The 57,671-nt window shown below is 40.5% G+C and carries 54 protein-coding genes, 2 tRNA genes, 1 other RNA gene and 1 CRISPR repeat array (1 of these 58 running past the window's edge); of the genes, 10 read left to right on the top strand and 47 right to left on the bottom strand.

What is annotated here, in order from left to right; translation table 11 throughout:
- From ruvX to thrC, 4 genes are all read right to left on the bottom strand, one after another.
- Positions 1-251, bottom strand: partial view of a Holliday junction resolvase RuvX gene (ruvX, locus tag M0Q46_03010; GenBank protein MCK9582578.1) — the 5' portion only. The gene continues 175 nt to the left of window position 1, outside the view; the window shows 251 of its 426 coding nt (coding positions 1-251); its start codon is at positions 249-251; its stop codon lies off the left edge, out of view.
- A 69-nt stretch (positions 252-320) separates the two neighbouring features.
- On the bottom strand, positions 321-1,601 hold the full coding sequence (locus M0Q46_03005) for a competence/damage-inducible protein A (GenBank protein ID MCK9582577.1): 1,281 nt from the start codon (positions 1,599-1,601) through the stop codon (positions 321-323).
- A 20-nt stretch (positions 1,602-1,621) separates the two neighbouring features.
- The gene (locus M0Q46_03000; GenBank protein MCK9582576.1) at positions 1,622-1,924 is read right to left on the bottom strand and encodes a DUF3467 domain-containing protein; all 303 of its coding nucleotides are present in this window, start codon (positions 1,922-1,924) and stop codon (positions 1,622-1,624) included.
- Between the two features lie 292 nt (positions 1,925-2,216).
- Positions 2,217-3,290, bottom strand: coding sequence for a threonine synthase (gene thrC, locus M0Q46_02995; GenBank protein MCK9582575.1), 1,074 nt, complete (start codon positions 3,288-3,290; stop codon positions 2,217-2,219).
- Between the two features lie 171 nt (positions 3,291-3,461).
- On the opposite strand from thrC, the gene M0Q46_02990 reads away from it, so the two are divergent.
- The gene (locus M0Q46_02990; GenBank protein ID MCK9582574.1) at positions 3,462-4,859 is read left to right on the top strand and encodes a putative glycoside hydrolase; all 1,398 of its coding nucleotides are present in this window, start codon (positions 3,462-3,464) and stop codon (positions 4,857-4,859) included.
- Positions 4,860-4,973: 114 nt separating this feature from the next.
- Here M0Q46_02990 and M0Q46_02985 read toward each other — a convergent pair whose 3' ends face one another.
- From M0Q46_02985 to M0Q46_02940, 10 genes are all read right to left on the bottom strand, one after another.
- Positions 4,974-5,672, bottom strand: a complete 699-nt coding sequence (locus M0Q46_02985; protein ID MCK9582573.1) for a 7-carboxy-7-deazaguanine synthase QueE — start codon at positions 5,670-5,672, stop codon at positions 4,974-4,976.
- Positions 5,672-6,352 carry a 7-cyano-7-deazaguanine synthase QueC gene (gene queC, locus M0Q46_02980; protein ID MCK9582572.1) on the bottom strand — a complete coding sequence of 227 codons (681 nt, stop codon included), beginning with the start codon at positions 6,350-6,352 and terminating at the stop codon, positions 5,672-5,674. The genes M0Q46_02985 and queC overlap by 1 nt, the downstream gene beginning before the upstream one ends.
- 1 nt (position 6,353) lies before the next feature.
- Entirely contained in the window at positions 6,354-6,725 is a 372-nt protein-coding gene (gene queD / locus M0Q46_02975) for a 6-carboxytetrahydropterin synthase QueD (GenBank protein MCK9582571.1), read from the bottom strand.
- A gap of 22 nt (positions 6,726-6,747) precedes the next feature.
- Positions 6,748-7,542 carry a glutamate racemase gene (murI, locus tag M0Q46_02970; GenBank protein MCK9582570.1) on the bottom strand — a complete coding sequence of 265 codons (795 nt, stop codon included), beginning with the start codon at positions 7,540-7,542 and terminating at the stop codon, positions 6,748-6,750.
- Positions 7,539-9,275 (bottom strand): N-acetylmuramoyl-L-alanine amidase, encoded by a 1,737-nt coding sequence (locus M0Q46_02965; protein MCK9582569.1) that lies wholly within the window; start codon positions 9,273-9,275, stop codon positions 7,539-7,541. Before M0Q46_02965 ends, murI begins: the two co-directional genes overlap by 4 nt.
- A gap of 185 nt (positions 9,276-9,460) precedes the next feature.
- The gene (locus tag M0Q46_02960; GenBank protein ID MCK9582568.1) at positions 9,461-10,309 is read right to left on the bottom strand and encodes an MvaI/BcnI family restriction endonuclease; all 849 of its coding nucleotides are present in this window, start codon (positions 10,307-10,309) and stop codon (positions 9,461-9,463) included.
- Positions 10,266-11,105 (bottom strand): site-specific DNA-methyltransferase, encoded by an 840-nt coding sequence (locus M0Q46_02955; protein MCK9582567.1) that lies wholly within the window; start codon positions 11,103-11,105, stop codon positions 10,266-10,268. Before M0Q46_02955 ends, M0Q46_02960 begins: the two co-directional genes overlap by 44 nt.
- 107 nt (positions 11,106-11,212) lie before the next feature.
- Positions 11,213-11,559, bottom strand: a transfer-messenger RNA (tmRNA) gene (gene ssrA / locus M0Q46_02950).
- Between the two features lie 53 nt (positions 11,560-11,612).
- Positions 11,613-12,089, bottom strand: a complete 477-nt coding sequence (tadA, locus tag M0Q46_02945; protein MCK9582566.1) for a tRNA adenosine(34) deaminase TadA — start codon at positions 12,087-12,089, stop codon at positions 11,613-11,615.
- A 20-nt stretch (positions 12,090-12,109) separates the two neighbouring features.
- Positions 12,110-12,183, bottom strand: a tRNA-Arg gene (locus tag M0Q46_02940).
- A gap of 213 nt (positions 12,184-12,396) precedes the next feature.
- Between M0Q46_02940 and ptsP the strand changes: the two genes are divergently transcribed.
- Positions 12,397-14,088 carry a phosphoenolpyruvate--protein phosphotransferase gene (gene ptsP / locus M0Q46_02935; GenBank protein ID MCK9582565.1) on the top strand — a complete coding sequence of 564 codons (1,692 nt, stop codon included), beginning with the start codon at positions 12,397-12,399 and terminating at the stop codon, positions 14,086-14,088.
- Positions 14,089-14,144: 56 nt separating this feature from the next.
- Here ptsP and M0Q46_02930 read toward each other — a convergent pair whose 3' ends face one another.
- Genes M0Q46_02930 through M0Q46_02920 form a run of 3 tightly spaced genes read right to left on the bottom strand, consistent with a single transcriptional unit; the run spans position 14,145 to position 17,194 of the window.
- A complete protein-coding gene (locus tag M0Q46_02930; GenBank protein ID MCK9582564.1) occupies positions 14,145-15,479 on the bottom strand; it encodes a hypothetical protein in 1,335 nt (444 codons plus the stop codon).
- Complete coding sequence (locus tag M0Q46_02925; protein MCK9582563.1) at positions 15,472-16,161, bottom strand: hypothetical protein; 690 nt, start codon at positions 16,159-16,161, stop codon at positions 15,472-15,474. Before M0Q46_02925 ends, M0Q46_02930 begins: the two co-directional genes overlap by 8 nt.
- Position 16,162: 1 nt before the next feature.
- Positions 16,163-17,194 (bottom strand): hypothetical protein, encoded by a 1,032-nt coding sequence (locus M0Q46_02920; protein ID MCK9582562.1) that lies wholly within the window; start codon positions 17,192-17,194, stop codon positions 16,163-16,165.
- Positions 17,195-17,317: 123 nt separating this feature from the next.
- Between M0Q46_02920 and M0Q46_02915 the strand changes: the two genes are divergently transcribed.
- The 4 genes from M0Q46_02915 to M0Q46_02900 all read left to right on the top strand — a co-directional run bounded on the left by M0Q46_02915 (position 17,318) and on the right by M0Q46_02900 (position 19,291).
- On the top strand, positions 17,318-18,103 hold the full coding sequence (locus tag M0Q46_02915; GenBank protein ID MCK9582561.1) for an EFR1 family ferrodoxin: 786 nt from the start codon (positions 17,318-17,320) through the stop codon (positions 18,101-18,103).
- Positions 18,096-18,536: a DNA-binding protein gene (locus tag M0Q46_02910; GenBank protein ID MCK9582560.1), complete on the top strand. Its 441-nt coding sequence runs from the start codon at positions 18,096-18,098 to the stop codon at positions 18,534-18,536. Before M0Q46_02915 ends, M0Q46_02910 begins: the two co-directional genes overlap by 8 nt.
- 105 nt (positions 18,537-18,641) lie before the next feature.
- Entirely contained in the window at positions 18,642-19,061 is a 420-nt protein-coding gene (locus tag M0Q46_02905; protein ID MCK9582559.1) for a secondary thiamine-phosphate synthase enzyme YjbQ, read from the top strand.
- A 139-nt stretch (positions 19,062-19,200) separates the two neighbouring features.
- A tRNA-Ser gene (locus M0Q46_02900) sits at positions 19,201-19,291 on the top strand.
- A 34-nt stretch (positions 19,292-19,325) separates the two neighbouring features.
- On the opposite strand, the gene pabB is transcribed toward M0Q46_02900, so the two are convergent.
- The 4 genes from pabB to gpmA are packed head-to-tail and all read right to left on the bottom strand — an operon-like array spanning position 19,326 to position 23,629.
- Positions 19,326-21,158: an aminodeoxychorismate synthase component I gene (pabB, locus tag M0Q46_02895; GenBank protein ID MCK9582558.1), complete on the bottom strand. Its 1,833-nt coding sequence runs from the start codon at positions 21,156-21,158 to the stop codon at positions 19,326-19,328.
- A 24-nt stretch (positions 21,159-21,182) separates the two neighbouring features.
- A complete protein-coding gene (locus M0Q46_02890) occupies positions 21,183-22,064 on the bottom strand; it encodes a PD-(D/E)XK nuclease family protein (GenBank protein MCK9582557.1) in 882 nt (293 codons plus the stop codon).
- Entirely contained in the window at positions 22,061-22,867 is an 807-nt protein-coding gene (gene budA, locus M0Q46_02885) for an acetolactate decarboxylase (protein ID MCK9582556.1), read from the bottom strand. The genes M0Q46_02890 and budA overlap by 4 nt, the downstream gene beginning before the upstream one ends.
- A gap of 15 nt (positions 22,868-22,882) precedes the next feature.
- Positions 22,883-23,629 carry a 2,3-diphosphoglycerate-dependent phosphoglycerate mutase gene (gene gpmA, locus M0Q46_02880; GenBank protein MCK9582555.1) on the bottom strand — a complete coding sequence of 249 codons (747 nt, stop codon included), beginning with the start codon at positions 23,627-23,629 and terminating at the stop codon, positions 22,883-22,885.
- 143 nt (positions 23,630-23,772) lie between these two features.
- Here gpmA and M0Q46_02875 point away from each other — a divergent pair, with 143 nt between their 5' ends.
- A complete protein-coding gene (locus M0Q46_02875) occupies positions 23,773-24,423 on the top strand; it encodes a hypothetical protein (GenBank protein ID MCK9582554.1) in 651 nt (216 codons plus the stop codon).
- Between the two features lie 8 nt (positions 24,424-24,431).
- Positions 24,432-26,837: a homocysteine S-methyltransferase family protein gene (locus M0Q46_02870; GenBank protein ID MCK9582553.1), complete on the top strand. Its 2,406-nt coding sequence runs from the start codon at positions 24,432-24,434 to the stop codon at positions 26,835-26,837.
- Here the strand turns inward: M0Q46_02870 and M0Q46_02865 are convergent.
- The 16 genes from M0Q46_02865 to rpmH form a co-directional block, all read right to left on the bottom strand.
- Positions 26,823-27,635 (bottom strand): hypothetical protein, encoded by an 813-nt coding sequence (locus tag M0Q46_02865; GenBank protein ID MCK9582552.1) that lies wholly within the window; start codon positions 27,633-27,635, stop codon positions 26,823-26,825. The two genes, M0Q46_02870 and M0Q46_02865, sit on opposite strands and share 15 nt — an antisense overlap.
- A 232-nt stretch (positions 27,636-27,867) precedes the next feature.
- Positions 27,868-28,410 (bottom strand): hypothetical protein, encoded by a 543-nt coding sequence (locus M0Q46_02860; protein MCK9582551.1) that lies wholly within the window; start codon positions 28,408-28,410, stop codon positions 27,868-27,870.
- 11 nt (positions 28,411-28,421) lie between these two features.
- Positions 28,422-29,303 carry a bifunctional methylenetetrahydrofolate dehydrogenase/methenyltetrahydrofolate cyclohydrolase FolD gene (folD, locus tag M0Q46_02855; GenBank protein ID MCK9582550.1) on the bottom strand — a complete coding sequence of 294 codons (882 nt, stop codon included), beginning with the start codon at positions 29,301-29,303 and terminating at the stop codon, positions 28,422-28,424.
- Between the two features lie 10 nt (positions 29,304-29,313).
- Complete coding sequence (locus M0Q46_02850) at positions 29,314-30,384, bottom strand: PHP domain-containing protein (protein ID MCK9582549.1); 1,071 nt, start codon at positions 30,382-30,384, stop codon at positions 29,314-29,316.
- A 40-nt stretch (positions 30,385-30,424) separates the two neighbouring features.
- Complete coding sequence (gene gyrA, locus M0Q46_02845; protein ID MCK9582548.1) at positions 30,425-32,929, bottom strand: DNA gyrase subunit A; 2,505 nt, start codon at positions 32,927-32,929, stop codon at positions 30,425-30,427.
- Between the two features lie 30 nt (positions 32,930-32,959).
- Positions 32,960-35,449 (bottom strand): DNA topoisomerase (ATP-hydrolyzing) subunit B, encoded by a 2,490-nt coding sequence (gyrB, locus tag M0Q46_02840; GenBank protein MCK9582547.1) that lies wholly within the window; start codon positions 35,447-35,449, stop codon positions 32,960-32,962.
- A 33-nt stretch (positions 35,450-35,482) separates the two neighbouring features.
- The gene (locus tag M0Q46_02835; protein ID MCK9582546.1) at positions 35,483-35,824 is read right to left on the bottom strand and encodes a DUF721 domain-containing protein; all 342 of its coding nucleotides are present in this window, start codon (positions 35,822-35,824) and stop codon (positions 35,483-35,485) included.
- A 2-nt stretch (positions 35,825-35,826) separates the two neighbouring features.
- Positions 35,827-36,930: a DNA polymerase III subunit beta gene (dnaN, locus tag M0Q46_02830; protein ID MCK9582545.1), complete on the bottom strand. Its 1,104-nt coding sequence runs from the start codon at positions 36,928-36,930 to the stop codon at positions 35,827-35,829.
- A gap of 220 nt (positions 36,931-37,150) precedes the next feature.
- Positions 37,151-38,464, bottom strand: a complete 1,314-nt coding sequence (gene dnaA, locus M0Q46_02825) for a chromosomal replication initiator protein DnaA (protein MCK9582544.1) — start codon at positions 38,462-38,464, stop codon at positions 37,151-37,153.
- 278 nt (positions 38,465-38,742) lie between these two features.
- Positions 38,743-39,501, bottom strand: coding sequence for a 16S rRNA (adenine(1518)-N(6)/adenine(1519)-N(6))-dimethyltransferase RsmA (rsmA, locus tag M0Q46_02820; protein ID MCK9582543.1), 759 nt, complete (start codon positions 39,499-39,501; stop codon positions 38,743-38,745).
- Complete coding sequence (mnmE, locus tag M0Q46_02815; protein MCK9582542.1) at positions 39,502-40,890, bottom strand: tRNA uridine-5-carboxymethylaminomethyl(34) synthesis GTPase MnmE; 1,389 nt, start codon at positions 40,888-40,890, stop codon at positions 39,502-39,504. It abuts the gene before it with no gap.
- A gap of 54 nt (positions 40,891-40,944) precedes the next feature.
- A complete protein-coding gene (locus M0Q46_02810; GenBank protein ID MCK9582541.1) occupies positions 40,945-41,619 on the bottom strand; it encodes a protein jag in 675 nt (224 codons plus the stop codon).
- Positions 41,620-41,943: 324 nt separating this feature from the next.
- Complete coding sequence (yidC, locus tag M0Q46_02805) at positions 41,944-43,470, bottom strand: membrane protein insertase YidC (GenBank protein ID MCK9582540.1); 1,527 nt, start codon at positions 43,468-43,470, stop codon at positions 41,944-41,946.
- An 81-nt stretch (positions 43,471-43,551) separates the two neighbouring features.
- Positions 43,552-43,800 carry a membrane protein insertion efficiency factor YidD gene (yidD, locus tag M0Q46_02800; protein ID MCK9582539.1) on the bottom strand — a complete coding sequence of 83 codons (249 nt, stop codon included), beginning with the start codon at positions 43,798-43,800 and terminating at the stop codon, positions 43,552-43,554.
- Positions 43,797-44,171: a ribonuclease P protein component gene (gene rnpA / locus M0Q46_02795; protein ID MCK9582538.1), complete on the bottom strand. Its 375-nt coding sequence runs from the start codon at positions 44,169-44,171 to the stop codon at positions 43,797-43,799. Before rnpA ends, yidD begins: the two co-directional genes overlap by 4 nt.
- Positions 44,172-44,173: 2 nt before the next feature.
- Positions 44,174-44,308 carry a 50S ribosomal protein L34 gene (rpmH, locus tag M0Q46_02790; GenBank protein MCK9582537.1) on the bottom strand — a complete coding sequence of 45 codons (135 nt, stop codon included), beginning with the start codon at positions 44,306-44,308 and terminating at the stop codon, positions 44,174-44,176.
- A gap of 427 nt (positions 44,309-44,735) precedes the next feature.
- Here rpmH and M0Q46_02785 point away from each other — a divergent pair, with 427 nt between their 5' ends.
- Both M0Q46_02785 and M0Q46_02780 read left to right on the top strand, forming a co-directional pair.
- Positions 44,736-45,005 carry an AbrB/MazE/SpoVT family DNA-binding domain-containing protein gene (locus tag M0Q46_02785; GenBank protein MCK9582536.1) on the top strand — a complete coding sequence of 90 codons (270 nt, stop codon included), beginning with the start codon at positions 44,736-44,738 and terminating at the stop codon, positions 45,003-45,005.
- On the top strand, positions 45,005-45,262 hold the full coding sequence (locus M0Q46_02780; protein ID MCK9582535.1) for a hypothetical protein: 258 nt from the start codon (positions 45,005-45,007) through the stop codon (positions 45,260-45,262). The genes M0Q46_02785 and M0Q46_02780 overlap by 1 nt, the downstream gene beginning before the upstream one ends.
- Positions 45,263-45,354: 92 nt before the next feature.
- Here the strand turns inward: M0Q46_02780 and M0Q46_02775 are convergent, their stop codons facing one another.
- From M0Q46_02775 to cas3, 10 genes are all read right to left on the bottom strand, one after another.
- Entirely contained in the window at positions 45,355-45,795 is a 441-nt protein-coding gene (locus tag M0Q46_02775; protein MCK9582534.1) for a HEPN domain-containing protein, read from the bottom strand.
- Positions 45,780-46,319, bottom strand: a complete 540-nt coding sequence (locus M0Q46_02770) for a nucleotidyltransferase domain-containing protein (protein MCK9582533.1) — start codon at positions 46,317-46,319, stop codon at positions 45,780-45,782. Before M0Q46_02770 ends, M0Q46_02775 begins: the two co-directional genes overlap by 16 nt.
- A 247-nt stretch (positions 46,320-46,566) precedes the next feature.
- Positions 46,567-50,439: a CRISPR direct-repeat array (repeat unit 28 nt; unit sequence GAAACACCCCCGCTCGCGCGGGGAAGAC).
- 49 nt (positions 50,440-50,488) lie between these two features.
- Positions 50,489-50,776, bottom strand: coding sequence for a type I-E CRISPR-associated endoribonuclease Cas2e (gene cas2e, locus M0Q46_02765; protein ID MCK9582532.1), 288 nt, complete (start codon positions 50,774-50,776; stop codon positions 50,489-50,491).
- Positions 50,754-51,578 (bottom strand): type I-E CRISPR-associated endonuclease Cas1e, encoded by an 825-nt coding sequence (gene cas1e, locus M0Q46_02760; GenBank protein ID MCK9582531.1) that lies wholly within the window; start codon positions 51,576-51,578, stop codon positions 50,754-50,756. The genes cas2e and cas1e overlap by 23 nt, the downstream gene beginning before the upstream one ends.
- 65 nt (positions 51,579-51,643) lie before the next feature.
- Positions 51,644-52,369: a type I-E CRISPR-associated protein Cas5/CasD gene (gene cas5e, locus M0Q46_02755; GenBank protein MCK9582530.1), complete on the bottom strand. Its 726-nt coding sequence runs from the start codon at positions 52,367-52,369 to the stop codon at positions 51,644-51,646.
- 11 nt (positions 52,370-52,380) lie between these two features.
- Positions 52,381-53,532 (bottom strand): type I-E CRISPR-associated protein Cas7/Cse4/CasC, encoded by a 1,152-nt coding sequence (cas7e, locus tag M0Q46_02750; protein MCK9582529.1) that lies wholly within the window; start codon positions 53,530-53,532, stop codon positions 52,381-52,383.
- Between the two features lie 36 nt (positions 53,533-53,568).
- Positions 53,569-54,171: a type I-E CRISPR-associated protein Cas6/Cse3/CasE gene (cas6e, locus tag M0Q46_02745; GenBank protein MCK9582528.1), complete on the bottom strand. Its 603-nt coding sequence runs from the start codon at positions 54,169-54,171 to the stop codon at positions 53,569-53,571.
- Complete coding sequence (gene casB / locus M0Q46_02740; GenBank protein ID MCK9582527.1) at positions 54,152-54,670, bottom strand: type I-E CRISPR-associated protein Cse2/CasB; 519 nt, start codon at positions 54,668-54,670, stop codon at positions 54,152-54,154. Before casB ends, cas6e begins: the two co-directional genes overlap by 20 nt.
- Entirely contained in the window at positions 54,670-56,169 is a 1,500-nt protein-coding gene (gene casA, locus M0Q46_02735; protein MCK9582526.1) for a type I-E CRISPR-associated protein Cse1/CasA, read from the bottom strand. The genes casB and casA overlap by 1 nt, the downstream gene beginning before the upstream one ends.
- Positions 56,156-57,671: CRISPR-associated helicase Cas3' (gene cas3 / locus M0Q46_02730; GenBank protein MCK9582525.1), on the bottom strand; the 1,516-nt coding region annotated here is incomplete at its 5' end. The genes cas3 and casA, both read right to left, overlap by 14 nt.

Genomic DNA, 57,671 nt, shown 5'->3' with positions numbered 1-57,671 from the left:
TCATTTATTTGTTTGCCGTATGCTCTTGAAAGCCGGCACAGCTCACCCTCACTGCCGTCCATATTTAGCGGCAGGCCAAGCACCACCTTTGTTACTTTTTTTTCAGTTATAATTTTTTCTATTGCCGCAAAATCGGTTTCTTTGTTTTTTCGTTTGAGTGTAAATAACGGCTGAGCGGTTATGCCAAGCATATCTGAAAGCGCCATGCCTACCCTCTTTGAGCCAAAATCTATACCAAGAATTCTTTCCACTTTTTCCTCAATTATCCAAATGATTTATTTAGGGGGCACTGAAAAACTCCTGTCCCTTAATCTGTGTAATCAGGGTTTGCTGCTTTGCAAATCCCGGCGTAAAATATCTAACGCGGCATTTGCGGCGCGCTCACGAATGTCTAACCTGTTACCAAAAAAATTATATTTGTACACTTCTTTTTTATTTGGCGTGCATAATGCAATGTAAACAAGGCCAACTGGCTTTTCTTTACTGCCGCCGTCAGGGCCTGCAAGGCCTGTTATGCCAATAGCGTAATCGCACATAGAAAGTTCTCTTGCGCCTTCGGCAAGCTCTATTGCTACCTGTTCCGATACGGCTCCGTAACTTTGAAGCGTTTCTGTATTTACTTTAAGTGTTTTTTGTTTTGCCTCATCTGAGTAAACAACAAAACCCTGCTTAAAATATGCTGAACTTCCCGGTACGCTTGTGATTTTATAGGCAACAAGCCCACCGGTGCACGATTCGGCTAACGCAATAGTTTTATTTTTTTTTACGAGCAGTTCACCAACAACGCTTTGAAGTGTTTGCGTGTCTTGACCGAAAATACTCTCGCCTAAAACCTCAACAAAGCGTTTTTTTAACCTTTGCAGTTCGCTTTCTACAATTTGCGCATTCTCACCCATTACAGTTGCTTTTATATCTACAATCATCTGATGAGCAAGAATTGTAAATTCCGCAATGTAATTAGGAACACTCTGAGGTGTATTTATTATTTCTCTTATTTTATCGTCAACAACCGACTCACCCATACCAAATATACGCAAAACAAATGATTTTTTTGTTTGTTTAGTTTTTGGCCTCAGCTTTGATATTAGTACTTCTTCAAACATTGGCAACAACTCGCGCGGCGGTCCCGGCAAAAGCACAACTTTCACTATTTTTTCTTTTGAGCCGCTGCCTATTTTTGCTTCCAAATACTGGCCAGGCGCGGTGCCAAGATGGTTTGTAAGAATTTGCGCGCCTTCAATTAACTGTGCCTGAGTTTGATTATTTTTTGGTATATCTTTTATGCCCCTGTTTGTAAAGAACGCATTTATTTGTAAAAGTGCCTCTTGGCTAATAATAAGTTTTTTACCAAGCGCCTGCGCAATGGCATCTCTTGTAAGGTCATCAAATGTGGGGCCAAGCCCGCCGGTAAGTAACACCACATCGCTTCTATTGGCGGCACCAATAAACGCCTCTTTTATTTCTGCTATATCATCGCCGACACTAACGCAACGGCTAAGCAAGAGTGCGTTGCGCGACAACAACTCACCAATTAAAGCAACATTAGTGTTTAGTTTTTCGCAAAGGAGTTCGGTTCCTACGCAGATAAGTTCAATGCGCATAATTTATTTTTGCCGGTTTGTTAATTATAAAAACCTATTTTTTTCTCGCCTGGCTGTTGGTTTTGGGCTTTTATTTCGCCAAAGCGGGCTTCGTATTTATCTATGTTGTCTTTTAATGCGGCAACAAGCATTTTGACATGGGCAGGCGATGTAATTATGCGGCTTCTTACTTTTGCTTTTTTGTTCTGTGGCTGGGCAAATATAAAATCTAGGATAAACTCATTTTCTGAATGGCCAATCATTGCCAGGTTTATGTAAGCACCCTGTGCAGTTACATCGTCAATTTCAATGGCAATTTCCTGCTGTTTTTTTAAATCTTCCATTTAAGCTCCTCCTAATATCGCGTCCCGCCTGTAGGCGGACTTAGTATTTCACTTAGCTCATACTTGGTTTGGCTAATATGATTTCGCCAAACCGCTAACAACGGAAAACCTTAGGTTTTCCCGTTTCGTCGTCGCTTGTTCCGCCAACGGGGGACTGCGCTGAACCCTTTCCCCGCCTTTGGCGAGGTCTAGCCTCGGACTGACTAAGTTGTAAGAGAACATTTATCGCGTTTATTATTCATAATTGTATTGTTGTATAGCCAATTATTGTTACAAGATAGGGGTATTGCAATTATATTTTAATGGCTTTTACAAGCTCATTTATATCGGCTTTCATACGCAACGGTTTTGGCGCGCAGGCAATTGCTCTATCGGGGTCTTTTAGCCCATGGCCTGTGAGCACGCAAACAATTTTTGTATGGAGCGGGTTTTTACAGTTTTTCTTAAAATAATTATTTTTTGTGTACTTTATAAGCCCCGCAATTGATGCCGCCGAAGCTGGCTCACAGTAAACACCTTCGCATGCGGCAACAAGTTTATATGCTTCTAAAATTTCATCGTCGGTTACGCTGTCAATTACACCACCCGACTCATCTCTTGCGGCAATAGCACTCTGCCACGAAGCAGGGTTGCCTATCTTTATCGCGGTAGCTATTGTTTGTGGGTCTTCAATAGGCCTGCCAAGTACAATTGGGGCAGAACCGGCCGCTTGAAAACCCATCATCTTCGGCATACCGTAATTTGGAAAAATTGAAGCGTACTCTTTATAACCCTTCCAATAAGCGGTTATATTGCCGGCATTGCCAACCGGCATAAACTGAAAGTCGGGCGCTTTGCCAAGAGCGTCGTAAACTTCAAAAGCTGCTGTTTTTTGGCCTTCTATTCTATAAGGGTTAACCGAATTTACAAGTGTTATAGGGTATTTTTCACTTAACTCTCTTACCATTTTAAGGGCAACATCAAAGTTTCCGTCTATGGCTATAACCATGGCGCCGTGCATAACCGCTTGAGAAAGCTTGCCAAGAGCAATATTTCCATCTGGAATAAGAACGATGCAGCGTATTTGGGCACGCGCCGCATAGGCGGCGGCGGCGGCAGATGTATTGCCTGTAGATGCGCAAATAATTGCCTTAGCACCCTCTTCAACGGCTTTTGTTACTGCCATTGTCATACCGCGGTCTTTAAATGAACCAGTTGGGTTTAGCCCCTCGTATTTAAAAAATATCTTTCCTGCAAAACCAATTTTATTTCCAAGGTTTTGGGCTGGGATAAGCGGAGTATTGCCTTCAAGCAAAGTTATTATTTGTGTTTTGTCGGTAACCGGCAAGAAGCGCCTGTAATGCTCAATTAAACCTTTGTAAGCCATAATTTATATCCTTCATTAAGTTATTTATTAACTGTGATTTTAACTATTTGATAGAGTAAAAGCAATGAAATGCAGAACCGCGAACATAGCGTTTTTTTGAAATTGATAAGCAAACTCTGCGTTTACCTATCTTTGACAATGACATGTAATTGTTATAGAATTTACTGTCAAATGAACAAAAAACTCTTTCTTAAACCTCTTATTATTCCGCTGTTATCTGCAATTGTGGTTATTTTTGCATATAAGATGATATTTTCGCAGCAGGAAAATTCTGTGCCCCCTTTAACTGAGCAAACCCAAAAAGAAACTCCGCCTGCACAAACCCCGAAGTATGTGCGTGGCATTCACCTTACTGCATGGGTTGCAGGCTCAAAAAAACTGCGCGCAAAATTTGAAAAATTAATTGATGAAACCGAGCTAAACTGCACTGTTATTGATATTAAAGAGTACGAAGGTCAAATTTATGTTCCGGGCTACAAACCGGCTGACACGTACAAAGCAACGCTAAACGCCATCCCTGATATAAAAACATATCTGGAACACTTAAAATCAAAAGGTATCTACACCGTTGCAAGAATTGTTGTTTTTAAGGATGATATTGCACCAAGAAAAAATCCAGCTATGGCCGTAAAAACCTCTACCGGCGAACTTTGGAAAGACAGAAAAGGATTAACATGGCTTGACCCATACAACAAAGATGCTTGGGAATATAACATAGGCCTTGCAGAGCATGCGGCAGACCTTGGTTTTGAAGAAGTCCAGTTTGATTACATTCGTTTCCCATCCGATGGGCAAACCAAAGGGTGCCGTTACAGCCAAAAACATTCTTCCTTAACCGCCTCTGTGGCGTTAGTCGATTTTCTTAAACTTGCAAATGAAAGATTGCGCAAGAAAGGAATAAATACATCAATAGATGTTTTTGGTTTGACCACAACCGTCACAAACGGCATGGGCATCGGTCAAAAAATGGTGGAAATGTCGGAACATATTGACTTTGTGTGCCCTATGGTTTACCCATCTCACTACGCAAAAGACGAGTATGGAATTGCAAACCCAAACCTAAACCCTTATAAAACCGTTTACATAAGCATTAAAGGCGCAAAAAAGGGCATGGGTAAAAATTCAATAAAGTTAAGGCCATGGCTGCAAGATTTTTCGCTTGGTGCTCACTATGGACCAAAACAGGTTCGCGCGCAAATTCAAGCGTGTTACGATAACGGTGTTGGCGACTGGCTTTTATGGAACCCCCGGTGCGTTTACACACAAGGTGCCTTAAAAGATAAAGAAGAAGAAAACAAATACGAAAAACTCTCAAGCACCCAGGCCGCCGTAGAGCTATATCCTGCAAGTAAAGAAAGTACTCCTAAGCAAAAAATGATCTCATCTTCTGAAACAGTAAAGACAACCCAAAGTGCCGTTGCTCAAGAGGTTTCATTAAGCACCAAAACAACGGAAACTCAGGAAATAAAAAAATCTACCGGTATTACAACTGTAAAAAAATCAAAATCAACTAAAACAAAAACTTCAAAAAAGAAACCTGCCGCAAAAACAAAAAAATCCTCAAAGTAAACCAATCCATTTCCAATAAATTTAAAAACTGTTATTGTAAATAGAAAAAGCACCTTTATGTAATTAAATGTAAAGGTGCTTTTTTATGACTGCTTCTTATGGTTTTTGAATATATTACCTAACACTCCAATATTTGTGCATCTGCTCTACAATGCGCACATTTATAAGTTTGTTGCTTGCCAAGTTATAAAAATCCCATAACTTTTTAAGGTTAATTTTTTTATTTTTTGGTAATGTTGCCGGTTGTAAAACCACCGGAATATTTTTTGATACAGAGCCAACAAGCGACACCGCTTTTGAAAACTCCATTACTGTCGTTTTATTTTCAAGCACTATTTTTACAAATACTTTTTTGACTGAACTTTTAAGAAATGCTTTATGAACTTGCCACAACTCTTTACCGCAAGCAGAAGGGAGTTTAATATCCATTGCCACAACATCTATATATTTTTTTATTTTTTCAAACTCTTGAGGCATTGTGCCATTTGTTTCTAAGTAAATTTTAAGGCCTGATTTTTTTAGCATTGGCGCAAGCACAGCAATAAAATCTGCATGCAACATGGGCTCGCCACCTGTAAAAGAAACCACTTCCGGATTTAATTTACTTTTTTTTAGAGCTATTATTTTTTCAAGTGTTTGTGTAACAGAGTATTTCTTTCCAGCATTTGCCTGCCTGGTTTTTTGCGTATCACAGTAAAAACACTCCAAATTACAACCCGAAAAACGTACAAAAATTTGCGGCTGGGCTAAATAAACGCCCTCGCCTTGAAAAGAACAAAAAATCTCGTAAATATTGGCAAAACTTGCTGTCATTATTGGTTCCCAACAGGGTCAATTGCACCGGCATTGCTAAAACCAGCCGCACGAAAACGGCAAGAGTCGCACACACCGCAAGGTTTTGCTTCGCCTTTATAACACGACCAGGTTTTTTCAAAAGGCACACCAAGTTTTTGCCCAAGTTTTATTATTTGGGTTTTATTCAAATTTATTAAAGGCACTTCTATTTTAATGCCGGCACCGATTTCTTTTAAAACACAATTAAGCGCCTTGTAATATTTTGGCCTGCAGTCGGGGTAACCAGAATAATCTACAGCGTTTGCTCCAATAAATATTTTCTGTGCGCCAATACTTTCGGCAAGTGATTGCGCGAAAGAAATAAAAATTGTATTTCTGCCGGGCACATAGGTTGAGGGCAATTGCCTAAATTGTGTGGGTGCGCCAGATTGTTTTTTAAAATTATTTTTTACAGGAATTTTTTGCTCTTTGTTTATAAGTGAGCTTTTTGTCCAGGGAAGCGATATATTTACTATTTGCAATTTTAGTCCGGCACTTTTCGCAAGCTGTTTAGCTGACTTGACTTCTTTTTTATGCCTTTGCGCATAATCAAAAAAAAGACAGCTGCACTCATATCCTTTTTTTATGGCGTAATAAAGCACAGTTGAAGAATCTAACCCGCCGGAAAGTAAAACCACCGCTTTTTTATTTTTATTCACTTTAATCACCATAAACACAAGCGCAAGATGCTTCACTTTCCCAAACACAAACCTTTCGCGCCAAAACCCCGCCTGGCAATTGGGCTTTTATTCCGTTTAAAATATACTCAGCTATGTTTTCTGCTGTAGGGTTTGTTTTATCAAACGGCTTCGTTTCGTTTAAAAATGAATGGTCTAAATTTGAAAACGCTCCCTCTAACATTTTTTTAAGTTCTGAAAAATCCATAACCATTCCAATACTATTAAGTTTCTGGGCGCCCACCACAACCAAAACTCGCCAGTTATGACCGTGCAACCTTTCACACTTGCCTTTATACTCACGCAAAGCGTGCGCGGCTGAAAAGTACTTTTCTACAGATATTTCATATTTCATTTTTACCCTCACATACAAAAAATCAGTCAAAGTTTATTTTTACAACCGGCTGAATTTTCCTGCCTAAAAATTTCTCGCCCACGCTTTTAAACTTCTCAGGGGCATCGCTTACAAAAAACTTGTAAGACCCGCGTTTTTTTGAGCTAAGCATATTTTTTTCTTTTAAAACATCTCTTGCACAAAGGGCGGTGGCACTTGCAGAATCAATTAACCTGACATTTTTACCGGCAACCACACCTATAACCTTTTTTAAAAGCGGATAATGGGTGCACCCTAATACCAGTACATCTATTTTTTTTGCTTTAAGCGGCGCAATGTACTCTTTTGCAATTTCATAAGTAACCGGCTTTGTAAGCCAGCCCTCTTCTACAAGAGGCACAAAAAGCGGGCACGCGTTTGAAAAAACATTTACTCGCGGATTTAGTTTTTTTATGGCCTTAATGTAAGATCTACTTTGAACAGTGCCATGCGTTCCTATAACGCCAACTCTTAAATTTTTTGTGCCTTTGAGTGCCGCCATCGCGCCAGGCACAATAACACCAAGCACAGGAACCGGAAGTTTTTGAAGTTTCTCCAAAGCAAAGGCCGAGGCAGTATTACAAGCAACTATTATAAGTTTTACATTATTATTTAACAGGAACTTACATATTTCTTGAGCGAATCGGCTAACCGCTTCTTTTGACTTTGAACCGTAAGGCACGCGTGCGGTATCGCCAAAATAAATTATGTCTTCCCCGGGTAAAAGTTTTGCCACCTCGGCCATAACTGTAAGGCCGCCAACGCCTGAGTCAAAAATTCCAATAGGTTTCAAGTTCATGTTTTCCCCATGCTTTCTCTTCTTGCAAAATATTTTTTAACTGCATCATAAATTGAATCGGCAGTCTTTTGCCGAAAATTTTCTGAGTTAAGCTTTGCCTCTTCACCCGGATTAGAAATAAATGCTGTTTCAACAAGCACCGATGGCATTTGCGTGCCGCGCAAAACATAAAAGCCCGCCTGCATAACACCGCGATTTTTTTGACTTGTTCTCTTTACAACCTCACCTGAAACAAAACAACAAAGCTCAGATGCCTCATTTATAAATTCGTTTATAACCATAGATGCAAGAATGTTTTCCAAACGGCTTTTTTCCTGCGACGATTTAGCTTCAAGCTTAATAACAGAGTTTTCTAAAATTTCAGTGGCGGCAGCCTCGGGGCTTGAAGCATTTTCCGAAAGAAAATATATTTCAAAACCAGTCAAATCTCTATCTAACGAAGCGTTGCAATGCACCGAAACAAATAAATCAGCTTTTTTATGGTTTGCAAAAGACGCTCTATCATACAAAGGAATAAAGGTGTCATCTTCGCGGGTTAAATATACATCAAAAGCACCATCTTCTTCAAATAATGCTTTAAGTTCTTGCACTATTTTTAAGTTTATATCTTTTTCGTTAGTGCCGTTTTTACCAACTGCGCCGGGGTCGTGCCCGCCGTGGCCTGCATCAAGCACAAGCACCTTTCTTCTACCCCTAATCGACGGCTCCCTATTTCCAACAATTGCAACCGGCTCCGTAACAACCGCGGCCTTTAATGACTTAAATTTTTCCACTTCCTGTGGCGCTTGCAACCTATTTTTTACAGAAACTTTGCGCTCTTTTGCCAAAGCAGGTTTTTGTGCCGCACTTTTTATAATTTGTGTATTTTGATTGGCTGTGTCGGTAGATGCAATTTCCTCTTGCACCATACTAGAAACAAATTCGGTATTAATTGTTTGCGTTGAACCTTCTATAACGCACTCGCCTTTAAAAGAATCTGGCAACGGGCCTGCCTTATCTGTTCTTACAACACTAACTACAACGCGCAATGGCTTTGAAAGCACATTTACTTCGACATTGCCGGCACCCTCTTCTAAACGCACAATCACCTTTGCCATACGGCCAGTATTTTTTAGCGCAACTTCTTTTATAACACCATCATCAATGCCAACGGTTTCTTCAAAAACCCTGCCACGCAAAAACTGCAACTCAAGCTGGTTTTTGCTTTGTTCAACAGCATAATCTAAGTTTTCAAGCACCGCAAAAGTAAGAACGGTTTCATCATATTTAGAGTAAAACCTTGGAGCGTAAACATTTACTATTTTTTCTACCGTAAGTACACCGTTTTCTTTGTTAAACTCAGATTTACTACCGCTAAAATCGGAAAATTTTTCCGCGCTAAGCAAACTTGTAGGCACATATAACTTGCCCGAAACATACTTTGACGGCAATTTCATTCCAAAAGGTTTGCCATTTAACGAGGCACGCGAACTCTTTACAAAAATATCAAGCCGCTGGTTGTTCATAGAAAGCGAAACCTTGCCACTTGCGGCCTTCCAGCTTGGCACTGCTTTGTAAACATTTGCAACATCTTGCGCCAAAAAATAATCTCCAGCCGAAAACTTGTAAAGCCAAATTGCATCTTTTGACTCACCATCAACAACAGGTATAATGCTCTCTTTTTCAACGGCAAACGCCGCAGATGCAAATAAAGTAAATAAAACTATCAATAAAAATAAGTGTTTTTTGATCATTATTATGTTTTTATGTGTTAATGATACCATAAAACTAAGGCGATGACAAAAAGAATTAATGATATAAGCTGTCGGTTTTATGATGTAAAATTACAGGAAGGAAATAACTATTTTCTGCGATATATTAAAAATATGCATAATCTCTTTTGTTGGAAATGTAAACATGATAGCCATTTTTTGAAAGGCTAAATAATTTCTGTTGCTTTTGCATAAAGCATTGGCAGGCAATCCTGCTTCATGCGGAATTTTGTGCCGTGGTTGTGCCCAGTACGAGCATCAAAATCTACAAGAACTTTTCCTTCTTCCAACGCTTTTATAAACCCATCAAAACTGAACTTCTGCAACATCATTACTTTTATGTAGTGATAATATTCTTTGCCTCGTTCAATTTTTACTTCTGCTTGAACATAAAAAGCATTAAGCAACTTCGTTCCTGCTTTGTGCTCCAAATCATCAAAACCCCAATAGGGTTGTGGGTTAAGCTCACCAAGTCCAACACATTTTTTAATAGATCTAAGCCAATCTTTATGACGCATATCTACACTTTTCGAATCAAATGAAATTAAAACTTTTCTTTCATCTCTATCAATGACAACTTTAAAACCTCTATCGCTTCGCGAATTACCATGAATTGTTTGTCTAAAACTCATTTCCCCTTTCTGGTACTTATTGCCAGCTTCACCGTGAGGCCACCCATAAAAAGGCGCCAACACTTGTGGCACAAAACGTATAGCTCGTGGAGATGGCTCAATATGGAATAATGTAGTTAAAGATGATGTATTTACACGCTGTGTTTTAAGTTCCCATTCTGCGGCATTAGGTATTGGCAAGTTGTTTTCTTTAATGCCAAGAAGATCCTCTAGAGTGTTGCCAATACCTCCATGATTTCCTTTCCGAGCATTTTGAATCCAGCCCATACCTGAAATTTCTTTCAATCTGGTTATCAATTCTTGTTTAGTATAAGTTTTAGGTTTCTTTATTGCCATATTATTACCAAAGTTTAGTTTGGGCTTGATGTTTTTTAACCCTTTCAATTGCCATTTCGCAATATTCAGGTGAAATATCAATACCAATATAGTTTCGTTTAAAATTTATTGCCGATATTGCTGTTGTGCCTGAACCCATAAATGGGTCAAGTATAACCTTTGCATCAGTGGATGAAACAATTCTGTCTATCAAATTTACAGGGAATGCAGCTGGATGGTCATTGTTCATTTCTTGCGTAAATTCCCAAACATCACCATAGGCATTCGCTTTTTGTACAAGCTTAAATTTTGGTTTTGCAATTAAATAAATCACTTCATATGTTGGCAGAAAATAACCTGCATTAAAATTTAGACCACCCTTTCGTTTCCAAATAATAATTTGACGCACAGGGAAACCACTAACAATATCATGGCGGTCTTGTAATAAACCACCCTGCACGCGCCATTTGTGATTATAAAAGATTGCTCCCGTTTCCGATATTAATCTCATCATCTCATTCAAACAATCTTTCTGCCATTTTACATATTCTTCGTGAGGCATGCAGTCGGCATGGTGTGTGTAGCCATTTTGCAATGCGGCATTCGCCCATTTTCCACCGCGACCACATTTCATACCGTTGCCTGTTGAATTTTTAAGATTATATGGTGGAGATGTAATTATTAAATCAACCGATTCATCTGGCATCTGCTTCATAATCTTAACAGTATCACCGCATATTATTTTGTCTAGAAATTTATCTCTGAGACATTCTTTTTCTTTCAGAACTTTCTTTGAATTCATCAGATAGTGACTAGTATTTTCGTTAGTATCTTTATTGTTTCTGTTAAAAAGACTTGTATGCATGATTAATTAATTCCCCAAAACATCAATATTTTGTAAATTCTATTTGTTTTAGTATCCCATTTAGTAGTGCTTAAAGTCAAAATGCAAAACTAAAACAATTCCAAATTTGGTGGAGGCGGCCGGAATTGAACCGGCGTCCGCAAGTGTGTCAGTCAGGTTCCTACAGGTTTAGCCAGCGTTTTGTCTCGCCTATGCGCTATCTGCCGGCGGAAACGCACATAAGCCAGCCCCGTTGTTTTCTCGCCCGCGCGGCACGCGACAACACCTAACGGGCAATCCTGCTCTTGTCGTTTTATCCCCTTAGCAGGAGTTAGAGGTAAAACGTAGCCGCGTTAAGCAGCTAATGCCATGTTGTAATTAGCATTTATGTTTTGGTCGAATTATTACCGAGCCTCCGACCAACTCGGACCTGCCACCTGTGCGTATCCACCCACGTCGATGCCTGATCGCCCCCAAATTCTATTTTAAAAACTATTATATTGAAATTTTCGCAAACTATTTTTATAGTTATTTTCTTTTTGACTTAAAAAAATCTTGCATTAGTTGCGCACACTCTTTTGCTAAAACTCCGCCTGTAACTTTTATGCGATGATTTAGCTTTTTATTTGCCGCAACATTCATTAGTGTGCCGCAAGCACCCGCTTTAACATCAGATGCACCATAAACTATTTGCGAAACCCTTGCCCACACACAGGCACCAGCACACATTGGGCACGGCTCAATGGTTGCATACAAAACCGCATCATTTAACCGGTAATTTTTTAGCTTTGCTCCAGCTTTTTTTAAAGCAATTATTTCGGCATGAGCAGTTGGGTCGTGTTTTGTAATTGGGCTGTTTTTGCCTTTTGCAATTACCTTGCCATTTAGCACAACAACTGCGCCAATTGGCACTTCACCCTGTGTAAAGGCCTTTTTTGCCTGATCAAGGGCAATATGCATAAAATATTCGTGATTTTTTGGCGCGGCGGGAAGTTTGTTTGTCACTTTCCCTCAGAGAAGAAAACCGCGCCCAAGAGGATTTGAACCTCTAGCCTTCTGATTCGTAGTCAGACGCTCTATCCAGTTGAGCTATGGGCGCAAATTTTTATTTTCGTTGTTACAATTTTGTTGATTTTATGGCATTTTGACAGATAAGTCAAATTAACTCGCCGATAATGCCTTAAGCACAACATCAAAGCAACTCGCACCTTTTATAACACAGATAAGATAAATAAGTTACATATCGCAACTTGCAAACTTTATCGGCTTGCACCTGTTAAAGCGCACTCAAAAAGTATATAATACAGCCACTATGGAAGAAGTAATTCTTAAAGGCGATGTTTTAAACGATGGTATTGCTTACGGCAAGGTTTGCCTTTTTCAGGAAGACCTTATTGAAGCATCGCCTAAGTATAAAATTTCGCAATTAGCCATTATTAAAGAAAAAGCACGGCTGAAAAGTGCTATGGAAGAAACCAAACGCGAGCTAAAGGAATCGTACGAGCGGGTTTCTAAATTTATTAGCAAAGCTGAAGCCGAGGTTTTTAACGCGCATATTCTTATGGTTGAAGACCCGTCTTTTCTTGAAAAAATAAGCGGCTACATTGAGCATGAACTTATTAACGCCGAGTTTGCCGTACAAAAAACACTTTATAACTACGAACAAAGATTTCAAAGTATTGCCAACGATTACATAAAAGAACGCGCACAGGATATTCGCGAAATTGGTAAAAAAATAATTAGAAATATGGGTATGAAACATGAGCAGTTTATGTGCTCTAACTGCCACGCAAAGTCCTCAATTATTGCAGCTAAGCTGCTTTCCCCTTCGTTAATTGCCGGGCTTTACAATAAAAATGTCTCAGGCATTATTGCCCAAGAGGGTTCGCAAACTTCACACGGTGCAATTCTTGCAAAATCTATGGGTATTGCCTGCCTTATAAATGTACCAAATGTTTTGGATTACCTTGGCTGCGGCAAAACTGTTTTAATTGACGCGGAAAAAGGCGAGCTTTACATAAACCCATCGGATGCAACTTTGGAGCGCTTTAGCAAAACACTTGGCAAAAAACAAAAAGAAAAATACAACAGCGGCTACCTACTTACAAAAGATAATGTTAAGGTGAACTTATTTGCCAATGCCGGCTCGATTGCCGATGTAAAACACGCAAAAGAACATAGCATAAGGTCGGTTGGGCTTTTTAGAACAGAGTTTTTGTTTTTGGGAAGAAAAATCGAGCCAAGTGTACCGGAACAAGTGGAGATATATAAAAAAGTTATGGATGAGGTGGAGGGCACTGTTACTTTTCGCCTATTAGATATTGGCGGAGATAAGTTTATTGATTTTATATCGCTGCCCACACAAGAAAACCCGGGACTTGGTTTGCGTGGTTCAAGAATTTACCAGCTTTACCCAAACATTATTTCTAACCAAATTGAAGCGTTGCTTTTGGCGAAAGGCGCGCGGCCTATGAATATTCTTGTGCCTATGGTGTCTACAGTAACTGAGTTTTTAAACACAAAAAAACTTATTTTAAGAAAGCTTAACCAGCTTAATACACGAAATGCAATTGCTGGAGAAAACCTAAAAATTGGCTGTATGGTTGAGGTGCCCTCCGCTGTTTACCTTGCGCAATATCTTGCGCAAGAGGCCGATTTTTTAAGTATTGGTACAAACGATTTAATTCAGTATATAATGGGCGTAGATAGGGCAAATGCCCACCTTGGCGATCTGTTAAACCCGCTACAGCCGGCAATTATACGCGTGCTTGATGCCATTATTAAACAGGCAGGGCCGATCAGTAAAGAAATAACTGTTTGCGGCGAGGTTGCAAGCGACCCAAAAATGGTTAAGGTTTTATTTGGCCTTGGATACAGAAACTTAAGTATTAACTTGCACAGGATAGAAAAAATTGGCGATGCCCTCTTGGAAAACACCAGCGATGAGATGGTTGAACTTGCGCAAAACCTGCTTCAGGCGCGCGCAATGAAAGTTGAGCATTGATTTAACCTAAATATACCTGCCAAAACTACAAAACACTTCTGCTTACAAAATAATTTTTATAACTTATAATTATATCCTGTTTTATCCCAAACGCTTTTTTCTTCCATGCATAAATATGTATAAGTTTTTGGCAGGTACCAAGCGCACCAACTGCCAAAATTTTTATAAATATCTTCTCTAACACTTTGACTGTACCGCAGTTTGCCGTCATAGCCCAGCAAAAGCTCTTCATTTAAAATTTTATTTTGCGGAAACCTGTTTTCTATTGCTTTTTTTAATTGCGGCGTCATACGCAATGTACCCACGCTTAACCAAATCACGCTTTCTACCGGCACTGTTGCGACTATCTGCTCTATTACTTCTTTGTATTCGGTTTGCCAATTCGGGTATTTAATTACCGGGTCAAAGTGAAACCCAATGCTGTAGCCGGCTTTTGCGCACGCTTTTGCCGCTTCAAGCCGCTGTTGTAACGATGCCGTATAAAACTCATTTTCATCTATAAGTTTTTGTGGGTTAAGCGACCAGGAAACTACAACATTTTTAGACGGCCTACACTCTAAAAGATTAACGATGTTCGCACTTTTTGTTTTAAATTCAAAGTAAATGCCTGGTGTTTTGTAAAAAAACTCTGTTATAACTTTTGAAAAACCGCTTATGTGGTCAAAAATAAGCGAGTCGGTAAACTGGCCGCTGCCCACCCTTCTTTTGCCAAAAATACCACCTATGAATGCGGTTTTGGAAATTTCTGGCAGGTGGTCTTGCAGGTTTAGCGGCAAAATTATGCCCGGGAAGTTTTGGTACTCCTGTAAAAAACAATACGAACATTCAAACGCACAGCCAAAGCCGATATTTAAAATTTCATACCCACAACAAAGCGCGTCTTTCGTGCAGGGGCAGGGCTTAAAAAAATCGTACTTTTCAGTTACAAGGAATAAACTTTTTGCTCTTTGATTGTATTTTTCAAACGAGTGATTGCAGTTTTTTGCAAACTCTTTAAGAGAGTTTATTTCTTCTATGGTTGCATTGGGGTAAGCATGGCGGGCATTTGCTAATTGTATGCTTTCTTGCAGGCCCTTTTCGTAATATATTTTTTCTGGCACTGGAACACTGGGGCAAATTTTTACCTCTGCACTCTCTGAAATATCAAGCTTTGGCAGATAAAACTGCTTTGTTTTAACCACACCGTAGTGTTGCGGATACCTTAATTTTAAAAGCTCACTTTTTACACCTTCAAACTTTTGCGCACGAATCTGCAAAAGCACTTGGCTTGGCAAAATACCATCTCGTTTTGCTATTTCATAAACCAGACGGGACACTTCACGGTTTTTATTTATACCGAATTTTTGGAATTTTTTGCTTACAAGCTCAGCAATATGGTTAGGGTTAAGCATTTTTTATAAATGAAACTAAGGCGTTGGAGAGTTTTTTGCAGGAGTTTGATAATTTTTCTTTTTCGCTTTGCGATAACTCGTACATAAGTTGTGCTTCAATTGGATCGGCAACATAAAATAACGCAGTGGCACTAATGCCTACTTTTTGCGCCGCAGAAAAAACTATTGATGCTTCCATATCTACACAAGATATTTCGCTTTTTTTTATGCCCTCTACATACTCCTTTTCAAGCACGAGCGATAAAACGCTTATGCAAGTTGCAGTTTTAGCAAATATCATTTCATTTTTCAGCTTTTCAGTCATCACTCGGTCTGCAAAAAAACTTTTCTCTGCAGGCTCGCCATTAAGCATTTGTAAAAAACTATCAGCGCTGTATGCACGCTCTACTATTTGAATTGTACCAACTTCTTGCCCTTTGGCACTCGCGCAACTGCCAAAAAGAAAAATGTTTTTGCACTTTGTTTGCCCTAAAAGCAAAACAATATCGCCAACGAGCAGATTATATTTTGTTGAAATTACAGTGGCAAAACCGCAATCTATACTTTTGGCAAATTTGCCTTTTTGCACTTTGGCGCTGGAGGCATTATCGGTAAAAAGGCCGGCATCAGGCGATGGGCAAATGATACAATTTTTATTAATCGCACTTGGCAACACTCCAAAATATTTCTCAAATAGTGTCATTTTAGTTGTGATTTAAAAGTAATGTGACTATGTAAATTAAATAGAAAACACCGCCAAATAAAAGCACGAATGGCGATATTTTTTTGGTACTTCGTAAAGTAATATACACAAGAACTCCGGACGCTATTGCTATTATTGCAGACAAAAGCGCAAGGCCGCTTATGTGCCACGGCGTAAACAAAAGCCCTACCGAAACAGGAAATGTTGATTGAAAAACCATTGCGCCAGTAATGTTGCCAAAGGCAAGAGGGTCCTTGCCTTTAAGCGTCCATGTGAAACTGTTAAACTTCTCGGGCAGTTCGGTTGCTATTGGCGCAAGAATAAGCGCAAAAAGCAGTGGACTCATGCCAAAATATATTGACACTTGTTCAAGCTTTCCAACAAATATGTGCGCACCAAAAACCAAAAATGCCAAGGCAAATGCTATCTGAGAGAGTACAAGAGACAAACTGCAACACGGTTGTTTGTTTGCGCTAAATTTTGACAAAAATTTTGAAAAGTATATTTCTTCGCAATGTTCTACCTGCGCGCCTTCACCTTTAATGGTACAATAAAGGTAGTATCCGTAACCTAAAACCAAAAGCCCAGCCAAGATGGGCTTTATTGCGGCTCCGAAAATTAAAGGAACAAATACTCCAGCACTGTACATTGGTATAAAAAATGAAAGATCCCTTGATGCAGAGTGTACCTCAACATTAAACTCAAATTTACGCCTTTTGCGCAAAACCCCTATAATTATTGCAACACCAACAACCGCGAAAGCAATTGTAGCAAGCATAAATGGAGCGCCCAATATGGCGCCTATGCCTATTTCTGAACCGGCACTGCCAGCCTTTGAACCAAAAAATATAAGTGCGACTACAGGCAATATAGTTTCTGGCATTGCGGTGCCCACAGCGGCAAGTATGCTGCCAACCACCGCCTGTTTTAATGCAAACTTTTCGCCAAGTGCTTCAACACCATTTGTGAAAAGTTCTGCTGCCATTAAAATTAGTAAAAGTCCTAAAAGCAAAAAAATACTTGAAATAAGCATAAAACACTCCTTGATATTATTGCTGAACGCAATTATATATTATTGATTGATTATTGACAATGAAGGTATTTTTACTTATACTTTTATCTCTAAACTCTTTTAGGTTTAATACGGAGTAACTGCATGAGTTGTGCTATTTTTTACTTTTCTTCTACTGGAAATTCGCTTAGCGTAGCCAAGAAACTTGCCTCTTCGCTTGGCGGTGCTGAGCTTATTGCTATAAAAAATGCCGTTTTAAACAATCAAATCAACCTTGATGGATACGATAAAGTTGGCATTGTGTTTCCTGTTTACGCATGGGGCCCTCCGAATATAGTGGCAAAGTTTGCATCAAAGTTAAAAAATGGCGAAGGTAAATACATTTTTGCCGTTGTTACGTATGGTGGCATGCCTTGCGCAACGCTTAGTATTTTTGACAAGATGCTTAAAAAAATAGGTTTAAAGCTTGCTTGCGGTTTTGGCATTGCTATGCCAGGTAACTACATACCATTATATGGCGCAATATCACAAAGTAAGCAGGAAAAAATGTTTGCAGAGGCCGATAAGAAAATAGAAAAAATTGCAACTTATATAAAATCTGGTAAGAAAGGTTTTATTCAAAAAGGTTCTGCTCTCACAAATTGGCTTTTTTCCGGGATAATATATAAAGGCGGCATTAAAGCTTTTGCCAAATCGGACAGTAAGTTTTGGGTTGACCAAAACTGTACAAAATGCGGTATCTGCGCAAAAGTATGTCCTGTAAAGAACATTATACTTGTTGACGGCAAACCAACATGGCAAGGCAATTGCCAGGCGTGTATGGCGTGTTTGCAATGGTGCCCAACAAAATCAATTCAGCAAGGTAAAAATACCGCCAAAAGAAAAAGATACCACCACCCGCAAGCAAAACTTGAGGATTTTTATGTCTAAGTGCAACGAAGGCCGCTATGGCAGAGTGTTTATAGGCCGGCTTGAATTTGGTGACGACTTGCTTGAAAAACTAACTGAGCTTTGCCGCAGCAATGAAGTTAAAGCCGGAACCATTAACGCAATTGGGGCCGTGCAAAATGCCAAGCTGGGATATTATAGCCAAAGCGAAAAAAAATATACCGGCTGCGTTGAAATTGATAAAAAACTTGAAATTGCGTCTTGCACCGGAAACATATCGCTAAACGATAAAAATGAGATATTTGCCCACCTGCACATTGTTCTTGCCGATTATAACGCTCAAGCATTTGGCGGACATCTTATGCCAGGCACAAAAGTTTTTGCAACAGAATACTACATTGAAGAAATTATAAATGTTGAACTTAAACGCTCAAAAGATGAAGTAACCGGCCTGCCGCTTTGGAAAAATAAATAATTAGAAAATTTATATCATCCGCATGCGCCCTTGCTTTACTTATTGCAAGCGCGCTTTGGCGACTTTACTTCCTTATGACTCTCAAACAAAAAAACGGAGGGTTTGATGAAAAGCTATAGAAAAGAAGTTTGGATAAAAACGAGTGAGCAAATGGAATTTTTAAACATAACTCCTGAAGTTGAAAATGCCATTGAGCAAAGCGGCATTAAAGAGGGCTTGTGCCTTGTAAACTCTATGCACATAACCTCAAGCGTTTTTATAAATGATAATGAACGCGGACTGCACAAAGATTTTAAAAATTGGCTTGAGGAGCTTGCACCGCAAGGCCCCTTATCAAAATATTCACACAACCTGACAGGCGAAGATAATGCCCATGCGCACCTTAAACGGCAAGTGATGGGTAGAGAGGTTGTTGTAGCAATTACCAAAGGTATGCTGGATTTTGGCCCATGGGAACAGATATTTTATGGAGAGTTTGACGGCAAACGCAACAAAAGAGTGCTTATAAAAATTATTGGAGAGTAATCCTTTAAGCTTCACCAAAAACTATATTGCAAAATAATAATTTCTACTTTTGGCAAGAAGTAAACAAAGTTATAAAATTGCACACTTACCACTGACAAAAAAACAAGAAAATTGCTATAATTGACAGCCAATGCAATGAGGAAGGATGGCCGAGCGGTTGATGGCGCTGGTCTTGAAAACCAGTGTAGGGTTATACTCTACCGGGGGTTCAAATCCCTCTCCTTCCGCCATTTTTACAAACAAAAATGGTAAAGTTACAGAACCCTACCTAAACAAAACCTCAACCTCAATTGCCCCTCGCAGCGAATTAACCAAAAAAACTTTATCCGCGCTAAGCAACTCATCTTTTGTAATAATTTTTTCAAAAACCCTGCCCGAAATTACGCCACTATTTTGTAAAAAATATTTTTTAGGTATTATTTTTTCACCAAGTAAACTCTGCCTATAAATTCCACCTAGCAGACCACAAGATATTGGCGGTGTAAAATACTTGTTACCTTTTTGAATTACAACATTTGTAATGGCACCTTCGGTTATTTGCCCTTTTTCGTTTTCAAAAATAACATCAAAAAAACCTTTTTTTCGCGCGCGCTCATGCTCAAGGTTGTAAATTTTGCGTTGAGTTGTTTTATGATAAAGAAATACATCTGTTGAAATAACTTTTATTTTAGAAAGCGCTGCTTTCTCTAACTGTGAAGTTTGTGGTTTTATACCGTCTGCGTTAATACAAAATTCACCGTTTTTAAAAAGCTCAAGGCGAACCTTAAACCTGCCTGTTTTGTTTTTAGCACGCACTTTTTCAAGCTCAGCTTTTGTTTTTTGCAAATTAAACACAAAACCAAAATACCGGGCAGAACCCGCCATTCGGCTTAAATGCTCTAAAAGCCATAAATATTTATCGTTATAGAGCAGTATGGTTTCAATAAGCTGAAACTTTAGCTGATTTTGCGTCAAAAATTTTGATTTAAGCAAACACTCCTCATACTCCAAAGAGGCATTTGAGCTGTATGTTATACCGCTTCCAATACCCATAACTCCTGTTTTGTTTTTTTTATCTAACACTAGCGTTCTAATTGCAACATTAAACTCGGCTTTGCCATTTGGCGCGAAGTAGCCAATAGCGCCTGTGTAAACACCTCGTGGTGTTTTTTCAAGTTTATCTATTACCTGAATTGTGGCAAGCTTTGGCGCGCCCGTAACGGAACCTGAAGGGAAAAGGGCTCCAAAAATTTCTACAAGGTTACACTTTTCTTTAAGGTAACCTTCAACGCTTGAAGTCATTTGAAAAAGCGTTTCGTACTTTTCCACCTTAAAAAGTTCTGTTGTTTTTACGCTTTGCCTGCGACAAATTTTTGTAAGGTCATTTCTAACCATATCTACAATCATTATGTTTTCTGCCCTATTTTTTGGGCATTTTTCTAAAACGCTTGCGGCAAGCATATCGCTTGCGCTGTTTATACCGCGCTCTGCGGTGCCTTTCATAGGGCGCATGGTAATTTTATTTCTGTTTTTTTCAAAGAAAAGCTCGGGAGATAGGGAAAGTATAGAAAAATCTGAAGTATGTATGAGCGCACCGTAGTCAACGCTCTGCCTTCGCGCAAGGTTGTTATAAAGTTCAAGCGGTTCCGCGGAGTATTCAAACCGGCACATAAAAGTAAAGTTAACCTGGTAAGTTTTGCCAAGCGCAATTAACTTTTTAATTTGGCCTATTTTTTTTATGTATTGCTCACGCGTTGTGTCAAAGCTTATTTTATTTACACCAATATTCTTACTGTTATCATTTTCGCTTTTTATTTTGTCAGTTGACAACTTTGTTGAAACCTTTTTATACACACCAAACCAAAGCAGCGGCATTTTTGAAGTATTTATTTTTGATGGCACTATGCCGTTAAGAAATACTCCTGCCTCATAACTTATGAAACCTGCCACCCAAAAACCGGCTTTTATTTTTTCTTCAATTTTTAATAAGCAGATTTCTATATCATTGGCTTTGTGGCAAGCTATTACTTCAAGCGGATATGAAAATACATATTGCTTTAGCGCGCTTGAGCCAAAAACACGCTTTTGGAAAAGTATTGAGTTTTTTTTGAGGTTCATTTTTGTTTGTAGGTTGTTTTGGCGTTATCTGCGGCAAAGCTCTCGGTAATTGCAATAGCCGCATATTTTTAAGTTTTCTGTTTGCGTGAACTCTTTTTTTTCAAGAGGTATGTTTGAGGCGGGGTCTAAGCAGTACGAGTGCAGTTGCTTTATTTCTTTTTCTACCCTTTGCGCAAAATCTGAAATGTCATTTTGCGTGAATGTAAAACTGAGTTCTTGGTAATTTGGAATTAAGTAAGCAACAAACGGGAGTATTTTATCTGCGGTGGTATCAAAATGGTACGATGCCCATGTGGTGTAACCGAGCATTTGTTTTTTGTGTTTTATTTCATCTTTTTTGCCGGTTTTCCAGTCAAGTATGTAATATTTATCTTGTATTGGAAAAAGAAAATCTACCTTACAATATGCCTTTATGCCATTTATTCTTGTTTCGCCATATCCAGCAGGCTCTATTACCCAGCCATCCTTATTCGCGATTGCATTTTTACTAATCCACTCAAAACGAGGGCTATTTAGCGCGTTCATCAACGCTGGTTCAACTATTACAAGCACATCTTGCGGCAATACTGAAGGTTTTGTATGGTAATAAACTTCCGAAAATATTTTTTTTGCGCAGTAGTCGTTTGCGCATTTGCGGGCATATTTAATAAACCTTGCCCTGTTTATGGGTTTTTCGCTTTTTAATAACCGCTCAAGCAATGCTTTAATTACATCGTGCGTAATGTTGCCTGCTTCAAGCGCAAGAGAGGTAAGCTTTTTTAAATGGTCAATTTTTTCTTTACCAAACTCATTATCAAAAGAACCGTAATAATCGTAGTAGTACTGTCGTTTGCAGGCAGTAAATTTATCAAAGCGCGAAACCGACCACCCTAGCTGTTGTGTGTAGGCGAATTTTTTTATTGTCATGGCTGCGTTAGTTGTTGCTCGGGTTCCACGGCAGGGCCAGTTTGCGACTCAGGTCCCTGTGAATCAAGTTGTGCTTTTAAAAAATCATCGCTTTGCATAAGTTGTAAATAATAGTCGGGTGTTTCGTCCACTTCTACATCCACGTTGTTAGCAACAAAGTCCAATGCATGGCCGCCGGTTTTCCTTGAATCAGCTATAAAATGAAAGTGGTAGCCGGCTACATTTACCCCATCAAATGCTTTTGGCATTCTAAAGCCAACCAATGTCCCGGATTCATTTAAATATTCAAACTCCGATTGCGTTTTTAAAACCTCATTAAGGCCCTTATATGGTTTACTCTGTTTTGCCACACTTCTTGTTTTTATTGTTTTAAACAATCCGTGCACTTTTATAGCGCAAACTATATTTTTAGATGTAATTTTACTGTTAATAAGCTCTTCAAGTTGCTTTCTGCTTTGCTCACCTTTTGCAACTAAAACTTTATCGGCGTTAAACACCGTTATCATTGCAAATGGAACATATTTTGTTCTGTCCATCACATAAACAAGCCCGTCATCTTTTATTTGGTAACAGGTACCCTCTAATATTATCATTTCACCGTTTAGGGCATTAAAAGTGCCGATACCAAAGTTACCTTTTGAATTTAAATCGCCTACAGTTATTTCTCCATCGTAAATTCCGGCTTGCAACGCCGCAATTGTGGAGTATTGATAAAGCGTTTCGTTGTTTTGCGGCACCTTGGCATACGCGACCAAGCTTGCAAATAACAACACCAAAAGAGTTGTGGAAAATAATTTTTGCATATGGGGCTCCCTTTTTTACTTTGATTTGCCTTGATTTGCAACAGAGTTCATTGCTTTTTTAATCGCTTCAGGATCTCCAAGATAGTAATGTTTAATTGGTTTTAAATTATCGTCAAGTTCATAAACAAGCGGTATTGCAGTTGGGATATTTAGCTCAAGAATGTCTTTATCTGAAACATTGTCCAAATATTTTACAATAGCACGCAAACTGTTCCCGTGCGCAGCTATTAAAAGCCGTTTGCCCGATTTTATTGCCGGGGCAATTTCGTTTTCCCATAAAGGCACAATTCTCGCAACAGTATCTTTGAGGCATTCTGTTAATGGAAGTTCATTTTTGCTAAGTGAAGCATACCGAGGGTCTTTACCCGGGTGGCGAGGGTCATTTATTTCAAGAGCAGGAGGCGGGATGTCGTAACTTCTTCTCCATATTTTTACTTGGTCGTCGCCAAACTTTGCGGCAGTTTCTGCTTTGTTTAAGCCCTGCAACGCACCGTAGTGCCTTTCGTTTAAACGCCAAGAGCGAACTACAGGTATCCACATAAGATCCATTGTATCCATGCTATACCAAAGTGTGCGGATTGCCCGCTTTAAAACTGAGGTGTAGGCCATATCAAAAATAAGCCCTTCTTTTTTCATAAGCAAACCTGCGGTTTTTGCCTCTTCTGTACCCTTCTCGGAAAGGTCAACATCTGTCCAACCGGTAAATTTATTTTCTTTGTTCCAGGTGCTTTCGCCGTGCCTGATAAGTACAAGTTTTTTCATTTCTTTTCTCCGATATTGAATTTATTATTGATAGTTCTTATGAGCGATTTTACAAAATTAACTTTAAGTGTGCAAAGAGCAACTTAAACTATTTTTTAACTCGTTTTGTTGCGCGGTGGCGGTTGATTTTGTATATTTAGCAGGTGCAAACTATCAATAACCTTAAAATTCCTTACAATAAAGTGCTTGCGCGCCTTGGCTTTGCAAACGGAAAAACCGTAATTGACCAAAAAACCACTGTGGCACTTGAACAAGAAATTTCTATTGCAAAAAAAATAATTGTGCCTAAGCAGGCAATTGCGTTTTCTGCTTTTAAAATTATCACCGATGATACCATATTGATTGAGCCAAGCTTTGAAATTAAAAGCAAAGATATTGCCAACCTTCTTGCAAACTGCCACTTGGCTTATGGTTTTGCCGTAACCATCGGGCCGGCGCTTGAAGAAAAACGCAACGAATACATAAACGAAAAAGAGACAAGCCGCGCGCTTATGCTTGATGCCATCGGCTCGGTTGCGGCAGAAGAGCTTGCGGAAATTACAAACCAACAGATAAAAACTGAAGCTGAACTCGTTGGTAGCCTAACAACTATGCGTTTTTCCCCCGGTTATGGAAATTGGCCGCTTAACGCACAAAAAGATTTCTTGACTTGGATAGGGGCACAAGCAATAGGAATAAAACTTACGCCGTCGTTTCAGATGCTGCCTGAAAAATCTGTTTCTGCAATTTTAGGAATTTATAAAAGACAAGCGGAAGAGATCTCTCGTCGCTTCGCTCCTCGAGATGACAAATAGGATGAGAAATGAACAAAGAACAATTTAAAAACCTATTAAGAAAACAAGTGTTAATTTTAGACGGTGCTATGGGAACACAATTGCAAAAGCTTGGATACTTAAGCAATGCCCTTGCGCCCGAAGAGCTAAACATTAAATTCCCGGAACGCATTGCTGAGCTGCACCGTAGTTACCTTGAAGCCGGCTCAAATGCGGTTATTACAAACACATTTGGCGCAAATGAAAAAAAACTTTCCGATTATAATTTACAAAACAAGATTGAAGAAATAAACATTGCCGGTGTGCAAATTGCACGAAAAGAGGCAGAAAAGTTTAATGCTCTCGTTTTTGCCGATATGGGCCCTGTTGGTTCTTACCTTGAACCCCTTGGGCCGCTGACATTTGACCAAACATACGCCATATTTGCCAAGCAGGCAAAAGCTCTTGCAAAAGCCGCACCAGATGCGATTATTATTGAGACAATGACGGAAACCAGAGAGCTTAAAGCCGCATTGCTTGCAGCAAAAGACAACTTTAATGGCCCCGTTATTGTGCAAATGACATTTACCGCGGAAGGCACGACCGTTACAGGTACAGACACAACTGTTTTTGTGACATTAATGGAAGCTATGGGTGCAGACGCTATTGGTATGAACTGCTCGGTTGGTCCTGCGCAGATGGCTGTATTAGCGCAGAAGATTCTCTCAATTACAAAACTCCCCCTTTCTTTTAAGCCAAACGCCGGGATGCCAAAACTTATTAACCGCCAAACAGTTTTCCCCGGAACCGCCGACGAATTTGTTAGTGCCTGCGTAAGCGCTTACGCAAATGGTGCAGCTATGCTTGGCGGCTGTTGCGGCACAACACCGGAATTTATAAACGCACTATCTCTCGCGCTTAAAGGCAAAAAGCCAGTTGTAAAAAGCGTTCCTGAAAACTTTTTTCTTGCCTCGCGCACAAAAGCTATAAACCTTAAAGAAAACTCTTTTGCGGTAATTGGCGAACGAATAAACCCAACCAACCGCAAACAATTTCAAGAAGAACTTTCTGCCGGAAATTTTACAACCCTAAGAAAAGAGGCACGCAACCAGGAAAGTGCAGGTGCGCAACTCTTAGACATTAACATGGGTATACCTGGCGCCGATGAAAAAGTTCTTATGGGAAAAGCTGTGCGCGAAATTCAAGAAACGGTGCAGGCACCGCTTTGCCTCGACTCAAGCTCTGTTGACGCTCTTGAGGCCGGGCTTAAAATGTGTGCAGGCAAACCACTTATAAATTCAATTAACGGTGAAACCGAAAAAGCGAATAAAATTTTTACTCTTGCAAAAAGGTACGGCGCGGCAATAATAGCTCTTGCTTCAAACGAAAAAGGCCTTCCGTGCGATAAAGCCGAGCGCCTCTCAATTGCAGATAGTATTATCGCACAAGCAAATAAAGCTGGTTTTAAAACCTCTGAAATTGTTTTTGACTTTCTTATGTTATCGGCAAGTGCGGCGCCTGAACAAGTAAACCAAACACTTGCGACAATTATGGATTTTAAAAAAACGCACCCGGAAAATAAAACTGTGCTTGGCCTTTCAAATGTCTCTTTTGGCCTGCCAAACAGGCAGGCGATAAACTCAACTTGCCTATCCCTTGCCAAAGAAGCCGGGCTTACTATGGCAATACTTAACCCTCACGAAAATTGGAGTGTTTTTGATGATGAGGCAAAAGCGCTACTGCTTGGTTTAGACCATGGAGCAAAAAAATATATAGCAAAACACGGAAGTTTTAAAAGAGCCCCTGTGCAAGAAAACATAAAACTTTCGCCGGATGCCGCACTTTATGGTGCTATTATAGATGGCAGTAAAGAAACGGCTGCGGCACTTGCAAAAACCGCGATAGATTCTGGGCTTTCCCCGCTTGAGGTAGCAAACGAGATAGTTTTAAAGGCACTTAATGAGGTAGGCGACAAATTTGAAACAAAAGAGTTTTTTCTGCCGCAGGTTATAATGTCGGCAGAAGCGGCGCAGATGGCTTTTGGTTACATTAAACCTTTGTTAAAAAAAGAGAAGGGCTTTGGTTTTGGCAAAATAATACTTGCCACAGTTTATGGAGATGTGCACGACATTGGTAAAAACATAGTCGGCGCAGTGCTTGAAAGCCACGGCTGGCAAGTGATTGATTTAGGTAAAAATATTTCTTGTGAGAATATAATTTCTGCCGCAAAGAAAGAAAAACCCGCAGTTGTCGGGCTTTCTTCACTTATGACTACCACAATGCTTGAAATGGAAAAGATTATTAGGGAAAGGAATTCTTTGGGGCTCGCTTTTAAAATTATGATTGGCGGCGCACCCGTAACGAAAAAATTTGCGATTGAAATTGGAGCTGATGGGTTTGCGAAAGACGCTGTTGAAGCGGCGAAGGTTGCAAAGAAATTATCAGCCTCGGGCTGACAGGTTTTTCATATCGGCAGGGGCCTCGCGTGGAGGAAGTTGAACGCCACGAAGCTCTATTATTCCAGCAATTATTGAACCGCCAAAATATATAAGCCAAAGATAAGTATAATACCCGCCAAAAATAGCCGCAATGCCGGCTAATACCCACGCACCAATAAACACAATCAGTCCAGTTTCAAGATATTTCCACTTAAGAGGCATAAGGTTATAAACCTCGCTAAGTATGTAATTATGCCTTCTGTGGCGCACATAAGAGGCAGAGAGCACAAAAAAACCAACCGGTGAAATAAGCTGTGTTATAAGGTGCGCAATCATTAGTTCAACTCTCATTTGAGAACCACTAAACCAAACTGCGTCGTAAACCTTCATACCAAAAAAATCCCCAAGTTCTTTTGAACCAGTAATTGCAACATTGTTTATTAAAATAAAAATTAATGCTGAAAAAAAGCCAAATGCAAAAGAGGCGTACTCAAGCGCTTTTGATGTTCCTTTTTCACTTGGGATCCAGTGTAATATACTTACAAAAATTGCCGGTGCTATTACCGCCATTAAAAAAAACTGTCTTGACGAGTTTATAATCATTGGCCATGGGTGAGGGCCGATTAGATTTTGCAAAGGCCGTGTGGCAAAATATATGGCAAACATTAAAAACGCGGTAAAGACCTTTTTATAACCAATTTCACCAAAAATTAACGCACGCACTTTGCTAACTCGTTTTATTTCCATTGCCATATAAAAAAATACAAGCGCGGTAATTATCGGTACAAAAATGTTTATTAAAGCTCTTAATTCCATATAATCTCCTGTTATTTATTCACAAAACGAGGATTTTTGTTTTAACACTTATGCTGTTTTATAAAACCATATTGTCATACCGAAGCACAGCGAGGTATCTTGTTGTTGCTTTGTTTTATTTTTAACCTTAGAGGAAAGATCTCTCCTCACTTCATTCGTCGAGATGACAAAATAAAACAGTTACCGTGAGTGATATGCTTTCCTATATAACAAACTATATTAGGCGCACTGCTTATTTATTACCTACGAGTTCAAAACTATACTGCGGACACTTTACTATATCCATTTTTAAGTCCGACGGTTCAGTTACAAAAAACACCGGGTACTGCCCTTTGCCCGGTTTGGTTATTTCGCAGTGAGGAACATCTTTTAAAACTGTAAAAAAACAGTTTTGGCTGTTGTACTCAAGCTCTATTGCCAATACATCTTTTGGGCTTAAAGTTCTGGCTCTTGCGCGTTTTTCAAACTCACTTTGTTTATGTATCGCTATTATTAAATAAAGTGGCTTAAATTTTTTGCCGGTATTGTTAATTAATATAACATCTTCGTTATCCGGGTGAGTGGTTAGCATTATGTTTGTGTCGGTTTTGCCAACGGCAATCATTTTATGCGTGCCATACTCGGTGTCGGTTTTATAAAGTATTTCCACCCCGCCGCGCGACGGGTTTTGCATTATTTTTTTTGACGGGGTTGGGGTAATTATTAAACCCCTTTTTTCTAACATAGCTAATAATTTTTTACTTACTTTTACGGGTTTTAGCTTTAGTGTTTTCATTTTTACCACTTTTATTTGGTGTTATGCAATTTTATTTTCTTTTGCGCAGCCGCAACAGTATTTTTCATAAGCATGGCAATTGTCATTTGCCCTACACCACCAGGCACTGGGGTTATAAGCCCTGCGTTTTTTGAGGCATCTTCAAAGTCAACATCGCCGCAAAGACCTTGCGCCAAGCGGTTTACGCCAACATCAATTACTACGGCACCCGGTTTAATGAAATCTTTTGTAATAAACTTTGGTTTACCTATCGCCGCAATTAAAATATCGGCTTGCGCGCAAACTTCTTTTAAATTTTTTGTACGAGAATGCGCGATTGTTACGGTGGCATCGTTAGCAAGCAACATTAACGCGATGGGTTTGCCTACCAAATTTGAGCGGCCTACAACAACGGCATTTTTGCCGGCAATTTCAACTTTATATTTTTTTAGAAGAGTTATAACTCCAAGGGGCGTGCAAGGGAGCAGAAGGTTTTGCTCTTCTATTTCTTTCCAGCTTTTTGCAGCTGAAAATTTACCTGAGCTGTATGGGTGCAATCCATCAACATCTTTTGACGGGTCTATTGCTTCTATACACTTTTGCGCATTTTGACCTGCCGGAAGCGGAAGCTGTAAAAGTATGCCGCTAACTCGTGCATTGGCATTTAAGTTTTTTATAAGCAAAATTATTTCGTCTTCGGTTGCGCCCGCAAGTAACGGGTGGTGAAACGATTCTATGCCCAACTCTTTTGTCGTTTTTATTTTATTGCCAACATAAATATGGCTTGCAGGGTCATCGCCAACTAATATTGTAGCAAGGCCAACCGATGCGCCCTTTGCTTTAAGCTCATCAACTTTTACTTTTAGCTCCGCTTTTATTTCCGCTGCAATTTTTTTGCCGTCTATTATTTCCATATTAACCTCTTTATTTTACTCGTATGTGGTTAGAAAATATCCATGGTTTATAAAAACAAAATCTTTTTGCGTATGCTTCTATGCGGTAACTGCCTTTTTGAGATATTTCAAAGCACAACGCGCTGGAATTTTTTTTTGCTTTTATTTCTATACCGTCTTTTATTACTTTTATTAAACATTTTTTTGGCACTTTAACTTCTAAAGTTGCTTTGTTGCAAAGTGTAAAATCATCGCCGGATACCGCTTGTGTTTGCAAGCCGCTAATTCTAAAAACAAAACCCTTTGCGCTACTCCAGCGCTCCTGTGCAACATACCCGTTTGCGTTTTTTATAGCTTCTATTATTTGCTTACAACCCTGAGCAGTATTTTTGCTTAGCTCTTCTTTAAGTAATAGATGCGTGCGAATTGTGCTAAATGCAAACTCAAAAGGAAATATTTTAAAACTAAAACCAAAGAACTTTTTAACTGATGCGTGATTATCTATTTCGCCAAAACCAAAAACTTTTCTTTCTTTTGAAATATTATCCCAACGATTGAGTGTTTCTTTTTTGGGTCCGCTTAAAATGAACGCTGGGGCAATGTAGGCAAGCAAGGCGCAAAAGATACTTTTAAGTTTTTCCTGCCAGTCGGTCATTAAGTCCCAAATGCTTATGCCTGCATAATCATTTACAGACCAGTTTTGCCAAGGGTATGCTTTTACACCAAATTTTGGCGCGCCGCTGTGGTCGGGGTGCGCTATCAATGAAATACCGCCCTGTAATTCTACTTGAGATAGATACTCTTTTGGGTTTGAGCTTTTTTTCCAGGCGATTATTGGTGTTTTTAAACCTAATGCCAAGCAGTGGTTGTACCTAGGAGATATTTCTTCACCCACAACTACAAAAACACCGTTTTTCAGACCTTCCCAGCCGGCAGTGCGGGCATCCATGCGAAAGTGGTCGGTTATTATTACAAAATCCAAACCGCATTTTTTCGCGGCGAGAATTACTTGAGCGATTGGTATTTTTGCGTCAAACGAATAACTTGTGTGTATATGAATTGCGCCGGAGTAATCAAAGTAATTGTCAAAACAATTATTCATAACGCTTTTTGTTTTTTCGCAAATTAACCTTTAGCGACCGCTACTCTTTTGCAGTTTCTTCCTCAACTTCTTCTTCGCACCTTTCTGTTATAGCAAGCGCGGCAAGTTTGTCGCCTTCTTCAAGTTTGATTAATCTAACACCCTGAATGTTGCGGCCTTTTTGCAGTATGCCCTCAAGCGGTTGTCGGTTAACTATGCCTTTTTCTGTCATTAACACAAGTTCGCTGCCGTCGTTTGCTTTTTTTATGCCAACCACAAGCCCGTTTGCCTGTGTGGCTTTCATATTTATAACACCTTTGCCGCCTCTGGTTTGCAGGCGATACTTGCGAACTTCAGTGCGTTTGCCGTAACCGTTTGTGCTGACTGTTAAAAATACATCGTCTTCAGTTATTGCTTCCATACCTACAACTTCATCTTTTTCTTCAAGCCGTATGCCGCGCACACCTTTCCCGGAACGGCCTATTGACCTTATGTCTTTTTCTTTAAAGCGAATGGCTATACCTTTGCGTGTGGCTATTATAACCTGCTTATCACCGTCGGTGTGCTTTACATCTATAAGCGTGTCACCCTCATCTAAGCCAATGGCAATTATACCGGCCTTGCGTGGATTATCATACTCTGTAAGTGCTGTTTTTTTAACAGTTCCATGCTTTGTGCACATAAGCAGGTATGTTTCTTTCTGTTCGGCAAAAGAACGAATTGGTATTGTTGCAGTTACATTTTCTTCCGATGAAGAAAGCTGTAAGAGGTTAACTATTGCTTTACCTTTTGAAGTGCGTCCGCCTTCGGGGATATCATACACCCGCAGCCAGTGCATTCTGCCTTTATTTGTAAACATAAGCAGGTGAGCGTGGGTGCTTGTAACAATTATATTATCAACAAAATCTTCTTCGCGCACTTCCTGGCCTGTTACACCTCTGCCGCCGCGTTTTTGCGAACGATAGGTGCTTATCGGCAAGCGTTTAATATATCCTGCATGGGATATTGTTACAGCCACATCTTCTTCTTGTATAAGGTCATCTATGTTTACTTCGCCAAGTTCCTGGGCAACAATTTTTGTTTTGCGAGCATCGCCATACTTTTCTTTTATTATGGTAAGTTCTTCTTTTATTATGTTGAGTATTTTGTTCGCATCAATAAGTATGCCGCGCAGTTTTGCTATAAGTTTTATCAGCTCTAAGTATTCCTGCTCTATTTTGTCGCGCTCAAGGCCGGTAAGCTGTTGCAGCTTCATATCTAATATGGCCTGTGCCTGAAGTTTTGAAAGTCCAAACTTATCCATAAGGCGCGTACGGGCGCTTTCGGTATCTGAGGATGCTTTAATTGTTTTTATTACCGCGTCTAAATTGTCAAGCGCGATTTTTAAACCCTCTAATATATGCGCTCTGGCTTCAGCTTTGGCAAGCTCAAACTTTGTTCTACGCACAATTACAACTTTACGATGCTCAATAAAATGATGCAGCACTTCTTTCATTTTTAAAACTTTTGGTTTGTTGTTTACAAGCGCGAGCATTATAACGCCAAATGATATTGACATTTGTGTATGCTTATAAAGCTGGTTTAATACTACTTGAGCGTTGCCGTCGCGCTTAAGCTCTATTACAACTCTTATGCCGTCGCGGTCGGACTCGTCGCGCAGGTCGGAAATATCTTCAATTTTTTTATCGTGAACAAGGCCTGCAATAGTTTCAATAAGGTTTGCTTTATTTACCTGATACGGCAGTTCGCGAATTATTATGGCTTCTCTGCCGCCCTTCATTTCTTCTATTTCGGTTTTAGCGCGAATTTTAATTGAGCCCCTGCCTGTTTCAAAGTACTGCTTTATGCCGGCTCTGCCGTGTATGGTACCCGCGGTTGGAAAGTCAGGCCCTTTAATTATTTTCATTAACTCTATAACTTCTATCGCGGGGTTTGCTATGTAAGCAAAAATCCCGTCAATTACTTCCGTTAGATTGTGGGTTGGAATATTTGTTGCCATACCTACGGCAATACCGGAAGAACCGTTTATAAGCAAGCTTGGAATTTTTGCCGGCAAAACACACGGTTCCAGAAGTGAACCATCGTAGTTTGGCGTAAAATCTACTGTGTCTTTATCTATATCGGAAAGCATTTCATCGGATATGCCTGCAAGGCGAGCCTCGGTATAACGCATTGCGGCGGGAGAGTCGCCATCTATACTGCCAAAGTTCCCCTGGCCATCTACAAGCGGGTAACGCAAAGAAAACTCTTGAACCATACGAACCATTGCGTAATAAACCGCGGTGTCCCCATGAGGGTGATACTTACCAAGCACATCACCAACCACGCGCGCGCTTTTTTTGTAAGCCGTGTTATGGCGTAAACCCATTTCTTTCATTGTGTAAAGAATACGGCGATGCACTGGCTTAAGGCCGTCACGAATATCGGGTAATGCACGCCCAACAATAACAGACATTGAATAGTCAATGTAACAGGTTTTCATTTCATCTTCAATGTTGCGCGGTATTATGTTTGGATTAAACACAATTTCTTCCGGGGGTGTTTTTGTTTCTTTTTCATCTGCCATTTTTCTTACTCCCTATATCAATTTCAAATTTTATATATCAAGGTTTCTAACATCATTAGCGTGAGTTTCAATGAACAAACGGCGCGGCTCTACTTTGTCACCCATTAAAGTGGTAAATATTCTATCAGCTTCAACCACATCTTCAAGTTTCACCTGTAAAAATTTGCGTTTAATCGGGTCCATTGTTGTTTCCCAAAGCTGTGACGGGTTCATTTCACCAAGGCCTTTGTACCGTTGAATGCTTGCGCCCTTTCTGCCAAACTCTCTTATTTTATCTACCAAGTCGCGGCTTGCGTGTAAATCATAAACATCATCCTCATCTTTTTTTATGCGGTATAATGGTTTTGCGCCGCGTTCACTAAACTCTTCTATATTTATGCCTAAAACTTCAAGTTTTTTTGCCAAAACTTCTAAGCGGGCAAGTTCCCACAAATCTTTTACCGACGAGCCAAGTTCTTCATCGGAAACTTCTAACGGCAGTTCACCTATACTTTGCAGCTCTAAAGATTTCTTTTTAAGAAAATCATTTTTAAACTGTTTCCATTCCTTATCAGAGTATATATAACGGGCATTAATTGAGTTGTTTTCATCAATCAGGTCTGTTGACTCCGCGGTTTCTTCCACCCTGTAAAGCGGCATTGTGCCTTCTTTTCTAAACTTAATAAAATCACTCCAGTAAACACTTTTCTTTTCTAACTTTTTGGCAAGATTATCAACTTCATTTAAGTCACGAACCATCAGGGAAAGTTTTTTGGGGTCAAGCGGCTCTGAGACCTTTGAGTTGCGTAATGTGTAAAACTCTACCCCGTCTAAGCCTTCGCCAAAAAGGAATTTGTCTAACTCTTCTTCGGAGTGCAGGTAAAGCTCTTTTTTGTTTTTCTTTACTTTGTAAAGCGGCGGCTGGGCAATATAAATATAGCCCTTTTGTATAAGCGGCGTCATTTGCCGATAGAAGAATGTTAAAAGCAGGGTGCGAATATGGGCGCCGTCTACATCGGCATCGGTCATAATTACTATTTTATGATACCGGCACTTTGCAATATCAAAACCCTCTTGCCCATCTTCTTGACCGATACCAGCACCTATTGCTGTTATAAGGGTGCGAATTTCATCGTTGGTCAGCATTTTGTTTATGCGCGACTTTTCTACATTTAATATTTTACCTTTTAGCGGCAATATGGCCTGAAACGCGCGGTTTCTTCCTTGTTTTGCCGAGCCGCCTGCCGAGTCGCCTTCTACAATGTATAGCTCGGTTTTTTGCGGGTCACGCTCTGAACAGTCGGCAAGCTTACCCGGAAGTGAAGCGCTGTCTAACGCGCCTTTGCGCCTGGTTAGTTCACGGGCTTTACGCGCCGCCTCACGCGCCTCCGCGGCAAGTACCGCTTTTTCTATAATCTTGTTTGCGACCGATGGGTTTTCTTCAAGGAATGCGCCAAGCGCATCGTTTACAATTGACTTTACTATGCCTTCAACATCGGAGTTGCCAAGCTTTGTTTTTGTTTGCCCTTCAAACTGAGGGTTTGGCACTTTTGCGGAAATTACAGCGGTAAGACCTTCGCGCACATCATCGCCGGAAAGAGAGAGGTCTTTTATTTTTGAAACCTCGTTTTTCTTTATGTATTCATTTATTACACGGGTTAGCGCCGAGCGAAACCCCGTAAGATGTGTGCCGCCCTCTATGGTGTTTATGTTGTTTACAAAAGTAAATATCTGTTCGTTATAAGCATCATTGTATTGCATGGCAACTTCTATTACTGTACCGTCTTTTTCTTTGCTGAAGTAAATTGGCTTATCGTGCAATATTGTTTTGTTGGCGTTTAAATACTTTACAAAAGTTATCAGGCCGCCTTCGTAATTGAAGGTGTGCTCTTTATCTTCTCTTTCGTCTATAATTGTTATACGAGTGCCTGCGTTTAGAAAGGCTAACTCTCTTAGACGGTTTGAAAGAGTATCAAAAGAAAATTTTGTATCTGGGAATATTTCACTGTCTGGTAAAAATGTTATTTTTGTACCGCGATCATCGGTTTTTCCAACAACTTTTACACCTTCAACGGGCTTTCCGCGATGAAATTCTTGAAAATAAACCTTCCCATCTCTGTACACTTCAGCTTTTAGCCATTCAGATAGGGCATTTACACAGGTAACACCTACGCCATGCAAACCACCAGACACTTTGTAAGAACCTTTGTCAAACTTTCCGCCAGCATGCAACACTGTCATTATAACTTCAAGTGCTGATTTGTTTTTATATTTTGGATGTGGGTCTACCGGTATACCGCGACCATCGTCAAGAACGGAGAGCGAACCGTCTGGATGAATTACAACATCTATGTTTTTACAATGTCCCGCGAGAACTTCGTCTATTGAATTATCAACGGTTTCATATACAAGGTGGTGCAGCCCAGAAAGGCTAGTTGAGCCAATGTACATTGCGGGCCTTTTTCTTACCGCTTCAAGACCCTCTAACACTTGTATTTTTGATGCATCATATTGTTGAACTGCTATGTCTTGCTTTGCCATTTATTACTCCCTAAGCTATTTTCTTTATTAGTATTATTTAAGATGGCACTTTAAACCTTTTATTGGTTTGGAGTTGCCAAAGTATTGATTAATTTTTTCAATTATTCGTTTTTTACTTAAAATGATGGCGTGTAAGTGCGTATTTGAAACAACTTCTATTAACAAATTACCGTCATAAAACCCAATTATTTTTGCGCCAGGTGCCAAATAACTAAACTCGTTTTGCCATGCATTTAACGCGGTTGGTATTGTTTCGCCAAAAAGCGCGGTAAGTATAGCTTTGGATTTTTTGTCGATATTTTCTTTTTTCTCTACGGCTTGTAATTTGCCATTTTTTACTTTTGTGATTATCTCTTTGGGAGTAAGAAAGGCCATTTTTAGACCTTCATTGGCATTATAACGCAAATATAATTTTTGTCTGTTGCCGGCCTGATTACCGCGGGGTTAAGTGAACCGGTTAACTCAAAAACTATCTCATCTTCATCTATATTTTTTAAGATGTCATTTACAAAAACGGGGTTAAACGCAATGTCTAATGCCTGGCCCGTATGGTCTATATCTATTTCTACCTCGCCTGAACCATTGCCTTGAGATGAAGAGAACCTCAACAATCCTTTTCCAAATGAAAGGCGTATTGAAGATGTTTTATCGTTTGCGATAGTTGAAATTTGGCGTACAGCTGATAATGCTTCTTTTGTTTTTACTTTTACCTGTAAATCAAATTTTTTGGGAATTACCTGTTCGTAGTTTGGAAATGTGCCTTCTATTAAAAGTGAACTCATTGTAATTGAGCCAATTTTAAAAGCAATTTGGTTTTGAGCAACACCAACTTTCAGCTTTTCGCCCATTCCTTCTTGTAAAAGAATTCTTTGTATTTCGTTTACGCACTTACTTGGAATTATTACTGTTTTTTGAATTTTTTTATCTATGTTTTCTTTTGAAATATAACTTAGGCGGCGCCCATCGGTTGCTATCATTTTAAGTTCCCCTTTTTCTGCCACAAGAAAGACACCATTTAAAACATATCTGGTTTCATCATTTGAAACCGCATATGCAACTTTTTTTAACATCTCTCTAAACTCTTCTTTTTTTACTTCAAAGTTGTTATCTGCTGGAAAATCGGGTAGTAAAGGATAGTCAGCTTTTGGAAGACCCATTAAATTAAAGTTTGATTTACCACATTTTATATTTATCTGATTATTGTCATCTGATTTTATTTCAATATCTTTATCTTCAGGAAGTTCACGAATTATATCGGTGAATTTTTTTGCAGGTATTGTTATTTCTCCGCCTTTTACAATTTCACCTTTAATATAACAAGAAACACCTATTTCAAGGTCTGTGCAAGAAAGCTTTATAATTTCTTGCTCTGTTTGTAAAAGAAAGTTTGAAAGCACTGGAAGTGTGCTTCTTGTTGGAACAACGGTTTGAATTACCTGCAACCCCTTTAAAAGCTCCGCCTTTTCACATATTATCTTCATTTAACTCTCCTATATTTAGATATAAAAACAGTAGTAGTAGTAGGCGAACAAAATTTTCTTAATAAGGTGTTTATTATTTAAAATTTACTTTGATAAATATAACTTTACAAGTGTAAACTAATTGATAATAAAATGTGTAAAAGAGTTTTTCTTATGCACACAAACTTTTTATTTTTAGCTTTTACACAGAAATAAAAAAATTCTTAACAACTCTTAACAACTATTCTTCTTCGTTTCTTTCTCTGATTTCTTGAATAATTTTATTAACCAAGGCCGCAAAAAAGGCATCTTTTGCAAGATCGGTATTTATTTTGTTGCAAGCGTGTAAAACAGTTGTGTGGTCTCTTCCGCCAAAGGATTCGCCAATTTCGGTAGTTGAAAACTGATCTGTAAGGGTTCTTGCCAGGTACATTGCCAACTGCCTTGGCAGTGCAACAGATGCGGTTCTTCTTTTTGAAACCAAATCAACAATATCTAAATTATAATGCTTGCCTACAACTTTTTTAATTTTTTCAATTGTTATTGGAGCTGTTTCTTTTGAAGGGCTTACAACATCTTTAATTATTTTTTGTACGGAATCAACAGTTAATGGTGTGCCGGTAAAAGCTGAAAATGCTGTTATTCTAAGCAGAGTTCCTTCCAGCTCGCGAATGTTGGACTTAATTTTTGTTGCGATTAGTAGAATTACATCGTTAGGGATAGAAATTTTTTCTTCCGCGGCTTTTGCGCGCATTATGGCAATGCGTGTTTCAAGGTCGGGCGCCTGCACATCGGCAACAACACCCCACTCAAAGCGTGATATTAGGCGTTCTTGAAGCTGGGGCATTTCTTTTGGCGGTTTGTCGGCCGTTATTACAATTTGTTTGTGTACAGTGTGCAGGTCGTTAAATGTGTTAAAAAATTCTTCTTGCGAGCTTTGCTTACCAACAAGGAATTGTATGTCGTCTATAAGCAGGCAATCCACATTGCGGTATTTATTGCGAAAAGTTGTTGAGCGTTCGTGACGAATTGAGTCAATAAATTCGTTTATAAATGTTTCGCTTGTAACATAAAGTATTTTAAGCGAGGGGTTATTTTTTTTAACATGATTGCCTATTGCGTGCAAAAGATGCGTTTTGCCAAGGCCCACGCCGCCGTAAATAAATAAAGGGTTGTAAAGTTTGCCAGGGTCTTTTGCTACGGCTTCACATGCCGCATGCGCGAAACGGTTGCCACCGCCTACAATAAAGCGGTCAAAAGTGTACTTGGGGTTAAATGGGTTGTGCGCCAAAACTTCTGGCGAAATAGTTGTCTCTTGCGGCTCTTGCAGGTCTTCTACTTTTTTTAATATTGGGGCAAGGTCTTGAGTTTCTTTAAATTCAATATTTATTTTTTGTGCGAGTTTGTCGCAAAGAAGTTCTTCAATTTTTTGTAAATAATTTGCTTTTAGCCATTCAGAAAAATATTTATTTGGTACGGAAAGCAGAAGAACCCCGTTTTCAAACGAAAGCGCCTTAACAGGTTTTATCCACAAGTTGAAAGCTTCTGGTTCCATTTGGGAGCCAATAAAGTCTGCTGCTAACTTCCAAATTTCTTGATAATTCATAAAATGCACTCAAAAATAAGTAGATTTAATAAAGCGAAGTAATTCACAAAATTATTAACAACTGTGAATAACTTTTGTGAATTGCTCTTAATAACTTTTTAATACCATTCTTTTACCAAGTTTTATCTTTTATGTGTTTTTTTGACATGCAAAGTATATCTTTTTTAGTAAGATTTGTCAAATAAAATTAACAAGTATTTTTGCTGTTTTTTCGGTCTTATTCTGGTTTAATTTTTTAGCAAGGAAAAGAGTTTTTGGTAAGAGCTTAAAGAAAGTTTTTCGGGCCTGTCGGTTGGGCTAATTTCGGCAGATATTAGTTTGGGTAAGAGCACTTCTTTTTCAATTTTTAGGGAATTTGAAAGTGAGTTTAGAATAGTTTTTCTTTTTTGAGAGAATGCCGCTTTTACAAAAGCAAAGAAGTCGTTTTCTATTTTTGGTGCGTTTTTGTTGCTAAGGCGCACGACAAGCGAATCAACTTTTGGAGGCGGGCTAAAACTGCAGGGTTTAACCACAAAAAGCTTTTCAATGTTTGCATAGTAAGAACAAAACACCGAAAAATAACCATAGTCGCTGGTTCCATTTTGGGCGGTTATTCGCTCCCCCACTTCTTTTTGCACCATAAAAACCGCGTTTTGCCAGTTTGAAAGCGGCAAAATTTTTGCAATTATCGGCGTGGCAACACAGTAAGGCAGGTTTGATATAAATTTAATATTTCTGCCTTTTGGCAGTATAAAGTCAAGAAAGTTTTGTTCTATTACCTGCACTTTTGAATTTTGAGAAAATTTGGCCTTTAACGATGCAATTAAGGTGTGGTCTATTTCTACAGCTATAAGTGTTCCGGCATATTTTGCAATTTTTTCTGTTAAGATCCCTTTTCCGGGTCCGATTTCAATAACAAAGTCGGTGTTTGTAATATCTAACGAATCTACAATTTTTTGTGCGATTTGTGGATCTTTTAAAAAATTTTGTCCGAATTTTTGACGCATTTATTTGCCTATGCAGAACTTTGAGAAGATGTTATCAAGAATGTCTTGTGTGGAGCTGTTGCCGGTCAGCTCATCAAGGCAGCTAAGTGCGCAGCGCAGGTGCAGTGCAACTATTTCTTCTGGCATTTTTTCAAGTGCCGTGCAGGCAAGGCGCAATTCTTTCGCGCATTTTAGCAAACCGTTTTTTTGTCGTTCGTTTACAAGCAGGCCTTCTTGATTATAAGCATTGCTTACGCCGGCAAGCTTAAGTATCTTTTTTTCAAGTTCGCTTATGCCTTTGCCTGTTTTAGCTGAGATGTTAAGCAATGGCAGTTCGCCAATAAGTTTTTTTACTCCCGCGGCTTTTTGCGACAGGTCAGATTTATTTAATAGCACAAGTGTTTTTTCTTGTGTTTTTAGTTTGCAAAGAATATTTTTTATTTTTTTATCATCTTGGTTTGTGGTGCGGCTTGAGTCAATAAGCCAAAGCACAATATGGGCTGTTTTTGCTTCTCCAAGGGCGCGAGCCTGGCCTATTTTTTCTACTTTTGAGGTAGTTCTTGCTCGTATGCCAGCGGTGTCTGTGAATGTTACCGGAAAGCCGCCAACTTCAACTGTTTCGGCGATTGTGTCGCGCGTTGTGCCGGCAATGTTTGTAACAATTGCCCGTTCCCTTTTAAGCAGAATATTAAGCAAAGACGATTTGCCAACATTTGGCCTGCCAATCAATGCAATTTTTATGCCTTGCGATAATGCAATACCGCTTTTTGCGCTATCAGCAATGTTTAGTGTGGAATTGATTAATTCGCCAAGGGTTTTTTGTGTTTTGATTTTATCTAAAAACTCTATGCCTTCTTCGGGGTGGTCTAGCGCTGCCTCGGCATGAGAGGCAATATCTAATATGATTTGGCGTAGTTGATTTATTTTTTCGCTTAACGCTCCGCCGAGGCGTGTTAGCGCGGCCTGTGCTGCTAGAGCAGTTTGACTTTTGATAAGTTCGCAAACCGCTTCCGCTTTGGTAAGGTCCATTTTCCCGTTTAAGTAAGCTCTAAAAGAAAACTCGCCGCCAAGTGCCGCTCGTGCGCCAAGCGTGGTACAAACAGAGAGCATTTTTTCCAATATTAATGGGTTGCCGTGAAGAGAAAACTCTACAACATCTTCGCCCGTGTGCGAGCGCGGCGCAAGCATAATTGAAAGCACGGCCTCGTCTATCAGTTGCCTACGGTAAATAATTTTTCCAAAGTATAGGCAGTGGCTGGTAAGCTCTTTTATGGTTTTGCCTGAAGGTAAAAAAAATATTTTTTTTGCTATGTGGATGGCTTTTGGGCCGGAAAGTTTAACTACACCAATGGCAGACCTGCCGGCTGGGGTTACAACGGCGGCTATGGTATCTTTTATGAGGTAGTTCAATTGCGCTTAACCTTGTGGCAGGGTTTAACCTGGAATTTGCAATAGGACTTGTGGTTAACTTTTTTTTATTCTTATGCCAACTTTTCTTTTGGCGCCGTATCCATCTGAAAATGTTTCAAGTTTTGGGTCGTCTTTAAGAAAATTGTGGACAATTTTTCTATCTGAAGAGTTCATTGGGTGCAAGTAAATGCTGTTGCTGGAAGCGGTTACTTTTTGGGCGGCATCTTTAACCATATCTAAAAGGTTTTGTTCACACCTTCTAAGGTAATTATCTACATCAAGGCGAACTTTTACGCGTGTAAGAGGGTCGCGATTTAAAATGAGCGTGCAAAGGTATTCAACTGACTTGAGCGTTTGCCCGCTTTTTCCTATTAACAATGCGCTTTGGCTGCTTTTAACCTCGGCAGCTATTAGCCCGTCTACAACCGAGGTATGCACAGCACTGAAACTTACATTCATTTTAGAAAGCAATGTTTCTAAAATTTCTTTTACTCGTTTTTGTGATAGATTAAAATCAAGCGGCGGCAATATTTCTTTTACGGTAACGCCATTTTTTACGGCAAGTTGAACTCTTGCCGGTTTTGCGCCCATCAGGCCAAAGAGTCCGCTGGAACCCTCACTTAATATTTTTATATCTACCTGTTCACGTTTAAGAGAGAATTTTTCTAAACCGCTTGCAATGGCGGCTTCCACTGTTTTGCCTTCAACTTCAATTTCTCGGTGGTTCATCGTACAACTACTCCTATATCGCGTCTCGCCTATCGGCGGACTTAGTATTTAAACCATAGAACTTGCAATAGATTGCTGGATTCGACGGACGATGACGGTCTTTTCCTTCCTCAAAAAGCTCGCCCGATGTTATAACATCGCTCTTACTTTTTGAGTTGTAAAACCCACGACCTCGCTCGTCTCGTTCCTAACACCTATTGCAAGGTCTATGGTTGCTTCGTTCATACTTGGTTTGGCTAATATGATTTCGCCAAACCGCTCTACAAGGGAAAACCTAAGGTTTTCCCGTTTCGTCGTCGCTCACTTTGTTCGCTGAACCCTTTCCTAAATTGTAAGAGAACATTTTTCTTTGCTTGCGTCAATTTTCATTAGTACAAGTTGCTCAATTACAGTTAATAAATTATTTGTAAACCAGTAAAGCACAAGACCAGAAGGGAAATTTAAAAACATTATGGTAAAAACTACGGGCATAAGGTAAACCATCATCGCCTGTGATGGGTCGGCCGATGGTGACATAATCTTTTGCTGAATTAATGTGCCAATACCCATAAGTATTGGCAAAACAAAGTAAGGGTCTTTTAACGAAAGGTCGTGTATCCAAAACATCCAGCCGGCACCGTGTAACTCATAGGCATTTCTAAGTGTTGTAAATAGAGCCCAGAAAATTGGAATTTGCAAAAGCATTGGCAAACAGCCGCCAAGCGGGTTCACTTTTTGGGTTTTATAAATGTTCATCATTTCAACATTAAGCCGTTTTGGGTCGTTTTTGTATTTTGTCTGGAGTTCTTTTATAAGTGGTTGAATTTTGCGCATTGCGGTAGAAGCCCTTAAACTTTTAAGCGTTAGCGGGAAAACAAGAATTTGCAAAAATAATGTTAAAAGCACAATTGCCCAGCCGTAGTTGTGTGTAATGCTGTAAAGAAAAATAAGGGCGACCAGTGCCCACTTGCCTAAGAAACCAAAAATACCTAAATCAATAGATTCTTCTAAACCAACACCCAGCGACTTTAAATGTTTGTAGCCCTTTGGCCCAATGTAAAAATCTAACGATGTTTCAAAGGTTGGCTCTGCAGTTGCGTTAAGCGTAAGTTCCGGCGGCGTTTTTTTGCCGGCGTTGTAAGACGCAATGGAAGTAAAGGCCGATGGTGAAGAAGGTATAACGGCAAATAAGAAATAGCGGTTATCTATTGCAAGCCACTTGTAATCACCCGCGGTATATGACTGAGTTTTTAATTTGTGCAGTTCTTTTGGTTTGTTCGCGGTTAATGCTATTGGGCGCATAAGGCCGGCATTTTCTTTTTCTTCGCTTGCAATAGTGCCAAGGCCCGGGCCAAAAGGCATACTTATAGGCGTTTGCACACCCAAAGGTGACTTTACCGAAATGGTTAGTTTGTGTAAATAATCTTGTGTGAGATTATAGGTTTTTGTTATTTGCGTTCCGTTTGTTAAGGCGGTGGCATAAACTATTTTGTTTTCAGATTGTTCAAGAATAAAAAAGTTTGAGTCAGGAAATGTGGAGAGTGCCGGTACTTTTGAAGGCAGCATTTCAACCATGGAGCCATTTTTTTCTTTTAATTGCCAGCTTATTATAGAACCGCCCTTACTTGAAAAAACCGCTTTATAAGCAGGAGTTTCTATAATAGTTTCTTTTCTACTGTCATCGGTGTTTTGTGCTATAGCGGTTAATTGTTGTGGTTGCTGCGCTATACTTTGCGCACTTTGTTGGGTTTGGCTTGTTGCAATAGCATTGTTTTGCACAATTTGCTTAGGACGATTTTTTGCCGTATAGAGTGACCAGCCAATAAGTATAATGAAAATTAGTGTTATACCCAACAGTTTATCTTTATCCATTTTAGTTTAGCTCTCCATTTTTAATATTTATTTTTTGTAACTTGATATTTTATTTATATGTTTAGTAAAAAACGGGAAATTTTAAATACTACACCTTGGTGTGTTTTTATTTACCACTTTTGCCTCTGGCACAGGGTCTATCCCGCCTTTTGAAAAAGGATGACAGCGGCATAAGCGCCAGGCAGAAATCAAAATACCCTTAAACACACCATGCGTGTTAAGGGCTTCTATAGCATAGTTTGAGCAAGTTGGTTGAAAGCGGCAGCTTGGAAAAGCCGAATGAAAAAAAAGCTGATATATGCGAATAAGGCCTGAAAGTAATTTCTTCATAAAACTGTTTTGTCCAAAATTTCTGCTTTGCGCCAAAGTGCACGGAGAGCAATGTTAATAGAGCAGAAATCCAACTTTACGGCTTGCGGCTTTGCTGCAATTGCAATGTCAACGCCCGGTTTTAATAAGTGTTTGGTAGTTCTAAAAACTTCCCGAGAGCGCCTTTTAACATAATTTCTTTGTACTGCATTTCCAACTTTGCGGCTTGTAATAAGGCCAAGCCGTACGGTTGCTTTACCATCATTTCTATCGTAAACATAAACCAAAAAAGCCGGATGAAAAAACTTCCGACCCTTTCTTAGAACATTCTCAAAGTCCCTTATGGAGTGGAGCCGCTCTGTCCAGCGAAATTTATAGGAGATTTCGACCATACTTAGGCAGAAAGGGTAACGCGCTTTTTTGCTCTGCGCCTGCTAATTACCGCCCGGCCGCCCGGGGTAGCCATTCTTGCGCGAAAGCCAAGTTTCTTTTTACGGCGAGTTTTGTTTGGTTGAAAAGTTCTTTTCATAGTGTAATCCCTTAAGTTTAATAAAGATTTATAACACTCTTTGGAGTTAAGCAAGAAAGCTGGTATTTTTGCTTAAGTTCGCAAAGTTGTTAAAAAGCCCTGTTTATTTTAACCCGAATTTTGCAATAGGATTTGGAATTCGTCAAAAGATATGGGACATTTTTATCCGCAAAATCCTTGCTAATGGAATAACCATTCGCTACAAATTTTGCGTCAAAACTGCCTCCATCTCTTTCGTCTCGGTTCTCAAACCTATTACAAAGTCCGAGTTCAGCGGATTATACCTTATTTGAGTTGCTCTTTCAACTTTTTGCGTTGTTGCCTGTATAATTGTAGAAATCATCTTGTGTTTACAAAAAGTTAATATGATATTGACAAAATATGAAAATCATATTATAATACTGGCGAAATAAAAGGAGATAATATTATGTTAAGAAAATTAGGCCAAAACTACCAAATAGCACTTCCAAGGGAAATAGCGCATCTGCTCAAACTGCGTATAAATGATTATTTGGATATAGAGTTAAAAGGCAATAAGATTATTATTGAGCCACAGGTGATGGTACCAAAACATCAGGCATATTTTTACACCCCCGAGTGGCAGAAAGACGAAGCTGAAGCAACTAACGACATAAAGCAAGGCAAGACCACAAAAACAAAAAACTTAAAACAGCTCTTCAAGGAGCTTGATAAGTAATGCATATAGAAGCCACAAGAACTTTCACTAAGCTTTATAAAAAACTTCCTGTTGAAATAAAAGAGCGAACAAAGAAAGTGCTTGAGCTTTTCGCTAAAGATTCTGAGCATCCATCTTTAGGCCACAAAAAAATGGCCGGGCAAGACGCAATATATGAGTTAAGAGTATCAGATAGTTACAGAATTACTTACCAAAAATCCGGCGATATTGTTTATCTGCGCAAAATAGGTACTCACGATTTGCTTCGCAATCCGTAATATAGAAAACCTATTTAATACATTCCCCAACTTGCGCAACAAACCGAAAAACCTACCGATAGTAAAAGATAAACCAGCGAAAGAAAAGTAACTCATTTATTCAACAGTTTTTTTGCTTTTGAAATCATTTCTTTTGCTGCCGAAACCACACTTTCTGCCCCATCTTTAGAAAACTGCGCGTGATAGTCGGCATCCTCGCGCAACACCATTGCATCATGAAATTCTACAACAAGTTGTTCTGGTAATAAGTCAGTGTCAACAAAAAGTGCACGCAAGGCCACAAGCAGATAGTAATGGCTTTTTTCACGGTACCCTTTTGAGTATATAAGTGCGCGGGCGGAGTGAAACATAGAATAATAAGCGGCAACAGTTGTATATTTAAACTTTTGATTGCTCAATCTGTCTTGTGCTTCTGTAAGATCATCTTTAGCTGCGCGTAATTCATCATCAACAAGCATAATTGCTTGAGCAAATGGCACTATGCGTTTCTTTTCAAGCCCTTTTTGAAAATCCGGGTTTACTCTTTTTCCCATAAAGCTTTCCCCTCAAGCAATTCCTTATAAAATACTGGATTTTTTATTTTAATGCCGGCATATTCACTTTGTGTTACAACAACCGTTTGCAACTCTTCGCGCATCTTACTTTTCATAATTATGCTGCTTACCTTTTGTTTTTCATTTGTGATGATTAATAAGTCGTAATCACTTTCGGCGGTGTTTGTGCCTTTTGCTGCACTGCCAAAAAGAACAACTTTTCTGCAAAGCGGCTTGAGAGTTTCAAGCAAATCCGAGAGTGTCACCATATTCAAAAACACTTTCATTTCGCGCACAAGCGGCGAGTGAAGCGAGATATGGTAATAACTCATTCTTCCGTGCTTTTCACTGCCCAAAAGCCCTGCTTTGGCAAGATCGCGCAAAGCAAAATTTGTGCCCGCGCGACTCACATCAGCTAAATGTGATATTTGTCGGTCGTAAAATTTTTGGTCTGGATGTGCCAAAAGAAATTTAAGAATTTTTTGGTGATTAGTAAAATAAATAAGAGTTTCAAGCGATTTCATAAGGTATTCCGTACGGTCTAATTTATTAGATGCGTGTCTATTATAATAGATTTGTGTCTATTTGTCAATTGTTTGTATTGAGAAGTTTATGAGTTCAAAGTGACAGTGCAAAATACTCTGAGGTTGTAAATACAGCAAAATAGGCACCCACGACTTGCTTCGCAATCCGTAATATTTAAGACCTTTCTAACAAAACCTACAAAATTTGTAATTTTTAAGCCCGTGACAAAATGTCACGACCTCATTTAGAACACCCCCGCTCGCGCGGGGAAGACTTTTTCCGTCTGGTGAGTATAAAAGCTTTACCGGAAACACCCCCGCTCGCGCGGGGAAGACATCTGCAGCCTCTTTTAATTTGAAGACCAATAAGAAACACCCCCGCTCGCGCGGGGAAGACTCAGTCCAACGGGATGCCTTTTTTATCGCTTGAGAAACACCCCCGCTCGCGCGGGGAAGACATACCGCTGTGCCTTATAATATAAAATTTGTAGGAAACACCCCCGCTCGCGCGGGGAAGACAGTGATAAAGCAATATCATTTAATTTATTTTCTAAAACACCCCCGCTTGCGCGGGGAAGACAGAGCTTCACCTAAAACTTTAACACGTTCGTAAGAAACACCCCCGCTCGCGCGGGGAAGACGTACGAACTCGCTAAAAACGACCCGACTTGGTAGAAACACCCCCGCTCGCGCGGGGAAGACAGAGCTTCACCTAAAACTTTAACACGTTCGTAAGAAACACCCCCGCTCGCGCGGGGAAGACATTTCCATAAATAACCATTTAACGGTGCTTTCAGAAACACCCCCGCTCGCGCGGGGAAGACTTATATATTAACTGCCATATTTGCACTATCACAGAAACACCCCCGCTCGCGCGGGGAAGACCCGTTTCTATTGCATAAGCATAATCAAGCCAACGAAACACCCCCGCTCGCGCGGGGAAGACTGCTCCCTAGCTTAAAATACGCCCCGTTTGAAAGAAACACCCCCGCTCGCGCGGGGAAGACAAAAGCAGTTAAATAAAAATCATTAAAAGTATAGAAACACCCCCGCTCGCGCGGGGAAGACTGAATTTATTACTTGGATTTCGGCTGATAGTTAGAAACACCCCCGCTCGCGCGGGGAAGACCTACCGCCGAAGATGAAACCTACAAAAAATCAGGAAACACCCCCGCTCGCGCGGGGAAGACTCTGGGGAATTTTGGCGAGTTGGATTATTTTTAGAAACACCCCCGCTCGCGCGGGGAAGACTCTAAATGCTTGCCTAACAGCTCAAAAGCTTTAGAAACACCCCCGCTCGCGCGGGGAAGACTTCATCGTCCAGCGATCCCAAAAAGACGGTATAGAAACACCCCCGCTCGCGCGGGGAAGACGCACCATCAAAAAGAAGATAAAACAATTCTTTGGAAACACCCCCGCTCGCGCGGGGAAGACCGACCTCACCAACTCCCAATTTTCTTATGCCTAAGAAACACCCCCGCTCGCGCGGGGAAGACTAATGTCCAGAGCAGGGAAGCAAAGCGAGACCGGAAACACCCCCGCTCGCGCGGGGAAGACTAAAAGGTGGTTTTGGAATAAAAGATTGGATTAGAAACACCCCCGCTCGCGCGGGGAAGACATTAGCCCTTAAAAGCATAAATACATTAAAGGAGAAACACCCCCGCTCGCGCGGGGAAGACCTACGGTCGCCTTGGTGAATATTAGATATTTAAGAAACACCCCCGCTCGCGCGGGGAAGACCGCCCCAAACGAATTTGCCCTTTTTAGCCATTAGAAACACCCCCGCTCGCGCGGGGAAGACAATACCCCTGTTGAGTAATTAACTACAATCGCAGAAACACCCCCGCTCGCGCGGGGAAGACCTATATCGTTGCGAACAGGTGGAACAACAAGTGGAAACACCCCCGCTCGCGCGGGGAAGACCCAACCCCTTTGTTCTTGTGTGTCAAGAAAATAGAAACACCCCCGCTCGCGCGGGGAAGACGCAGATTTATATGATTTTGACGGCGCAAAGATGGAAACACCCCCGCTCGCGCGGGGAAGACGGAAACAACAAACTCAATTTATACCAAAGAAGAGAAACACCCCCGCTCGCGCGGGGAAGACTTTTCTACAATTGAAAATTTTGCGCCATCGCAAGAAACACCCCCGCTCGCGCGGGGAAGACGGTTAGTGTTGCGTTTTTTAATAGTTCTGGTAGGAAACACCCCCGCTCGCGCGGGGAAGACTATGCTCGGAGATGACAAATGCAATATACCCAAGAAACACCCCCGCTCGCGCGGGGAAGACTCATTTTTCCTACCCCAAAAGTACCCATCTTTAGAAACACCCCCGCTCGCGCGGGGAAGACTATCCGCTTACAAAAAATACCCCTAAATGTTTAGAAACACCCCCGCTCGCGCGGGGAAGACCCCACCCATCATTTAGCGCAAGATACGCATCCGGAAACACCCCCGCTCGCGCGGGGAAGACCAGAACCGCAAGCACCAAAATCAGTCATAATTAGAAACACCCCCGCTCGCGCGGGGAAGACATCATTTACTCTTAATAAAAATAATACTTTAATAAAACACCCCCGCTCGCGCGGGGAAGACATGCCTACAAAGTTCACAAGAGACCTTACTCAAGAAACACCCCCGCTCGCGCGGGGAAGACCTTTCGCAGAGCCATCAGCCCCTTTTGTAATAAGAAACACCCCCGCTCGCGCGGGGAAGACCCGTTATCGTGCGACATATAACCGTCGGAATTGGAAACACCCCCGCTCGCGCGGGGAAGACCACCCCTGCTTAAAGATTGAAACACGGGAATCAGAAACACCCCCGCTCGCGCGGGGAAGACTCATTTTTTATCCCCTTTGAAGCCGAAACCCTAGAAACACCCCCGCTCGCGCGGGGAAGACTGTCTGTATTCACTCCTCTTTTGCGTGTGCAAGGAAACACCCCCGCTCGCGCGGGGAAGACTCTTTGGGCGACAAAATATTTTTATTGATGCTTAGAAACACCCCCGCTCGCGCGGGGAAGACTAAAGTATAGAATTGAGCATTATTCCATATTCAGAAACACCCCCGCTCGCGCGGGGAAGACTTACATTGACGGAAATTTTTAGAACGCAAGGAAGAAACACCCCCGCTCGCGCGGGGAAGACTGTACCCAAAGGGGTCGCACGAGGGCATATATAGAAACACCCCCGCTCGCGCGGGGAAGACTCTAACGCACAGGTGATTTTTGACTGTTTTATGGAAACACCCCCGCTCGCGCGGGGAAGACTATTGATGGCGAGGAAATTTTAGTTGATATTGAGAAACACCCCCGCTCGCGCGGGGAAGACCTGATAGGAATGAGAAATATATCGCCTATATCGGAAACACCCCCGCTCGCGCGGGGAAGACTTAAAAGTTTCAACAAAATAAAAGGGGAGTACAGAAACACCCCCGCTCGCGCGGGGAAGACTTGTCTGAAAATAAAAAAGAACAGGAAGCACAAGAAACACCCCCGCTCGCGCGGGGAAGACTTTTTCCAGTTTTGGTAGTATTTGTTTCAATCGGAAACACCCCCGCTCGCGCGGGGAAGACAAGATATTACCACAAAAGAAAATGAAAGCAATGGAAACACCCCCGCTCGCGCGGGGAAGACGTTACAGTTAAATTATAGCAAATGTTTTTTAAGGAAACACCCCCGCTCGCGCGGGGAAGACTGTTACGTTTTCGCATAATCGTAGCACAATATAGAAACACCCCCGCTCGCGCGGGGAAGACTTATATATTAACTACTATATTTGCACTAACACAGAAACACCCCCGCTCGCGCGGGGAAGACTGTACTCAACGGGGTCGCACGAGGGCATATATAGAAACACCCCCGCTCGCGCGGGGAAGACCCTATATATATGCACTTTTAGGTGTTACCTATGGAAACACCCCCGCTCGCGCGGGGAAGACTTCGTCATCCATTGCCATTGGCACAAATGCTCGGAAACACCCCCGCTCGCGCGGGGAAGACCGTTGGTGTACGCACCAATACCAATGCCATAATGAAACACCCCCGCTCGCGCGGGGAAGACTTAGGAATAATTTGTTCAATTTCTTTTTTCATAGAAACACCCCCGCTCGCGCGGGGAAGACATCAAAGGATTGTGTTAAACTAAATCAAAAACACAAAATATGGTGTACTTTACAAAACTCCATCTTTTTCCTGAACCAACTGAAGTCCATCAATTTCAATCAGATTTCTTTTGGTATCTCCTAATCCCAATATTTTATAACCAGGAGTGTGTTTAGCTTTTCGAAACACCATCAGCCCGGACCCAGCAGGGCAATAATTGTACAGATATGTTACTACATCGTCTGCAACTGAATCCTGAACCCCAGAAACAAACACATTGGGGCGAGGCTCAACAAACCATAGTTTCATTCTTCCTCTCACTGCTGGAGGAATATCATTTGCAATCACCACTAACATAGTTATCCCCTACCAAAACAGATTGGATGTCTTGCCCGACTTTTACCAATAAATCCATTTCAATAACTCTTTTTCGAAATTCGGAAGCAACCTTTGCTTTATTATACTGACCTGCCATATCGTATGTTAGAGAAAAAGCGAGATCAATACATAGCTTTTCTTTGTACAAATCGGCAAGGTCATATACAAATGGCAACGGACTACCTGAATGAATAAAACCGATATGTGGAGAGTATCCCATAGCGTATACCGCTGAGGTTAAAATGCCATACAGTGCGGCATTCGCAGATGTTAAAACCCGATTAGTTATATCACCCATTTCAAATTTGCCCGGCTGGAAACAACGGCCTTTCCATCCTACCTTATACTGCCCAGCTTTCTGCTCATAGAGTTCCCTCACGCGATAGCCTTCCATTCCCATCATAGTTTTAAGGTTTTTCCCGGCCAAGTCAGCCATTGGAAATCGTCGGGCAAACATTCGTCTGGCAACTTCTACAGACTTCTTATCATCTGAAGCCAAGAGCATTTGTGCTCGCATATTTCGTGTGTCGGCTGTAGGGCTTTTCCCAACCGCGTAGAACAACAATGAATCCTCTCCAACCCAACATACAGAACAATTTGCAGATGTTATTACTTTTACTGCCTCATGCGTTATGGCTGTGCCAGGTCCAAGCAACAATGTGTTAATTGTTGCAATTGGCAACCTGACAACATTGCCCTCACTGTCTATCCATTTTACACTGCTATCATCCACCTCAAGGCGTCCTCGTTCCAAATATAGAAACGGATACTTGTCTTTCACTTGAGGAAGATTTTCCCTGGTGACCTTGATTAGTAATCGATCCGACGGGGTTAGCGACGAAGCACTCATTTGGTTATCACCGTTACACGCCTATCGCGATAGCGTTTCACTTCCCCGAATTGAACAGGGATATCATTCAATGTAATAGAATCGCCATTCTCATCTTCGCCATCAACGACTCGAAAATCTTCTATCAAAAGACCTTTTTCATGTGCAAGCATCTCTGCATTATGCAATGCTACTTCCTGAGTTTCAAAAATGCCATGAAAGATAAAATCTGTGGGCACACAGTTCTTGCGACCAAGATACAAATCATAGATAGGGTGCTGTAGAGCTTCTGCAAATTCATCGGAGCGCAACGCTGGCACTTCCATCACAACAGCAAACTTGGCATCCTGTAAATAGTAGCGGTAAGTTATCTTCGTACCACCGCCTACAGCTTTTTTACCTTCACTGGTTTTTGGGATTAATAGCGATTCCCACGGATTATCATCATTGTATCCACTACCCACCATGTGAAAATCCCGTAATAAGGGCTCCCTGTCAACTTTGTTCAGCAAAGAGTCTTTGCCTTTGCACTGACGGGCATAAGACACCACTGTCTGCCTGAGAGTTGCCAACTCTTCAAGTAATTCGGTTTGTGGCCCTGACGCACCCAGCGCGCAGAGAAGAAGCCCAGCTACACCCGATTTTGTTGGAAAAGGAAGTGAATCCCTTCTTCCGAATTTTGAATCCGCACCCCACGACTGCATTGGTGCTTCCAGCCAAAGTAATATGTATCTGGTATCCATGGGTAACACCTCTAAGCGATCGCCGTATTAATACTTTCTATCAGTTTGTCAACATTAAAATTTTCATCAACTCCAAAATCAAAACTTTTGACCTTTCCAAATAGAGAACCGGCAAGTTTTTCATTTTTATCCAAATAGTAGCACAATGCTGTCTTGCTGTTTTCTATGAACCCGCCATTAACAGCCTTTGCAACAGGTGTTTCAAAAGGAACCTGCAACCTTTGACCTTTCCGAACCAGAATACGCGCAAACTCCCACGGAGAAGCACCTGATTGCGTTGTTTGCCGTGCATTTGGAACGGCAACATACAATGCCTTGATAAATGTAGCAATTACATCTTTGATATTGTTTCCGATGAGGGTCTTGCTCAACTGTCCCACATTTAAGCTGACATACCGATAATAAGTAGCAGCATTGAACTCTAAACTACCCATATGGGCTGAACCCTGTTCTGTTTGATTGTCGTCAAGCGCAGTAAAGAACTCCACCTCATTTGTGACTTTATGTGTAGAAATAGCGTGAGAGAATGAAGCAGCTGCTTCAACATTCATCTCTGCGGCCTGGGCAACCATCCTGCCAAACAAGGCAATATCCAAAGCATCAGCATGTTGATTATATTTCCCAATTATCTTTGCTAATTCCTTGGCTTGCTTATCTGGCTTCGTCTCAGTGATTACAGCATCTGGTTTAAAACCATTTTCCTTAAAAAGTTTCGCAAGAATTTCTACTTCTTTTGGGCTGAAGAATAAAAGCGTATCAGTTTTGTCTTTGCCTTCATCCTCTTCTGGAATCTCTTCAGCAACATCAGTATCTTTTTGCTTCTTTGCCTTTTTCAGCGTTGAATCTTTAGCTTTTTTGATAAATATCTGCTCAACTTTGTCACCACAATCGCGCGCCTGTTTATCAGATGCCCCATTACTTTTACATCCTACAAAAATTAGGTCAGAAATCAACTTCGTTCTGGTGCCTATTGTCGCACCAAACTCATGCATCGCAAGACGCACTTGACGCTTCCAGCACTGGCTGCTTACGCGGGCACGGGTAACACCACCAACAATCGCCGTCTTTGGCGCACCTACATCATCACGGTTCAGGCAGGTAACAGGGAATGACTGTAGAATGTGAAACTCAACGATGAGATTATTATACTGATTTTGTGACATTGGAAATGCCTCCTATGATTTTTTTGTTTTATAATACTATTTTGTTAATGGAACTATTTGTAGTAAACCAAAACCAAAACCCTTTGCTCTGCCAAGACCCGACTCAAAACTATTTTTAAACAATTTCCTATCAATAACCTTAAGTCTGCCTATAAAAGTCGCTGTGCTATGAGTATGAGAAAATTGTTTTTTATCTTTTGTTTTATCAAACCTAACAACCCCTACCCTGCAGACCTGTAAACTATTAGATTCTACATCAAAACCCCATGTTCCAGCTTTTTGAAGAAACCATACACGCAAGTTTTCTTCACCTTTGATGGGCATTGTAGTTTTAGATGGGCCATTACGCTGGGTGGGATTTACGGTTACCTCAAATCCATAGTGTTCCCATGCTAAAAACGACTTCGGGATTTCTTTTGAGGTTAGCTCGCCAAATTCTGACACCACAGGGGCGCGGGCTGAAAGTATCAGTATTTGGCGGCTGTTAAAATCACCACCTTTATCTGCAAAAAGAAAGTCTCGTGTCTGTTCATTTAGTTTAGGAAATAACGAGTAAACAATTCTATGAATGCTGTAAGCATCTTCCAGTTTAAGTGCTTTACAGTCGGTACGATTTAGCTTAAGCACCGAGGCTATCATCTCCCCTCCTCCCATAAAAGTCAACTGCCCACTTTTGCTTATTCTTTTCACCATCACCAAAATATACAAGATCGTTTAGCAGTTGACCATAATTTAATCGAACACCCTTTGAAGCGATTAAGCTTAATAACGGTCGCAGAATAATACACAATTCCTCAGCTGAATCACATGAAAGAAGCCGACGCAATTTTGATTTTGCTGAATCTGACTTATTGCCGTCGTCATAACACAACGCAATCGCCTTGCCAATCCCCAACATCCCATCTGTAGCAGGTTTAGCACGAGCAACGGCAGCTGCTATTATAGCAAACGGTCGTCTTTCCCAATCCTTATCAAGATCGCACCAATGAGCTAAGTATTCCCATGCCTGTGATTCTGTTGCCGGGTTATCAGCTCTACTCAAAGCAGCACTGAATGCATTGTCGTTTTTAATTCTACCCAAAGCAAATTTTACAAACGATTGTCCTCTGCTTACCTTTGCGGCTTCAACCATATCCATTACCCCTCCTTGTTAAACAAATATGTAGACAAATCGGGCTTATGAGCTGCCCATGCATCTAATTGCCTCGCAGTATCATTCGGACAGTAAGTGTTATAAGCTTTATCTACAAAGACAGCAAAGACCTTACGAAGCGCTTTTAGTTTTTCACCGTAAACTCCATCACAGGCATTTACGAGTGATTGAAATTTCCGCTCACAAAGCTGCCAGAACAAATTAGAAGCATACACCGCCTGTTCCTTTCCTGTTGCATTTTGTGCTTTGTAGTAGCCCATTGTTGCGCTATATGAGATCTTTGAGAATTTATCTAATATATCCATTTCTTGTGTAAGCATAGAAAACCATGTGCCTTTCGTAAACATTTCTGTATTTAACTGCACTTCCGATTCAACATAATCATCAGAACCGGAAACATACTGTTCTCCTGCATTACTGCTTACTCTTAACCCCCCAGACCATACGCCAAATTTCATTTTCAACTGTTTGACATGCTTAACACCAAGGCGCAATTGCAGGCAATCATAATTTCCCTTCTTTTCACTATCCATGAATGACAACAAAGACACTAATTGCCTCCACGGTTTTTTTGCAGGATCGGACCAAAGTACTTTTGGCTTTATCTTAGAATTATCAACTGCCACACTAGCATCCACAACACCATCGGAATATCCAGGATGGGCAATACCTTCTGAATAATGCATACCAGTTTTCACTACAAGCACAAACCGGGACATAGGGATTAAACGCCCCATATACGAGTTTTTTAAGGATTTAGCAGTAGAACAATCTTCTCCTTGTGGCATCTTACGCCAAGGGGCAATGCCAAGACCTTCTGGTAAAACTCTTAATTCTTTAATATCTTCTTTATTTAAAAGATTAAGCCATATCGTTTCCATTAAAGATGCTCCCTGCATAAAGCTGTGCAATAAACCTAAAAAACCAACTGCCGTTCCGGGTTTCCCTGTAGATGGTTTCCCTTTATCATTATTCTTTCTTTTATAGGAAGGAGACAACACAACGCTGTTGTCGGTCTTCTTACCACCTAATCCAAACCCCATCATTTGAATAAGCAGCACAGCTTTTTCTGCTTCACTTAACTCATTCTCAACTTGACTCTGGATTAATACAGTTGTATTTCCAGATGCAATTGAAGACTGAACTGCTCCGAAACTTTGTACCTCAGCTTTTACAATAGCAGGCATCTGCAAAAATGGTTTTTCGCCATACAAAAAAAACAAATCTTTGTTGTCTTTCAAATACGCTAAGGCTTTCTTTGACATACCATATGCGCCCACACTTTCCCAGTCATTATCATCTTGTGGTGTATAGGCAGTCTGCGCAATAGCTAGAAGTAGTTTCGTTAGAGCTATCTTTTGAACCGAATTACCACCAAGTGCAGATAAATTTGGTTTAGAAAATATTTCGGCAAGACTGACTAAACCCACGCCTGCAACAGGAATCCATGGTTCATCCACCAGATTGAATTTATTCTCCATCATAATCACTCCTTCCTTTCTTTTTTGCCCGATACCCTAAACATTTATCATAATACAACTCATATTTTTCTGAAATCACAGTCGCCCCTATCCCCTTGAGCTCACCACTTTCCATAACAATGGCCGCCCGAAATGGACTCTCTAACTCATCACCCAAATAAACATAATCCGATAACCATGATATTTGCTTTCTTCCTGTTACTGGTGCAATGTACTCAGGAACCACTACAGTGTTCATCAATAGTTGAGACGCTACTTTGCGACGAGAATGCGCATCGGCACGCTTTGTCAATATCAATTCAGAACCATTAAGTAATTGCAATCTTATCACTCCCACATCAGAACGATACGCTCTTATTAAGAGAACATTAACCGTTGGTATTTGAGAGTACCGTGTAGATGCCTTGCTTTCAGGCAATGTTTTACCACCTTGTGAAACCCCTATGAGCGCAAACCGAGACAATTTGTCACGCTGTTCTTCCATCTTTGTTTCATATATTTTCATATTACCTGTCTCATTTCGTTTAATATAGGTTGCTTCAATCAATGACCTAATATCATTAGGAAGACATACAGATAAAACATTTTGCCAGACCTCAAGAGTACGACACAAAATATATGGGTCATATACTTTAGAAGATTTGCCAAAAGCTGTTTCCCGCTGAACTGCATCAACAAAAACTGGTGCCAGAATCCATGCTTCACGCTGAGCCTCCACTGGGCGAATGGCATCATTCTCACGATGCCTCCATAATCGACCAACTCTCTGAAACAGCATATCGGTAGGACAAAGACGCGTTAACAAAAAGTCAGCATCAATATCCAATGACTGCTCTAATACTTGTGTGCCTATAAGAATTCTTCCTTGCTTATTGCGCAAAGCATGTCCTGCCTTACCATATATGTTTACCCAAGTGTCTTCATTCTTTTGACGGTCGACTTTCAAAAACCGTGAATGCATGAGCCCATATCCAATTCCATTCTCTTTTGCTATTGCAGCCAAGCGGCAGTACCGCTCCTGTGCTTCAAATACCGTGTTTTCAATCCAAAGAACTTGTTCCCCTCTCTGTGCGCGATTGATTACTTCATTTACAGCTTCGTCATCATTTGGTGAAATACGAATCATAACCTGAGATTTTGGCAGTTGTTCTGTTTCTATCTCATCAAGAATCCCATTATTGGGATATGCCGAGATAAGGGGATATGGATGAACTTCATTTTCGGTTTGAAGCTTAATTGAAGAAATACCCATAATTGAATATCTTTGCTCGTTAGTCAGCGTTGCACTTAATATAATCACGGTACAATGCAACGCACGAAGTGCCGTTACCAATTCCTTCAGAATGGTACCTGTATAACTGTCATAGCTGTGGACTTCGTCTAAAATAACCACCTTGCCAGCCAGACCAAATGTACGCACGAAACCATGTTTTACATTCATCACTGCCATTAATGCCTGATCGATTGTTCCTACCGCAAATGGTGCCAACAGACCGCGTTTTGAA

This window comes from Endomicrobiales bacterium (assembly GCA_023228045.1).
Classification (GTDB): domain Bacteria; phylum Elusimicrobiota; class Endomicrobiia; order Endomicrobiales; family JALOBY01; genus JALOBY01.
This window is presented reverse-complemented; position numbering and strand designations above follow the sequence as displayed.

Coding starts and splice junctions, on each gene's coding strand:
- M0Q46_02780 (MCK9582535.1), top strand. CDS start 45,005: ATGCATATAGAAGCCACAAGAACTTTCACTAAGCTTTATAAAAAACTT.
- pabB (MCK9582558.1), bottom strand. CDS start 21,158: ATGAACCTCAAAAAAAACTCAATACTTTTCCAAAAGCGTGTTTTTGGC.
- M0Q46_03000 (MCK9582576.1), bottom strand. CDS start 1,924: ATGGAAGATTTAAAAAAACAGCAGGAAATTGCCATTGAAATTGACGAT.
- cas6e (MCK9582528.1), bottom strand. CDS start 54,171: ATGATAGCCTCGGTGCTTAAGCTAAATCGTACCGACTGTAAAGCACTT.
- cas5e (MCK9582530.1), bottom strand. CDS start 52,369: ATGGATACCAGATACATATTACTTTGGCTGGAAGCACCAATGCAGTCG.
- M0Q46_02865 (MCK9582552.1), bottom strand. CDS start 27,635: ATGGAATTAAGAGCTTTAATAAACATTTTTGTACCGATAATTACCGCG.
- M0Q46_02985 (MCK9582573.1), bottom strand. CDS start 5,672: ATGACAGCAAGTTTTGCCAATATTTACGAGATTTTTTGTTCTTTTCAA.
- thrC (MCK9582575.1), bottom strand. CDS start 3,290: ATGGCTTACAAAGGTTTAATTGAGCATTACAGGCGCTTCTTGCCGGTT.
- M0Q46_02915 (MCK9582561.1), top strand. CDS start 17,318: ATGAGTTGTGCTATTTTTTACTTTTCTTCTACTGGAAATTCGCTTAGC.
- M0Q46_02920 (MCK9582562.1), bottom strand. CDS start 17,194: ATGCTTATTTCAAGTATTTTTTTGCTTTTAGGACTTTTACTAATTTTA.
- M0Q46_02925 (MCK9582563.1), bottom strand. CDS start 16,161: ATGACACTATTTGAGAAATATTTTGGAGTGTTGCCAAGTGCGATTAAT.
- rsmA (MCK9582543.1), bottom strand. CDS start 39,501: ATGCGTCAAAAATTCGGACAAAATTTTTTAAAAGATCCACAAATCGCA.
- cas7e (MCK9582529.1), bottom strand. CDS start 53,532: ATGTCACAAAATCAGTATAATAATCTCATCGTTGAGTTTCACATTCTA.
- queD (MCK9582571.1), bottom strand. CDS start 6,725: ATGAAATATGAAATATCTGTAGAAAAGTACTTTTCAGCCGCGCACGCT.
- M0Q46_02890 (MCK9582557.1), bottom strand. CDS start 22,064: ATGACAATAAAAAAATTCGCCTACACACAACAGCTAGGGTGGTCGGTT.
- M0Q46_02965 (MCK9582569.1), bottom strand. CDS start 9,275: ATGATCAAAAAACACTTATTTTTATTGATAGTTTTATTTACTTTATTT.
- M0Q46_02860 (MCK9582551.1), bottom strand. CDS start 28,410: ATGAAAACACTAAAGCTAAAACCCGTAAAAGTAAGTAAAAAATTATTA.
- M0Q46_02770 (MCK9582533.1), bottom strand. CDS start 46,319: ATGAAATCGCTTGAAACTCTTATTTATTTTACTAATCACCAAAAAATT.
- gyrA (MCK9582548.1), bottom strand. CDS start 32,929: ATGGCAGATGAAAAAGAAACAAAAACACCCCCGGAAGAAATTGTGTTT.
- M0Q46_02775 (MCK9582534.1), bottom strand. CDS start 45,795: ATGGGAAAAAGAGTAAACCCGGATTTTCAAAAAGGGCTTGAAAAGAAA.
- M0Q46_02810 (MCK9582541.1), bottom strand. CDS start 41,619: ATGAACCACCGAGAAATTGAAGTTGAAGGCAAAACAGTGGAAGCCGCC.
- M0Q46_02905 (MCK9582559.1), top strand. CDS start 18,642: ATGAAAAGCTATAGAAAAGAAGTTTGGATAAAAACGAGTGAGCAAATG.
- M0Q46_02955 (MCK9582567.1), bottom strand. CDS start 11,105: ATGCATACAAGTCTTTTTAACAGAAACAATAAAGATACTAACGAAAAT.
- M0Q46_02850 (MCK9582549.1), bottom strand. CDS start 30,384: ATGAATAATTGTTTTGACAATTACTTTGATTACTCCGGCGCAATTCAT.
- M0Q46_02870 (MCK9582553.1), top strand. CDS start 24,432: ATGAACAAAGAACAATTTAAAAACCTATTAAGAAAACAAGTGTTAATT.
- murI (MCK9582570.1), bottom strand. CDS start 7,542: ATGAACTTGAAACCTATTGGAATTTTTGACTCAGGCGTTGGCGGCCTT.
- casA (MCK9582526.1), bottom strand. CDS start 56,169: ATGATGGAGAATAAATTCAATCTGGTGGATGAACCATGGATTCCTGTT.
- M0Q46_03005 (MCK9582577.1), bottom strand. CDS start 1,601: ATGCGCATTGAACTTATCTGCGTAGGAACCGAACTCCTTTGCGAAAAA.
- M0Q46_02990 (MCK9582574.1), top strand. CDS start 3,462: ATGAACAAAAAACTCTTTCTTAAACCTCTTATTATTCCGCTGTTATCT.
- gpmA (MCK9582555.1), bottom strand. CDS start 23,629: ATGAAAAAACTTGTACTTATCAGGCACGGCGAAAGCACCTGGAACAAA.
- rnpA (MCK9582538.1), bottom strand. CDS start 44,171: ATGGTCGAAATCTCCTATAAATTTCGCTGGACAGAGCGGCTCCACTCC.
- folD (MCK9582550.1), bottom strand. CDS start 29,303: ATGGAAATAATAGACGGCAAAAAAATTGCAGCGGAAATAAAAGCGGAG.
- budA (MCK9582556.1), bottom strand. CDS start 22,867: ATGCAAAAATTATTTTCCACAACTCTTTTGGTGTTGTTATTTGCAAGC.
- M0Q46_02835 (MCK9582546.1), bottom strand. CDS start 35,824: ATGGCCTTTCTTACTCCCAAAGAGATAATCACAAAAGTAAAAAATGGC.
- yidC (MCK9582540.1), bottom strand. CDS start 43,470: ATGGATAAAGATAAACTGTTGGGTATAACACTAATTTTCATTATACTT.
- cas2e (MCK9582532.1), bottom strand. CDS start 50,776: ATGTTAGTGGTGATTGCAAATGATATTCCTCCAGCAGTGAGAGGAAGA.
- M0Q46_02785 (MCK9582536.1), top strand. CDS start 44,736: ATGTTAAGAAAATTAGGCCAAAACTACCAAATAGCACTTCCAAGGGAA.
- M0Q46_02910 (MCK9582560.1), top strand. CDS start 18,096: ATGTCTAAGTGCAACGAAGGCCGCTATGGCAGAGTGTTTATAGGCCGG.
- ptsP (MCK9582565.1), top strand. CDS start 12,397: ATGGAAGAAGTAATTCTTAAAGGCGATGTTTTAAACGATGGTATTGCT.
- rpmH (MCK9582537.1), bottom strand. CDS start 44,308: ATGAAAAGAACTTTTCAACCAAACAAAACTCGCCGTAAAAAGAAACTT.
- dnaA (MCK9582544.1), bottom strand. CDS start 38,464: ATGGAACCAGAAGCTTTCAACTTGTGGATAAAACCTGTTAAGGCGCTT.
- casB (MCK9582527.1), bottom strand. CDS start 54,670: ATGGATATGGTTGAAGCCGCAAAGGTAAGCAGAGGACAATCGTTTGTA.
- gyrB (MCK9582547.1), bottom strand. CDS start 35,449: ATGGCAAAGCAAGACATAGCAGTTCAACAATATGATGCATCAAAAATA.
- dnaN (MCK9582545.1), bottom strand. CDS start 36,930: ATGAAGATAATATGTGAAAAGGCGGAGCTTTTAAAGGGGTTGCAGGTA.
- M0Q46_02930 (MCK9582564.1), bottom strand. CDS start 15,479: ATGCTTAACCCTAACCATATTGCTGAGCTTGTAAGCAAAAAATTCCAA.
- yidD (MCK9582539.1), bottom strand. CDS start 43,800: ATGAAGAAATTACTTTCAGGCCTTATTCGCATATATCAGCTTTTTTTT.